This window comes from Dietzia aurantiaca, assembly GCF_021033825.1.
In the GTDB taxonomy this organism is placed as follows: domain Bacteria; phylum Actinomycetota; class Actinomycetes; order Mycobacteriales; family Mycobacteriaceae; genus Dietzia; species Dietzia aurantiaca.
On sequence record NZ_JAIFXZ010000001.1, the window covers coordinates 398,018 to 454,323 of the forward strand.

Annotated in this window: 52 protein-coding genes (2 of these 52 running past the window's edge); 20 read left to right on the top strand and 32 right to left on the bottom strand. The window is 69.8% G+C overall.

Annotated features, from left to right (window positions below):
- On the top strand, positions 1-64 hold the 3' end of the coding sequence (locus K3888_RS01970; protein ID WP_230928534.1) for a DUF1707 SHOCT-like domain-containing protein. Its footprint begins 617 nt before the window's first position; only the last 64 of its 681 coding nucleotides appear in the window; its start codon lies beyond the left edge, outside the window; its stop codon occupies positions 62-64.
- Positions 65-97: 33 nt separating this feature from the next.
- Here the strand turns inward: K3888_RS01970 and K3888_RS01975 are convergent, their stop codons facing one another.
- The 3 genes from K3888_RS01975 to thiO form a co-directional block, all read right to left on the bottom strand.
- A complete protein-coding gene (locus K3888_RS01975; protein WP_230928673.1) occupies positions 98-868 on the bottom strand; it encodes a thiazole synthase in 771 nt (256 codons plus the stop codon).
- Positions 869-977: 109 nt separating this feature from the next.
- Positions 978-1,178, bottom strand: a complete 201-nt coding sequence (gene thiS / locus K3888_RS01980) for a sulfur carrier protein ThiS (protein ID WP_230928535.1) — start codon at positions 1,176-1,178, stop codon at positions 978-980.
- 41 nt (positions 1,179-1,219) lie between these two features.
- Positions 1,220-2,461, bottom strand: coding sequence for a glycine oxidase ThiO (thiO, locus tag K3888_RS01985; RefSeq protein WP_230928536.1), 1,242 nt, complete (start codon positions 2,459-2,461; stop codon positions 1,220-1,222).
- Positions 2,462-2,500: 39 nt separating this feature from the next.
- On the opposite strand from thiO, the gene K3888_RS01990 reads away from it, so the two are divergent.
- Complete coding sequence (locus K3888_RS01990) at positions 2,501-3,310, top strand: thiamine phosphate synthase (protein ID WP_230928537.1); 810 nt, start codon at positions 2,501-2,503, stop codon at positions 3,308-3,310.
- 178 nt (positions 3,311-3,488) lie between these two features.
- Here the strand turns inward: K3888_RS01990 and K3888_RS01995 are convergent, their stop codons facing one another.
- Both K3888_RS01995 and K3888_RS02000 read right to left on the bottom strand, forming a co-directional pair.
- Complete coding sequence (locus tag K3888_RS01995; RefSeq protein ID WP_230928538.1) at positions 3,489-5,378, bottom strand: alkaline phosphatase D family protein; 1,890 nt, start codon at positions 5,376-5,378, stop codon at positions 3,489-3,491.
- A gap of 159 nt (positions 5,379-5,537) precedes the next feature.
- Complete coding sequence (locus K3888_RS02000; RefSeq protein WP_230928539.1) at positions 5,538-6,629, bottom strand: NUDIX domain-containing protein; 1,092 nt, start codon at positions 6,627-6,629, stop codon at positions 5,538-5,540.
- A gap of 164 nt (positions 6,630-6,793) precedes the next feature.
- Here K3888_RS02000 and K3888_RS02005 point away from each other — a divergent pair, with 164 nt between their 5' ends.
- From K3888_RS02005 to K3888_RS02015, 3 genes are read left to right on the top strand one after another with little or no spacing between them, the layout of a single operon-like run.
- The gene (locus K3888_RS02005) at positions 6,794-8,191 is read left to right on the top strand and encodes a GlnX family signal transduction membrane protein (protein WP_230928540.1); all 1,398 of its coding nucleotides are present in this window, start codon (positions 6,794-6,796) and stop codon (positions 8,189-8,191) included.
- The gene (locus K3888_RS02010) at positions 8,188-9,315 is read left to right on the top strand and encodes a glutamate ABC transporter substrate-binding protein (protein ID WP_230928541.1); all 1,128 of its coding nucleotides are present in this window, start codon (positions 8,188-8,190) and stop codon (positions 9,313-9,315) included. Before K3888_RS02005 ends, K3888_RS02010 begins: the two co-directional genes overlap by 4 nt.
- The gene (locus K3888_RS02015) at positions 9,312-11,801 is read left to right on the top strand and encodes a serine/threonine protein kinase (RefSeq protein ID WP_230928542.1); all 2,490 of its coding nucleotides are present in this window, start codon (positions 9,312-9,314) and stop codon (positions 11,799-11,801) included. Before K3888_RS02010 ends, K3888_RS02015 begins: the two co-directional genes overlap by 4 nt.
- A gap of 97 nt (positions 11,802-11,898) precedes the next feature.
- On the opposite strand, the gene K3888_RS02020 is transcribed toward K3888_RS02015, so the two are convergent.
- The 10 genes from K3888_RS02020 to fgd form a co-directional block, all read right to left on the bottom strand.
- Complete coding sequence (locus K3888_RS02020) at positions 11,899-13,122, bottom strand: acetate/propionate family kinase (protein ID WP_230928543.1); 1,224 nt, start codon at positions 13,120-13,122, stop codon at positions 11,899-11,901.
- The gene (gene pta / locus K3888_RS02025; protein WP_230928674.1) at positions 13,119-15,443 is read right to left on the bottom strand and encodes a phosphate acetyltransferase; all 2,325 of its coding nucleotides are present in this window, start codon (positions 15,441-15,443) and stop codon (positions 13,119-13,121) included. The genes K3888_RS02020 and pta overlap by 4 nt, the downstream gene beginning before the upstream one ends.
- Before the next feature lie 134 nt (positions 15,444-15,577).
- On the bottom strand, positions 15,578-16,972 hold the full coding sequence (locus K3888_RS02030) for a DUF222 domain-containing protein (RefSeq protein WP_230928544.1): 1,395 nt from the start codon (positions 16,970-16,972) through the stop codon (positions 15,578-15,580).
- A gap of 59 nt (positions 16,973-17,031) precedes the next feature.
- On the bottom strand, positions 17,032-17,658 hold the full coding sequence (locus K3888_RS02035; RefSeq protein WP_230928545.1) for a hypothetical protein: 627 nt from the start codon (positions 17,656-17,658) through the stop codon (positions 17,032-17,034).
- A 352-nt stretch (positions 17,659-18,010) separates the two neighbouring features.
- The gene (gene egtD / locus K3888_RS02040) at positions 18,011-18,973 is read right to left on the bottom strand and encodes an L-histidine N(alpha)-methyltransferase (protein ID WP_230928546.1); all 963 of its coding nucleotides are present in this window, start codon (positions 18,971-18,973) and stop codon (positions 18,011-18,013) included.
- 26 nt (positions 18,974-18,999) lie between these two features.
- Positions 19,000-20,355, bottom strand: coding sequence for an ergothioneine biosynthesis protein EgtB (gene egtB / locus K3888_RS02045; protein WP_230928547.1), 1,356 nt, complete (start codon positions 20,353-20,355; stop codon positions 19,000-19,002).
- A gap of 133 nt (positions 20,356-20,488) precedes the next feature.
- The gene (locus tag K3888_RS02050; RefSeq protein ID WP_230928548.1) at positions 20,489-21,550 is read right to left on the bottom strand and encodes a zinc-binding dehydrogenase; all 1,062 of its coding nucleotides are present in this window, start codon (positions 21,548-21,550) and stop codon (positions 20,489-20,491) included.
- Between the two features lie 76 nt (positions 21,551-21,626).
- Positions 21,627-22,178: a methylated-DNA--[protein]-cysteine S-methyltransferase gene (locus K3888_RS02055; RefSeq protein ID WP_230928549.1), complete on the bottom strand. Its 552-nt coding sequence runs from the start codon at positions 22,176-22,178 to the stop codon at positions 21,627-21,629.
- Positions 22,179-22,191: 13 nt separating this feature from the next.
- Positions 22,192-22,830 carry a suppressor of fused domain protein gene (locus K3888_RS02060; protein ID WP_230928550.1) on the bottom strand — a complete coding sequence of 213 codons (639 nt, stop codon included), beginning with the start codon at positions 22,828-22,830 and terminating at the stop codon, positions 22,192-22,194.
- Positions 22,827-23,846, bottom strand: a complete 1,020-nt coding sequence (fgd, locus tag K3888_RS02065) for a glucose-6-phosphate dehydrogenase (coenzyme-F420) (RefSeq protein ID WP_230928551.1) — start codon at positions 23,844-23,846, stop codon at positions 22,827-22,829. The genes K3888_RS02060 and fgd overlap by 4 nt, the downstream gene beginning before the upstream one ends.
- Before the next feature lie 398 nt (positions 23,847-24,244).
- On the opposite strand from fgd, the gene K3888_RS02070 reads away from it, so the two are divergent.
- The 5 genes from K3888_RS02070 (at position 24,245) to K3888_RS02090 (ending at position 28,247) form a co-directional block, all read left to right on the top strand.
- Positions 24,245-24,934, top strand: coding sequence for a SipW-dependent-type signal peptide-containing protein (locus K3888_RS02070; protein ID WP_230928552.1), 690 nt, complete (start codon positions 24,245-24,247; stop codon positions 24,932-24,934).
- Positions 24,935-25,077: 143 nt separating this feature from the next.
- Positions 25,078-25,617 carry a signal peptidase I gene (locus K3888_RS02075; protein ID WP_230928553.1) on the top strand — a complete coding sequence of 180 codons (540 nt, stop codon included), beginning with the start codon at positions 25,078-25,080 and terminating at the stop codon, positions 25,615-25,617.
- Between the two features lies 1 nt (position 25,618).
- Positions 25,619-26,287 carry a SipW-dependent-type signal peptide-containing protein gene (locus K3888_RS02080; protein ID WP_230928554.1) on the top strand — a complete coding sequence of 223 codons (669 nt, stop codon included), beginning with the start codon at positions 25,619-25,621 and terminating at the stop codon, positions 26,285-26,287.
- The gene (locus K3888_RS02085) at positions 26,284-27,411 is read left to right on the top strand and encodes a hypothetical protein (RefSeq protein WP_230928555.1); all 1,128 of its coding nucleotides are present in this window, start codon (positions 26,284-26,286) and stop codon (positions 27,409-27,411) included. The genes K3888_RS02080 and K3888_RS02085 overlap by 4 nt, the downstream gene beginning before the upstream one ends.
- Positions 27,412-27,605: 194 nt before the next feature.
- Positions 27,606-28,247: a hypothetical protein gene (locus tag K3888_RS02090; protein WP_230928556.1), complete on the top strand. Its 642-nt coding sequence runs from the start codon at positions 27,606-27,608 to the stop codon at positions 28,245-28,247.
- Between the two features lie 30 nt (positions 28,248-28,277).
- Here K3888_RS02090 and K3888_RS02095 read toward each other — a convergent pair whose 3' ends face one another.
- Positions 28,278-29,483, bottom strand: coding sequence for an O-succinylhomoserine sulfhydrylase (locus tag K3888_RS02095; protein ID WP_230928557.1), 1,206 nt, complete (start codon positions 29,481-29,483; stop codon positions 28,278-28,280).
- Positions 29,484-29,554: 71 nt separating this feature from the next.
- Positions 29,555-29,971, bottom strand: coding sequence for a rhodanese-like domain-containing protein (locus tag K3888_RS02100; RefSeq protein ID WP_230928558.1), 417 nt, complete (start codon positions 29,969-29,971; stop codon positions 29,555-29,557).
- Between the two features lie 170 nt (positions 29,972-30,141).
- On the opposite strand from K3888_RS02100, the gene K3888_RS02105 reads away from it, so the two are divergent.
- The gene (locus K3888_RS02105) at positions 30,142-31,581 is read left to right on the top strand and encodes a ferredoxin--NADP reductase domain-containing protein (protein WP_230928559.1); all 1,440 of its coding nucleotides are present in this window, start codon (positions 30,142-30,144) and stop codon (positions 31,579-31,581) included.
- Between the two features lie 58 nt (positions 31,582-31,639).
- On the opposite strand, the gene K3888_RS02110 is transcribed toward K3888_RS02105, so the two are convergent.
- Both K3888_RS02110 and K3888_RS02115 read right to left on the bottom strand, forming a co-directional pair.
- Positions 31,640-32,416, bottom strand: coding sequence for a crotonase/enoyl-CoA hydratase family protein (locus K3888_RS02110; protein WP_230928560.1), 777 nt, complete (start codon positions 32,414-32,416; stop codon positions 31,640-31,642).
- On the bottom strand, positions 32,413-33,948 hold the full coding sequence (locus K3888_RS02115) for a class I adenylate-forming enzyme family protein (RefSeq protein ID WP_230928561.1): 1,536 nt from the start codon (positions 33,946-33,948) through the stop codon (positions 32,413-32,415). The genes K3888_RS02110 and K3888_RS02115 overlap by 4 nt, the downstream gene beginning before the upstream one ends.
- Before the next feature lie 53 nt (positions 33,949-34,001).
- Here K3888_RS02115 and K3888_RS02120 point away from each other — a divergent pair, with 53 nt between their 5' ends.
- The gene (locus K3888_RS02120) at positions 34,002-34,595 is read left to right on the top strand and encodes a TetR/AcrR family transcriptional regulator (RefSeq protein ID WP_230928562.1); all 594 of its coding nucleotides are present in this window, start codon (positions 34,002-34,004) and stop codon (positions 34,593-34,595) included.
- A 39-nt stretch (positions 34,596-34,634) separates the two neighbouring features.
- Here the strand turns inward: K3888_RS02120 and K3888_RS02125 are convergent, their stop codons facing one another.
- Positions 34,635-36,116, bottom strand: coding sequence for an alpha/beta hydrolase (locus K3888_RS02125; RefSeq protein WP_230928563.1), 1,482 nt, complete (start codon positions 36,114-36,116; stop codon positions 34,635-34,637).
- Entirely contained in the window at positions 36,094-36,498 is a 405-nt protein-coding gene (locus K3888_RS02130) for a hypothetical protein (RefSeq protein ID WP_230928678.1), read from the bottom strand. Before K3888_RS02130 ends, K3888_RS02125 begins: the two co-directional genes overlap by 23 nt.
- 239 nt (positions 36,499-36,737) lie before the next feature.
- Between K3888_RS02130 and mdlC the strand changes: the two genes are divergently transcribed.
- The gene (gene mdlC, locus K3888_RS02135; protein ID WP_230928564.1) at positions 36,738-38,369 is read left to right on the top strand and encodes a benzoylformate decarboxylase; all 1,632 of its coding nucleotides are present in this window, start codon (positions 36,738-36,740) and stop codon (positions 38,367-38,369) included.
- Between the two features lie 9 nt (positions 38,370-38,378).
- On the opposite strand, the gene K3888_RS02140 is transcribed toward mdlC, so the two are convergent.
- From K3888_RS02140 to K3888_RS02155, 4 genes are all read right to left on the bottom strand, one after another.
- On the bottom strand, positions 38,379-38,945 hold the full coding sequence (locus tag K3888_RS02140; RefSeq protein ID WP_230928565.1) for a DUF1648 domain-containing protein: 567 nt from the start codon (positions 38,943-38,945) through the stop codon (positions 38,379-38,381).
- Between the two features lie 53 nt (positions 38,946-38,998).
- Positions 38,999-40,234 (bottom strand): formate-dependent phosphoribosylglycinamide formyltransferase, encoded by a 1,236-nt coding sequence (gene purT / locus K3888_RS02145; RefSeq protein WP_230928566.1) that lies wholly within the window; start codon positions 40,232-40,234, stop codon positions 38,999-39,001.
- Positions 40,235-40,357: 123 nt separating this feature from the next.
- Positions 40,358-41,185, bottom strand: coding sequence for a hypothetical protein (locus K3888_RS02150; protein WP_230928567.1), 828 nt, complete (start codon positions 41,183-41,185; stop codon positions 40,358-40,360).
- A 205-nt stretch (positions 41,186-41,390) separates the two neighbouring features.
- Positions 41,391-42,134, bottom strand: a complete 744-nt coding sequence (locus K3888_RS02155) for a hypothetical protein (protein ID WP_230928568.1) — start codon at positions 42,132-42,134, stop codon at positions 41,391-41,393.
- 242 nt (positions 42,135-42,376) lie between these two features.
- Between K3888_RS02155 and K3888_RS02160 the strand changes: the two genes are divergently transcribed.
- From K3888_RS02160 to K3888_RS02170, 3 genes are all read left to right on the top strand, one after another.
- A complete protein-coding gene (locus K3888_RS02160) occupies positions 42,377-43,474 on the top strand; it encodes a CaiB/BaiF CoA transferase family protein (RefSeq protein ID WP_230928569.1) in 1,098 nt (365 codons plus the stop codon).
- A gap of 2 nt (positions 43,475-43,476) precedes the next feature.
- Positions 43,477-43,872 carry a GntR family transcriptional regulator gene (locus K3888_RS02165; protein WP_230928570.1) on the top strand — a complete coding sequence of 132 codons (396 nt, stop codon included), beginning with the start codon at positions 43,477-43,479 and terminating at the stop codon, positions 43,870-43,872.
- 221 nt (positions 43,873-44,093) lie between these two features.
- Positions 44,094-44,381 carry a hypothetical protein gene (locus tag K3888_RS02170; RefSeq protein WP_230928571.1) on the top strand — a complete coding sequence of 96 codons (288 nt, stop codon included), beginning with the start codon at positions 44,094-44,096 and terminating at the stop codon, positions 44,379-44,381.
- Positions 44,382-44,462: 81 nt separating this feature from the next.
- On the opposite strand, the gene K3888_RS02175 is transcribed toward K3888_RS02170, so the two are convergent.
- From K3888_RS02175 to K3888_RS02190, 4 genes are all read right to left on the bottom strand, one after another.
- Positions 44,463-45,749 carry an adenylosuccinate synthase gene (locus tag K3888_RS02175; protein WP_230928572.1) on the bottom strand — a complete coding sequence of 429 codons (1,287 nt, stop codon included), beginning with the start codon at positions 45,747-45,749 and terminating at the stop codon, positions 44,463-44,465.
- A gap of 111 nt (positions 45,750-45,860) precedes the next feature.
- A complete protein-coding gene (locus K3888_RS02180) occupies positions 45,861-46,763 on the bottom strand; it encodes a 5-oxoprolinase subunit C family protein (RefSeq protein WP_230928573.1) in 903 nt (300 codons plus the stop codon).
- Positions 46,760-47,521 carry a 5-oxoprolinase subunit B family protein gene (locus K3888_RS02185; protein ID WP_230928574.1) on the bottom strand — a complete coding sequence of 254 codons (762 nt, stop codon included), beginning with the start codon at positions 47,519-47,521 and terminating at the stop codon, positions 46,760-46,762. The genes K3888_RS02180 and K3888_RS02185 overlap by 4 nt, the downstream gene beginning before the upstream one ends.
- Before the next feature lie 12 nt (positions 47,522-47,533).
- Entirely contained in the window at positions 47,534-48,361 is an 828-nt protein-coding gene (locus K3888_RS02190; protein ID WP_230928575.1) for a LamB/YcsF family protein, read from the bottom strand.
- A gap of 131 nt (positions 48,362-48,492) precedes the next feature.
- Between K3888_RS02190 and K3888_RS02195 the strand changes: the two genes are divergently transcribed.
- Positions 48,493-49,149 carry a hypothetical protein gene (locus tag K3888_RS02195; RefSeq protein ID WP_230928576.1) on the top strand — a complete coding sequence of 219 codons (657 nt, stop codon included), beginning with the start codon at positions 48,493-48,495 and terminating at the stop codon, positions 49,147-49,149.
- Here K3888_RS02195 and K3888_RS02200 read toward each other — a convergent pair.
- Entirely contained in the window at positions 49,094-50,383 is a 1,290-nt protein-coding gene (locus tag K3888_RS02200; RefSeq protein WP_230928577.1) for an FUSC family protein, read from the bottom strand. The genes K3888_RS02195 and K3888_RS02200 overlap by 56 nt on opposite strands.
- Complete coding sequence (locus K3888_RS02205) at positions 50,340-50,756, bottom strand: DUF3151 domain-containing protein (protein ID WP_230928578.1); 417 nt, start codon at positions 50,754-50,756, stop codon at positions 50,340-50,342. Before K3888_RS02205 ends, K3888_RS02200 begins: the two co-directional genes overlap by 44 nt.
- A 344-nt stretch (positions 50,757-51,100) precedes the next feature.
- Between K3888_RS02205 and K3888_RS02210 the strand changes: the two genes are divergently transcribed.
- The 3 genes from K3888_RS02210 to K3888_RS02220 all read left to right on the top strand — a co-directional run bounded on the left by K3888_RS02210 (position 51,101) and on the right by K3888_RS02220 (position 55,147).
- Positions 51,101-52,555, top strand: coding sequence for a trimethylamine monooxygenase (locus K3888_RS02210; protein ID WP_230928579.1), 1,455 nt, complete (start codon positions 51,101-51,103; stop codon positions 52,553-52,555).
- A 52-nt stretch (positions 52,556-52,607) separates the two neighbouring features.
- Positions 52,608-54,338, top strand: a complete 1,731-nt coding sequence (locus K3888_RS02215) for an alkaline phosphatase D family protein (protein WP_230928580.1) — start codon at positions 52,608-52,610, stop codon at positions 54,336-54,338.
- A 221-nt stretch (positions 54,339-54,559) separates the two neighbouring features.
- The gene (locus K3888_RS02220; RefSeq protein WP_230928581.1) at positions 54,560-55,147 is read left to right on the top strand and encodes an Rv0361 family membrane protein; all 588 of its coding nucleotides are present in this window, start codon (positions 54,560-54,562) and stop codon (positions 55,145-55,147) included.
- Between the two features lie 240 nt (positions 55,148-55,387).
- On the opposite strand, the gene fbaA is transcribed toward K3888_RS02220, so the two are convergent.
- Positions 55,388-56,306, bottom strand: partial view of a class II fructose-bisphosphate aldolase gene (gene fbaA, locus K3888_RS02225; protein WP_230928582.1) — the 3' portion only. 125 nt of this gene lie beyond the right edge of the window; the window shows 919 of its 1,044 coding nt (coding positions 126-1,044); its start codon lies off the right edge, out of view; it ends in the stop codon at positions 55,388-55,390.

Consider the following 56,306-nt stretch of genomic DNA (forward strand, 5'->3'; position numbering starts at 1 on the left):
GGTGACCGGGCTCGCGCTGATGGGCGGCGTAGGGGTGCGGCGCGTGCCGCGCCCGGAGCGCTGACCGGCGCCCCGCGGCGTCCACCCCGCCGGACCGTCAGTCGATCGGCGGGCTGGAGGCCTGCGCCCAGAACCGCTTGGGGATGCGGCCGGCCAGCCTGGCAGCGTGCCCGGCACGGACGGCCTCGCGCATCGCGGCGGCCATGAGCGGCGGGTTCTCTGCCCGGGTCACGGCGGTCGCCAGCAGGACGCCGTCGCAGCCGAGCTCCATCGCCAGGGCCGCATCGGAGGCGGTGCCGATCCCGGCGTCGCAGATCACCGGCACCCCGGCGCGCTCAACGATCATCTCCAGGTTGTGCGGGTTGGAGATGCCCAGCCCGGTGCCGATCGGCGCGCCCAGCGGCATGACCGCCGCGCAGCCCACATCCTCGAGACGGCGGGCGAGCACGGGGTCGTCGGTGGTGTAGGGCAGGACGACGAAACCGTCGTCGACCAGGTCTTCCGCCGCCTCGACGAGTTCGATCGCATCCGGCAGCAGGGTGCGCTCGTCGGCGATCACCTCGAGCTTGACCCAGTTGGTGCCCAGCGCCTCGCGGGCCAACCGGGCGGTCTTGACGGCCTCGGCCGCACCGCGGCAGCCGGCTGTGTTGGGCAGTGCGCGGATGCCGAGCTCGCGCAGCATCCCCAGCAGTCCCGGCCCCCCGGCGCCCAGCCGCATATCGACCTTGCGGATAGAGACGGTCGTCAGCGCGGTGCCGGAGGCGATGAGCGCCTCGCGCAGCATCTCCTGGTTGCCGGCCCCACCGGTGCCGGTGATGAGCCGCGAGCTGATCTCCTCGCCCGCGATCACCAGCGGCGAGTCCAGCACCGCGGCGACCTGCGAGGCGACGTTTGAGTCGAGGGACGCCCCGCTCGGCGCGGTGGCCACGGAACCCGCGACGGAAGTCGACCCGGAACCTGCGGCGGAGCCGGCCTGGTCAGCCACCCTGGACCGCCGTGAGGATGTCCACCTCCGCGCCGGCGCCCAGCGGGGTGTCGTCCCAGCTCGAGCCGGGCACAACCATGCCGTTCACAGCGATGGCCACGCCGTCGCCGGGCAGGTCCATCGCGGTGACCAGGGTGCGGACGGTGGCGCCGTCGGTGAGCGTGCGGTCCTCACCGTTGACGGTGACGATCATGGAGCCTCCTGGGTACGAAAAGTGCCTGTCCACCACGGTAGTCACCCGCGGCGGAACCTGTCGGCCCGGGCCGCCCGCGCCGCCTCCGGGACGGGCACCCCCTGCAGTTCTGCCGCCACGGTGGCCGCGGTGATCGGGGTAAGTGCGATCCCGTTGCGGCCGTGCCCGGTGGCGTGTATGAGCCGCGGGTCGTCGGGGTCGACGCCGAGGATCGGCAGGTTATCCGGCGTCATGGGTCGCAACCCGGCGATCATCTCGGCCAGTTCGTACTCGCCGATGCCGGGGAAGATCGTCTCCGCGTCGGCCAGCAGGTCGCGCACACCAGCCACGGTGACCTGCCGGTCGTCGCCGTGCTCATACTGGGTGGCGCCCACCACGAGGCCGCCGTCGCGCGGCACGATGTACAGCGGGCGCCCGCGCACGAACGCCCGGACAACTCCCTGCGGCGGGTCCTCGCAGCCGGGCCTGGCCCGCAGCCGCAGGACCTCCCCCTTGACGGGCCGGATCGGCAGCCCGGCGATGGCCGCGGACCCGGAGCCCGCGGCCAGGACGACGCGGTCCGCGTCGACGTCGTCGTCCAGCGAGGCCACCTCCTCGCGCACCCACGTCACCCCCTCTGCGCGGCAGGCCCGGGTCAGCGCGGCGAGCAGGATCCGGTTGTCGACGGCGCCCTCCGAGTCCATGCGGTAGGCGGCGCGCGCGACGCGCGCGAGGGAGGGCTCGGCCTCGCGCAGTTCGCGGCGGGTGACGCGTCGTAGGTCGGCGTCGTTGATTCCCCCGACGACGACGTCATTGCCCAACGCCCACGACATGGCCATGTCCAGGTCGCGCGCGTCCGCGTCGTCCACGGCGAGCATGTGCGTGTGGGTGGCGCTTCGGATCGGCGGGCCGGGCGGCGTGTGCGGGGCGAGGGCCTCGAGGAAGTCGGGCCACAGACGCAGCGAGGCCACGCCCAGCGCGAAGACGGACTCCTCGCCCGGCCAGGCCTCGCTGAACGGGGCGAGCATCCCGCCGGCCACCCAGCCCGCGCCCGAGGTGGGGACGCCGTCGGGGCCGGAGTCGTCGGGCTCGTGGACCACGACCTCTGAGGCGAGGCGCGAGCGGGCGATCGTCCATGCGCAGGCGAGACCGATCACCGAGCCGCCGATCACCGCGACCCGGCGGGCGCCGACTTGGGCGACGCCGGTGCCAGCGTCGACGGCGGCCACTCGGACGGCAGCGTCGGCAGCCGGGTCGGTAGCGGCCGCGGCCTCGGGGGCGACGGTGGGGTCGGGCGCGGTCATGACGGCCAGCCTAGTGGGGCGTGGCCTACGGTTGAGCCCATGACCTCCCGCGCCGCCAGCCTTCGCGCCCGCCTCGCCGATGCACGCCTCTATCTCTGTATTGACGCGCGACGGCATCTCGACGAGCAGGCCCGCGAGCAGGGCTGGACGGGCGCGTATCCGGCACTGCGGCGTGACGTCACCGCCGCGCTGGCCGGCGGGGTGGACCTGGTGCAGCTTCGGGACAAGAACTCGCCCGGTGAGCGAGAGCAGGGTCCGCTGGAGGCCGGGCACGAGCTCCAAGCCCTGGCCGTCATGCGCGAGGTGTGCGACGCCCACGGTGCGCTGCTGTCGGTCAACGATCGCGCCGACATCGCCGCGGCCGCCGGCGCAGACATCCTGCACATCGGCCAGGACGACCTCCCGGAAGAGTGGGCGCGCCGGATCATCGGCGACGACATGGTCCTCGGCATCTCCTGCCACGCGACCGACGAGGTCGACGCCGCCGCCGCGGACCCGCTGGTCGACTACTTCTGCACCGGGCCCGTCTGGCCCACGCCCACCAAGCCGGGGCGGCACGCTCCGGGGCTGGAGCTGGTGCGGCACGCCGCCGGGCTCGGCAGCCGTGCAGGTGCGGGCGCGGAGCCTGGAGCAGGTGCGGGCGCTGACGCGGGTGCTGGTGCGGAGGCGGGCATTGACGCGGGCGCGGCTGCGGCGGTGAAGCCGTGGTTCGCGATCGGCGGGATCGATTCCGACAACCTGTCCGAGGTGCTGGCCGCGGGCGCGAGCCGGGCCGTGGTGGTCCGCGCGATCACCGACGCCGCCGACCCCACGGCCGCCGCCCGCCAGCTGCGAGACGCGCTCGGCTGACCGCCCACGACCGCAGACCGCCGGACCGCCCGGCTGCCGGCCGCTGGCCGCTGGCCGCTGGCCGCTGGCGAAACCTTGTTGGCACCACTGCGAAGATTCGCCTCGATCCTCAACGTGGTGCCGACGCTTCTCGCAGCCATGCAGACAAAGTTCCCGGGCGGGGCGCGAAACGCTTCCGCTACCCGGTGAGGTCCTTGGTCACCGTGCGGCGAAGCACCTGACGTGGCTTGCGCTCGAGGGAATCGCCGCCTTGTCGTCGTTCCCTCGGGCTCGTCGCGCCCTGCCGCGGGGCGCCACCGCCGCGCTCGCCGCCCCGCTCGCCACCGTCGGCCCGGCCGCCACCGCGCCGGCCCCAGGAGTCCGGCGCCAGGTTCGGCACCAACGTCAGCAGCTTCCCGAGGCCGCGTGCGGGCCACTCCACGACGGCGTGGTCGACCTGCACGGAGGCGCGACGGCCGCGCAGGACGAGGGTCATGACGCCGTTGTCGAACCACACCCCGTCCGTCACCCGCCACCGCACGGCAGGCTCGCGCACCCCGACCGATCGGGCCAGGCGGCGCGTGATCGCGGGCACCGGCTCCCGCACCGACAGGCGGTTCACCACACGGATCGGCTGGTGCAGCGGGTTCCGGAACGGCGACATGACCAGCTGGTGGACGCGCGTCGGCGAGTCGGCCGCGGCCGGGGCGGTGAGGTCGATCTCCTCGAGGTAGGAGCAGTGGACGTCGCCGCCGAGCATGAGAATCGACGCCGGCGCCCGCGTGCCCTCGCGAGCCGCGACCTCGGTCAGCAGGCCGACCAGGTCGTCGAAGCTGCTGCGGAACGCGGCCCAGTGCTCGAGGTCCACCGTCAGTCGGATCCACTCCCCGACCCGCGCGCTGACCGGCTTGTTCGGCCGATCCCGCGCCGTCACCTCGTTCCAGCCCTCCACGTGGTGCAGCGCCGGCAGCATGAACGCCGGCAACGACGAGCCGATCACCAGATGGTCCACGTCGGCGTCCAGGCAGGCGCGGCGCGTCCACTCCCACTCGCCGTCGTCCATCACACGCCGATCCCCGGGCTCGAGGTGGCGGGAGGCGCGCACGTCGAGCATCACGACCCGCACCCGGCCGAAGTCACGCTTGAAACTCCACTGGGAGGCGCCCCGCTCGCAGTCGGCGGCCACGGCGAAGTCGGACAGGATCCGCTCGCGCTCGGCGTCCGAGTCGGCCGTCCTGATCGCCTGGTAGACGGAGTTCTCGTCGAGCTCGTCCGGCGCCAGGTTACCGAGGTGCTGGTAGACGAAGTAGCTGGCGAACGCCCCGATCACCCGGTCGCGCCACCACGGCTGCGCGGTCATCTCGCGGCGCCACGAGTGCGAGGAGTTCCAGTCGTCGCGCAGGTCGTGGTCGTCGAGGATCATGCAGCTGGGCACCGTCGACAGCAGCCAGCGCACATCCGGGTCACGCCACGACTCGTGGTACAGCCACGAGTACTCCTCGAAGTCGCAGATCTCGCCGGAGACGTCGCGGTCGCCGCCCGCCCCGGCCGAGTCGCGCACCGCCTGCGGGCCACCACCCGCGCGCCGACGCTCGGCCAGCCGTTCGGCGATGTCGCGGCTGGGGATGTCGGCGTACACCTGGTCGCCGAGCAGCAGCATCGCGTCGGGCCAGTTGTCGTGGTCGGTGTGGGCCATCTGATGCGACAGCGCCACCAGCGCGTCCGCCCCGATCTTGCGCAGCGCCCCCGGGGTCTGGCTCTCGCCGCGCCGGCACGAGCCGAACGCCAGCCGGACCGTGTCGTCGGCGCGCGGCGTGCGGATCACGCTTGGCCGGTCGGGGTCGAGCGGCCAGGCGGTCCGGCCGTCGAGCTCCAGCTCGTACGGCGTCTCGACGCCCGCGCGCAGCTGCCGCAGGTGCAGGACCGCGAAGTGATGCCCGAACACGCCCCAGCTCGCCTCGGTGACCTCCTCGCCGCCGGCACGGATCGTCACCCTGCACGGGGCGGACACCTCGACCCACACCGTGGCATCGGTGGCGTCGACGTACCGCAGCAGCGGGCCGACGAGGATCTCGGGACTCGGACTCATGCCGACCAGTGTGCACGCGCGCGGCGCAGACGGCCCTCGGATCGGGGTGGGAGGGGACGGCCCGGGCAGGTGAGCGGCGCGGATAGGCGGCGCGCGACGAGCGTGGACGGTCAGCGCGGAACGAGTGCGGGCGAGCGGGCGCGACTGAGCGGGCGCGGGTCAGCCGAGCAGGGCGCGGGGCCCGACGACGACAACGTCTTCCGGCAACCGGGCCCGCAGTCCCCGATCGGCCGTCACGACCACCACTCGTCGGGGCCCGCCATCCAGCTCGGTGGCCAGGTCGACGATCGAGTCGTCGCCCTCGCCGGCGGCGCGGTGCACGACGAACGGCCCGGAGTGCTCGGCCGCACGGGCGGCGCCCTCGATCACGGCGTGCGCGCGGGCCACCCAGCCGAAACGGACCGGATCGTCGGCGTCCGCCGGCAGTTCGAGGGTGCGGGGCATCCCGGCCCCCAGTTCGTCGAGGAGTGTGGCGGTGGCGCCGGCCCGGTCCTTCCACCAGCCGTTCGGCCGCGAGCCCAGCACGTTGGCCACGTCCACGACCAGTTCGACCGGCTCGGTGCGCAAACCGTCCGCCCACGCGGCTGCGAACGCGGGCATCAGCGGCATCTCCGAGACCAGCGTCTCGGGCACCCACCGCAACTCGAGGCTCTCGTTGTTCGGCACCGTCTCCAGCGCGCTGGGCGCATCCGCCACGACGGTCGTGTACGTCCACTCCACCCGGTCCTCGGAGATCTGCACGAGCGGTGGAATCCGTGGACCGCCCCGCGCGGGGGTATCGGGCTGCCCGGAGGGGGCCTGCGCCGCGGCCCCGGACGTGAGCGGGGTGCCGGTGGTGGCGTTGTCGTCGTCGGACTCGGGGTGGTTCTGATCCGGGCGCAGGCGGCTCAACATCCGCGCCACGTGCCGCATGTCCAGCCCCGGGCGGTGCCAGACCGTGCCCGGCATCCGGGAGGTCACCCGCTCTGCGCGGACCACCACGTCGGCGGGGCGGATCTCCGCCTCCTCCTCGGTCTCGCGCAGCGCGGCCACGGCCGCGTCCTCGTGCGAATCCCGCGCGCCGCCCGGCAGCGCCCACGTGTCGCCCGACGCCGTCCACACCGCGCGGTGCTGCAGCAACACCAACGGGATGTCGGGGTCGGTGGGGTCGGCGGCGCGCAGCAACAACCCGGCCGCGCCGAAGCGCCCCCACCGGCGGTCGCCCGCGTCGGACACCACCCAGCCGTTGCCGTCTCCCTCTTGCACGACCACCGGCCGACCACCTTCCTGCGCGCTGCCCGCCCCACGGTTCGGGCGCGACCTTGCCTACTCGCCGACCAGTCTGCCCGACGAGGCGCCGCCACTTCACTAACCTGGGACACACTCCCGTCGGATCCGCGTCCCGGCGGGCCGGGACCGGGGAGGTGAACCACGCGATGAGCGCCCCCACCCTGCCCCGAGCCAAGTACCCCGCCGGCACCGGTTCCGGCGCGGAAGCGGAGTCCTCCACGCTCGTCCAGCCCCGCCGCCACGTGCGCCGGCGCGCGGCCCGGATGTGGTCGGACGTGCTCACCACGCCGGGGCGGATGTCGGTGTTCGCGGTGCTGGCGATCATCGCGGTGCTGGCCGGCGGGATCGTCGCGTCCGGCACCATCACGCAGCGGCAGAGCCACCACGAGACGCTGCTCGCGGAGGTCGAGCCGGTCGCCAACGCCTCCCAGACCCTGTACAGCTCGCTGACGATCGCCGACTCCGCGGCCAACACGGCGTTCATCACCGGCGGGATCGAGCCGGCCGAACTGCGCGACCGCTACCTGCAGGCCATCGCCTCCTCGTCGGCCGCGATCATCGCCGCCTCCCAGGGCCTCGACCGCACCGACTCCGAATCCATCGACCAACTCGCCAACATCAACGCGCAGCTGGCCACCTACACCGGGCTCGTGGAGACCGCGCGCACCAACAACCGCGTCGCCAATCCGGTCGGCTCGGCGTACCTGGCGTCGGCTTCATCGCTGATGCAGGACACGATCCTGCCCGCCGCCGCCGACCTGTACGACCGGCAGTCCACGTCGGTGGGTGAGTCGGACCGGGAGTGGTCGTCGCCGCCGTGGGGGTCGTTCTTCCTGCTGGGGCTGGCGATCACCGTGCTGGTGGTGCTGCAGCAGTGGCTGTGGCGGCTCACCGGGCGGCGGATCAACCCGGCGCTGGCGCTCGCGTCGCTGCTCATGGTGGCGACGATGCTGCTGACGATGATCGCCGGGTTCCTCGCCGCGAACGACAACGCGCGCGGGCTGTCCGAGGGGGCGGCGCCGATGAACGAGCTGACCCGGCAGCGGATCAACGCGCAGAAGGTGCGCGCGCAGGAGACGCTCAACCTGGTGCGGCGCACCGATCCGGAGGGCTCGGCCGCCGAACGCGCCGCCACGCTGGGCGGGGTGCGGGACACGCTCACGGTCTACCTGGGCGACGACGAGCCCGGCGGCGGCGCCGACATCAGCCTCGACGAGAACGGGGCGGTCACCGCTGCGATCGAGTTCCTCGACCAGTGGATGGCCGCCCAGAACCGGGCCGACTCGCTGTACCAGCAGGGCGACTACCAGGGCGCGATCAGCATCTCGTCCGGTCAGGAGGCCGGCGACTCGGGTGCGGCGTTCGACGAGTTCGACCAGTCGATGCAAGAGGCCATCGAGGAGGCGCGGGAGACGCTGCGCACCCGGATCGACAAGGCCCGCCGCACGTCGTCGGCCGGGCCGGACCTCATCATGGCGCTGTCCACGCTCGCCGCGTTCGCGGTCGTGGTGGGGGTCGCGCCCCGGATCAGGGAGTACCTGTGAGTCGGCGGGGTGTGATGCGGGGCGGTACGGCGCGGATTGGCGCGGTGCGGGGTGGCGCCGTGGTGGGCGGCGCGACGCGGGGCCGCGCCCTCCGGAGGCTGGTCGGGGGCGCGCTGGTGGCGGCCCTGGCGGTGACGAGCGCCTGTGGTGTCGACGACGACGAGGGCGGCCTCCCCGACGCCCCCGCGGACTCGACGTCGGTCGACTCGGCCGACGCGGGGATCCCCGAGGTCGACGCGGTGATGCCGTTGCCCGCGGGGGCCGTGATCAGCACCGGCATCCCGGGTGAGCTGCCGGCGGAGGACGACTCCTGCAATCCCCTCGCCAGCCTGCGGCCCGACGACGCCGACCCGGAGGAACGCGTCCCCAAGATCGTCGAGCGCGGGCGGCTCATCGTGGGCCTGGACCAGGGATCCAACCTGTTCTCCTTCCGCGACCCCGCCACCGGCGAGCTGACCGGCTTCGACGTGGACCTGGCGCGCGAGATCGCCGACGACATCTTCGGCAATCCCGACCAGGTGGAGTTCCGGTCGCTGACGTCGGCGAACCGCATCGAGGCGCTCGAGGACAACCAGGTCGATCTGGTCATCCGGTCGATGTCCATCACGTGCGAGCGGCGAGAGCAGGTCACCTTCTCCGCCCCCTACTACCAGGCCTATCAGCGGGTGCTGGCGGTGCGCGGGTCCGGGATCGAAGACCTGGAGGACCTCGAGGGCAAGCGAGTCTGCGTGGCCTCCGGGACCACGTCCGCCGCGCGGCTGTGGGCGGAGCTGGACCGGATCACGGTGCTGTCGGTCAACACGTGGGCGGACTGCCTGGTGGCGATCCAACAGAACCAGGTCGACGCCATCACCACCGACGACGCGATCCTCGTGGGGATCACCGCCCAGGACCCGTACCTGGAGATCGTGGGCCCGCAGCTCGCGGCAGAACCGTACGGGGTGGGGATCGCCAAGTCGACGCCGAGCAACAACACCGACGGGCTGGTCCGGCAGGTCAATTCGACACTCGCACGGATCCGCGCCGACGGCACGTGGAACCGCATATACTCGACGTGGCTCTCCGGCCTGGGCTCGAGCCCCGGCATGCCGGCGCCGACATACCTCCCGGAGCCGCAGCAATGAGCTACCGCAAGTGGGATGAGGGGCCCGAGGGCGACGAGCCCACCGCCGGCACGCAGGCCACGATGCACACGGAGGCGGTCACCGTGACCGGCCCCGTCGAGGCCACCGGGGACACGGCGGCGACCGGGGGCGCCGGGGGCGCCGGGGCGTCGGGCGGGATGCCGTCCACCGGGGGGATGGAACACACCGGCGCGATGGAGGGGACCGGGTGGATGCCGTCCACCGGAGGGATGGAGCATACCGGCGCGATGCCCTCGACCGGCACCGTGGACGTCACGGGCGCGGTCTCCATGACCGGCTTCCTCGAGGACACCGACCCCGGCCGCGCGCACGAGGACGACGACCCCGAACCCCTCACCGAAGCCGTGCCCAACCCGGCGCCGTCGAACCGCACGACCGACACCAGCCCAGGCGAGCGGGCGAGCACCGGCCCCTTCCGACTGCGCCACCCCGACAAGCCCGAGGACAAGCCCAGTCTGGCCGCCGAGGGTCTGGTCGACCTGCCGTACATCATCCCGGTGGACCCCACCTCGGCCATGCTCACGCCCGACGAGATCGAAGCCGAATGCGCTGCCTCGAACGGTCGTCTCCCCCGCCCCGAGCTGCGCTACGGCGACCTGGTGGCCGACCAGTACGAAGTCCGCGGCGCGCTCGCACACGGCGGGATGGGCTGGATCTACCTCGCGGTCGACCACAACGTCTCCGACCGGTGGGTCGTCCTCAAGGGCCTGCTCCACGCCGACCAGGCCGAGGCGCAGGAGGTGGCCGTCGCGGAGCGGGAGATCCTCGCCGAGCTGTCCCACCCGTCGATCGTGCGAATCTACAACTTCATCCACGACGACTGGGCCACCTCGCCTTCCCACGGCGGCTACATCGTCATGGAGTACGTCGGCGGCCCCAGCCTGCGGGATGTCCGGCGGTCCGCGCCCGGGCGGGTGCTGCCGGTCGAGAAGGCCATCGCGTACGTGCTCGAGGTCCTCCAGGCCCTGTCGTACCTGCACTCGGTGGGGCTGGTCTACAACGACCTCAAGCCCGAGAACATCATGCTCACCGAGGATCACGTGAAGCTGATCGACATGGGCGCCGTCTCCGGCGTCGGCGACTACGGGCACATCTACGGCACCCCCGGCTTCCAGGCGCCCGAGATCCCCGAGACCGGGCCCACGATCGCCTCCGACCTCTACACCGTCGGCCGCACCCTGGCGTCGCTGATCGTGCGACTGCCCGTGGTGGACGGCCGGTACGCGCACGGCATCCCCTCCCCCGTGGAAGAGCCCGTCTTCAGCCGGTACGACTCCCTGTACCGGTTCCTGCTGCGCTCCACCAACGACGACCCCACCATGCGGTTCCGCAGTGCGACCGGCATGGCCGGGCAGCTCATGGGCGTGCTGCGCGAGGTGCTGGCGCTGCGTACCGGGATCCCGCACCCCGCGTTCTCGCAGGTGTTCTCGCCCCAGCGGTCGACGTTCGGCACTCTGTTCACCGTCGAGCCGACCGACTTCCTCGTCGACGGCCACGCCCGCGACACCACCCTCACCGGGGCCGAGCTCGTCGACGCGCTGCCCGTGCCGCTCATGGAATCCACCGACCCCGCGAGCCGGATCCTCGCCGCCACCTCGTACACCTCCGTCGAGCAGCGGATCGACACACTGCTCGAGCTGTACTCAGCCGAGGACTCGGAGGCGAGGGAGAGCGTCGGCGTCATCATGTCCCTCACCCGCGCCTACCTCGACAGCGGGGACTTCGCGGCCGCCGAGGCGTTGCTGGAATCGAACGCGGACCGCTTGGCGTCGGAATGGCGGCTGATCTGGTACGTCGGGGTGATCGACCTCCTCAAGGGCAACCCGGTGGGGGCCTACCCGAAGTTCCAACAGGTGCTGACCGCCATGCCGGGCGAGAACGGCCCCAAGCTCGCGCTGGCCGCGACCGCCGAGCTGATCCTCGACGTGTGCCCCGAGAGCGACCGCAACCGCTGGGCCCGCTCCAGCGAGCACTTCTACCGCACCGTGTGGTCGGTGGACCGCTCGGTGATCAGCTCCGCATTCGGTCTGGCCCGGCAGCTGCAGCGACGCGGAGAGGTCGCGGCCGCCATCGCCGAACTCGACCGGGTCTCGCCCAGCTCCCGCTATTCCTCACTGGCCAGCCTGACCTCGATCCTGTTGCTGTGCCAGGGACGGCCGCTCGAGGAGACCGAGGAATCGCACCTGCGTGAAGCCGCCCGGCGGGTCAACTCGCTGCCCGCAGGCGAGCACCGCGCCTTCCAGATCCGGCTCACCGTGCTCACCACAGCCCTGGACTGGACCAAACTGCCGGGTAACGAGCCCTCGCCCTCGCCGCTCATGCGGGGGGTGCCTTTCACCGACTTCGGGCTGCGCAGCGGCGCCGAGACCGTGCTGCGTACACTCGCCAGATCCACCGAGACCCGCCAGCAGCGGTTCCGGCTGGTGGATCAGGCCAACAGCATCCGGCCGCGGACCCTGTTCTAGTCGCTCGCGGACTGCCTAGGCGCGGCCGCCGTTTGCGAGCCTCGGTCGTCGGCGTGACAGGCCCAGCAGAGAGGCCGCAAGGGGTCAGGGCCGCGGGTCAGGCGTCGGGGCCGAGGCCGAGGCCGAGGACGTAGTCGCAGGCGCGGGCGATCGCGAGCTCCTCGTCAGTGGGAACGACGAGTACCTTCACGCGGCTGTCCCGAGCCGAGATGAGGCGTTCGCCAGAACCGTTCTCGTTGGCCTCCGCGTCGACCTGCACCCCCCAGTCCTTCATCGTGGACAGAGCATCCGCGCGAAGCCGGGCGACGTTCTCGCCGACGCCGGCCGTGAACGTGATCGCGTCGACGTGACCGAGCACCGCCCAGTAACCGCCGATATAGCGGCGCAGGCGATGGATCACCACGTCGTAGGCGAGGACGGCGTCGTCGTCGTTGTCGTCGACACGGGAGAGCAGCTCACGGAAATCACGCGCGCCCGACAGGCCCTCCAACCCGGACCGGCGGTTGAGCAGGGTCGAGACATCGCCCGGCGACATCCCGCGGTCCCGGATCAGATGGATGATCAGTCCCGGGTCCAGGTCGCCGGGACGGGTTCCCATGACCAGCCCCTCCAGCGGCGTCAGGCCCATGGAGGTGTCGACGGCGCGGCCGGCGGCGATCGCCGACGCCGAGGCGCCGTTACCGAGGTGGAGGACGATCTGGTTGAGCTCGTCGTAGGGACGGTCGAGGACGGCGGCCGTCCGACGGGAGACGAACTCGTGACTGGTGCCGTGGAAGCCGTATCGGCGCAGGTCCCAGCGGCGGGAGGTCTCGCGATCGATCGCGTACGTGTGGGCGGCGGCCGGCAGGGTGTGGAAGAAGCCGGTGTCGAACACCGCCACGTGCGGCAGGCCCGGGAGCAACTCGCGGGCGACGCGGATGCCTCGCAGGTTGGCCGGATTGTGGAGCGGGGCGAGGAGCTCGAGCTTCTCGATGTCCGCCTCGACCTCGGGCGTCACGAGGACCGGCTGGTGGAACTCCGGCCCACCGTGGACCACGCGATGGCCGATCGCCTCGACGCCCAGGTCCGTGGGGTGGACGTGCAACTCCCCGGCGAGCTCGAGGACGCGGCCGAGGGCGGCGGTGTGGTCCGCAAATGCCTCATCGGCGGTGCGCTCGTCGGCCAACTCCCCGGTCATGGCCGTGCGACGAACCGTGAGGGAGCCGGTCGGCTCACCGATCCGCTCGACCAGGGCCCACGCGAGCTCTTCTTCGCCGGCGGTGTCGAGGATCTGCAGCTTGAGCGAGGACGATCCGGAGTTGATGACGAGCACGCGGGTCATGAGCGGCTTCCGTTCTTGTCGGCGGGGCCGGAGGCGGTGTCACCGGAGGAGGCGGGGGCCTCGGCGACGCCCTGGGCCTGGACTGCCGTGATGGCGACCGTGTTGACGATGTCCTCGACCAGCGCGCCGCGGGACAGGTCGTTGATCGGCTTGCGCAGGCCCTGCAGGACCGGGCCGATCGCCACCGCGCCCGCCGTACGCTGTACGGCCTTGTACGTGTTGTTACCGGTGTTGAGGTCCGGGAAGACCAGAACCGTGGCGCGGCCCGCAACCGGGGAATCCGGCATCTTCTTCTTGGCGACTGTCGGGTCGATGGCCGCGTCGAACTGCAACGGACCGTCCACGAGGAGGTCAGCCGCCGAGGCGGACGAGTCTGCCGCCGCGGCGATCGCGGCAGCGGCGGGGTCGGAACTGGAGTCCGAGTCTGTGGCGGGCTCGGAGCCGGAGTTCGGGTCGGTGGCGGGCTCGGTGTCGGTCGCGGAGTCGCCGTCGGCCGCGGCCTCCGCGATACGCGAGCGCACGATGGCGGTGGCGTCACGGACCTTGTCCACGTCCGCACCACTGCCGGAATCACCGGTGGAGTACGAGAGCAGCGCGACCCGGGGATCGATGCCGAACCGGGAGGCCGTCTCCGCCGACGACAGCGCGATATCGGCGAGCTGCTCGGCCGTCGGATCGGGCACGACCGCGCAGTCGCCGAAGGCCAGCACGTGATCCGACAGGCACATCAGGAACACGCTCGACACGGTCTTGACGCCCGGGCGGGTGCGGATGATCTCCAGCGCCGGACGGATGGTGTGCGCGGTGGTGTGGGCGGCGCCCGAGACCATGCCGTCGGCGAGTCCGGTGTGGACCATCATCGTGGCGAAGTAGGAGATGTCGAGAATGCGGTCGCGGGCCACGTCCATCGTCATGCCCTTGTGCTTGCGCAGCTCCGCGTACTCGACCGCGAACTTCTCGGCGTGCTCGCTCGTGCGCGGGTCGAGGAGCTGCGCCCCCGAGAGGTTGATGCCCAACTCGTCGGCGCGGCGTCGGATGGCGTCGACATCTCCGAGGATCGTCAGATCGGCCACGTCACGACGGAGCAGGCGACCGGCCGCGTGGAGGATGCGGTCGTCGTCGCCCTCGGGAAGAACGATGTGACGACGATCGGCACGCGCACGCTCGAGGAGCTGGTGCTCGAACATCTGCGGCGTCATCACGTCGGGGGTGTCGACGCGCAGGCGGGCGAGCAACTCCTCGGTGTCGACGTGCTTCTCCATCAGACTCAGCGCCGTCTCGACCTTGCGGCCCGAGCCGGAGTAGACGCGGCCCTGGGTGTCCGCGGCGAGGCGCGCGGTGTCGTAGGTGCCGTGCTCCGTGCAGACGATGGGCAGCGTCGACCGCATGCCGTGGACCAGCCGATCCATGGCCTCGCTCGGCCGGAGCCCGCCGTTCCAGATCATCCCCGCCAGCGCGGGGAAACCCTCGGCCGCGTGCGCGCCCATGATCGCAAGCACCGCATCCGTGCGGTCGGCCGGGACGATCACCACCATGCCGTCGACGAGACGCTCGAGAATCCGGTCGCCGGTCATTCCTCCGACCATCACCGCCATGACCTCGCGGTCCAGCAGCGCGGGATCGCCCGAGTACAGCGAACCGCCCACCGCCTCCATGAGCTCACCCATCGTGGGCGCCGTGAGGAAGGGCAGGTTCGGAAGAGTCCAGGCGGGCACGTCGAGGGAATCGAGCTCGGATTGGATCGCCTCGAGGTCGTCCACATCGCAACGATTGGCGACCACACCGATCGGGTGGGCGTGGTCGACGCGGAGCTGATCGAGCGTGAGGCGGGCGTTGGTGGCGATCTCCTCCGGCTCGCGACCCGAAGCGCGGAGGACCAGCAGGACGGGGGCGCCGAGATTCACCGCGAGTGTCGCGTTGAAATCGAACTCGGCGGGACTGGGCACTCCCGTGTAGTCGGTTCCGAGGATCACCACGACGTCACATTCGCGGGCCACCACCTGATATCGGTCGACGATCTCGGTGAGCGCCGCGTCGCGGTCCTCGTGAACGCGGGCGTTGGTGACGCCGATGCAGTCCTCGTAGTCGAGATCAACGGTGGTGTGCTGGAGCAGCATCTCGAGAATCCTGTCCCGGGTCGGCTCCTCACCGTTGGCGCGGGGCGCGACGGTGACCGGGCGGAAGACGCCGACGCGCTGCACGGTGCCGGCGAGGATGCGCAGCAGCCCCAGCGCGACGGTGGACTTACCGGTGTCACCCTCGGGAGCGGCGACGAACACCGCCGACGACGAGAGCGGCGCCGCGCTCGACTGGGCGGGAATCGAGAGTGCCGCGGCGTCCTGGTCGGGCGCGTCGGCGTCGGTCGATGCGGTCGGGCGGGAATCGGACTTGCTGGATTCGGGCACGAGGGCATTGTGTCAGCGCTCGCGAACTCGCACACCTTGTACCGCTCGGACTACCACACAAGCACACCCGACGAACGGGGAATCGCCAGGTGTGAGGGTGCGGGAAATGTCCAGTCGCCAAGACACGGGCCAGCGCTCCGCAGGCGGCCGACGCGGAGACACGGATCAGGCGGCGGTGAGTCGATCGGTGCCGGGCGGCAGCCAGGTACAGCGGCCGGGACTGTCCGGGTTCGCGATGGTTTTCCAACTGGACGGACCGTCGCCGACGAACCCGTGGTGGACATGGCACCCGAGTGCGCCGTTGGCGACTGTGGTCGGCCCGCCTCTGGACCATTCGAGCACGTGGTGGAACTGACTTCGTCTCGCCGGGACCGTGCAACCCGGGAAGGTGCACCCTCCGTGTGCGGCGTAGAGGACCAGCCTCTGGATGGCCGAGGCCAGCCTGCGCCCGGGGTGGGCGTCCACGTCGATGCGGTGTAGCTCCTCGCGGCCGTCACGCAGCACGGAGACGAACCATGGCATGCCGCCGGCCATCGAGACGGCCTGACGCACGCTGAGCTGGGTGCCTGCGTCGGTGCGGACGAGCGCATGGGGTCCTCGAGCTGCTCTGGCGTCAGCCGGATCACGATGGTCGCGATGCCTTTGGGCCGGGCCGGGTCGACGGTCGAGCCCAGGGCCCACTGATGCACCAGCGCGTCGTGGGCACGCTGCTCGGGAGCCCGTTCGTCCGAGCCCGGCTCACAGCCCACCGCCCCGCCGGGCCCGCCGAAGTCGCACAGCGCCCGCTCCACCAGGGCCCGGCCCCGCGGTGTGAGGGTCATGGTCAGCATGCTGGTGCCGTCCGGCCGCACCGCACCGAGTCGCGCCGAGCGTTGACGCTCCTGGTGCTTCTCGCGGTCCTTCCCTCGGTCGGGGCACAGCTCCGCGAGCCGGCGGGCGACCTCGGCCCGTAGATCAGCGGGCGCAGCGGTGCGCGCGAACTGCGTGAGCTCCTCGGCGAGCCTGGTCTTGGCGGCGCCGCCCATTTTCCCGGGCAGCCCGGCGACCGCCTTGGCGATGATCCGCTCGTGCTCGCACGAGATCACTCCGCGTGCCGCAGCCCGCCCGGCCGGGGTGGCCTGCCGACCTCCGGCCTCGATCCGGCCGTGCACCGTCCCGCGGGCGAGCCCCAACTTCGCGGCGAGCAGCGCGGCCACTCCGCCCGGGCTGCGCCCCTTCTGCTGGTGCAACCCGGCCAGCTCGGCCGTGGCCCGCGACCCCGCCGACTCGAGCCGCCTGGCCACGATCTCGGTCCGCGTCACCGCATCCGCCAACTGGCCGGCGTCGTAGCCCGCCCAGTCCACGGCACACAGCGTCTCGATGGAGGCCTCCAGAAACGCGAGCACGTCATCCAGCGGGGCCATGACGGCGCCCCGCCCGTTGGTGTCCCGCACTCCCTGCGTCATGCCCCACAACCTAGAACACACGTACGACACGAACTCATCGCCAGTGCAATCAATGCAGGTCAGATGATGAAGTCGGTGTCGTCGTCGCCCTGGTCTTCACGTCCTCCCACGCCCAGCTCCTCCCGCCGACGCCGCACGTCCACGAGCATCGCCGAGGCCCGCTCCGTCGCCAGGTTCCGCTCCACCTCGGCGAACCGCGGCATCCGCGCGTCGACCGCCGCGCGGTCCCCCCGCCCCAGGTCCCGCGTGATCTGCTGATAGAGCATCTCAAACTCGGCGAAATCGCTGACCCGCTCGGTCGCGAGCCGGCCGATGTGCGCATGTTCGCGCCCCTGGTCGCCGGCCGTCTCCACGATGCGGCGGACGGCGCTCAGCGCGATGCGGGCGCGGGCGGCGTCCGGCTCATCGCGATCGGTCGACGGACCGAGCGCGGCGGATAGCGCCTCGACGCAGTCGGCGACGGCCGCCAGGTCCTCGAGGAACGAGTCCAGCACATCCCGCCCTGTCAGGAGCGCAGGGGCATACAGCGCCGCCTTGCGCCGGTCGGTGGCCCTGCTGATCCTCTGAGCGATGGCCAGGACGTCCTGCACGACGTCCTCGATCACCTCCTCGAGGTTCTGGGCCTCAGCGAGAAGCTCGCGCGCCAGCCCGGGCGCCTCGCCCGGACCGGGATGACCGTAGATCATGTGCAGGCTGTGCCCGGCGGGGGCACGGCCGCGGCCATCAGGCCGGCCGGAGCGCTCGGCACGATCAGAGCGATCTGGGCTACCGGGGCGATCCGGCTCGCCGGGATCAGGTTGGTCCGGTGACGTCATGGAGTACCCCCTTCGACGACCGTCGCGGCAGGTGGCACGACGGGGCCGGCGACACAGCGCCGACAGCGGTGCGGGCGCCGAGGTGTCGACGCCGAGCATGACATGCCGGAACCGCCTGAGGTCACAGCGATCCGAACGCCCACAACCTACGCCGCGGGTACGACACCACCCCGCCGACGCGAGACAGATCCCTGTTCAGGAGGGGTGTGCGCGAAGCCGGCCCCTAGTCGACGACGACCACGCCCACCCCGAAGTCGCCCGCAGGATCGGTCCAGACACCCGGGCGACCGAACCCGTGCCCGACGAGTTCCTCCACCAGACCGTTCGCCCCGAACTTACGCGCGATCTCGGTACGGATGCCCTCCCCGGCCGCCAGAGTCCGCGCGAGCCCGAGACCGGGGAACTCGACCCGCACGTCGCGGGCGGCCCGCAGCCACATCTCGATCCGGCTCTCGCGCTCGTTCCACACGGCCTCGTGGCGGAAGTCCCGGGGATCGAGCCCCTCGCAGGGCACGGTCGCGGCGATCACGTCGAGCATGTTGAGGTTGAACTCGGCGGTGAGGCCGTCGGCGTCGTCGTACGCGTCGACCAACCTCTCACGCTTCTTGACCAGGTCGAAGCCCACGGCGAACCGGTCGCCCGGATCCATGATGCCGCGCAGCATGGCGAAGAATGCGGCGCGCTGAGCCTCGGTGAAGTTGCCGACGGTCCCGCCGAGGAACAGCACCAGCCTTCCGCCCGGCTCCCCCGGCAACGGCCCGTCGAGCGCGAGGAAGTCCCCGGCCACCGGCTCGATCCGCAGACCCGGATAGTCGGCGGCGAGCGACCGCGCCGAGTCCTCGAGCATCTCCGTGCTGATGTCCACGGGGACGTATGTCGCCCCGCCCTCCCGGCCGGCCAGCACGTCCAGCAGCACGCGCGTCTTCTCGCACGTGCCGGCCCCCAGCTCGACGAGTGTGGTGGTGTCGTCGACGATCTCGGCTGCCCGCGCGCGCAGGATCTCCGCCTCCGCCCGCGTGGGGTAGTACTCGTCCAGCCGGGTGATCCGGTCGAAGAGCACGCTGCCCTTCTCGTCGTAGAACCAGCGCGGCGGCACGGTCGGCGGGTCGTCGAAGAACCCCGCGAGCAGGTCGGCCTCCAGGGCCGCGGTGTCCGCGGGGTCGGCGACGGGCTTCGTCGTCGTCATCCTCGTGGTCTCCTCCCGCGCCCGCGTCACCGCGCGAGCCTCAGGCCGGCCGCCGCCCAGCGTGATGCGGCCGGGAAGAAGTTGCGGTAGGTGTGACGCGTGTGACCGGCCGGGGTCAGTGCACTGCCGCCGCGTAGGACGTGCTGGTCGGACATGAACTTGCCGTTGTACTCGCCGGCCGCGCCTTCCTCGGTGACGAAACCGGGATACGGCAGGTAGGCGCTGGACGTCCACTCCCACACACCGCCGATCGTGCGCTCGGTCACGGGTCGCGGGTGGCAGCGCGCCGGGTCGAGCTCGTCGCGCACCTCCCAGCCGACGGTGGCGGTCTCCCATTCGAACTCGGTGGGCAGCCGCGCCCCGGCCCAGCGCGCGTAGGCGTCTGCCTCGTAGAAGGACACGTGGAGCACGGGCTCGGCGTCGACGACCGGCCGCCGCCCGTTGAGGGTGAAGGTGGTCCACTCGGCGTCGACCTGGCCGGCGGCTCCGGGTGGCCGGTCCGACCCGTCCTCGGCCTCGCGCCGCCAGTAGCCGGGCGCGTCCCAGTCCTCGGCCTGCACGGTGGCCCAGCCGTCGGAGAGCCACAGTTCGGGGCGGGAGTAGCCGCCGTCGGCCATGAACTGCTTCCACTCGCCGACGGTGACCTGTCTGGTGGCCACCTCGCCGCCGGGGATCCACACGCGATGGCGGGGCCGCTCGTTGTCGTAGGAGAAACTGCCGGGAGCGGCGCCGCTGGTGGGATGGGTGCCGCCGGTGGGATGGGTGTCGCCGTGGGTGGTGCCGGCGCCCTCGGCGCCGATCTGGGCGACGCCCTCGACGACGACGAGCCAGTCCGTCTCCCCCGGCGTCGCGGCCGCGGGGTCGACGTCCCGGGCCACGTACACGGGATCTGTCGGGTTGTGGGAGAACAGGTGCTTGATATCCATGAGCAGCAGCTCCTGGTGCTGCTGCTCGTGGTGGCACCCCAGTTCGAGCAGTTCGAGCCCGCGCTCGTCGATACGGCCGGCCTCGAGCGCGCTGACCACGGCTTCGTCGATGCGCGCCCGGAAGTCGCCGATCTCGGCCACCGACGGGCGGGTAATGAGTCCGCGCTCGGGCCGGGGCTGCCGAGGGCCGACGGCCTCGTAGTACGAGTTGAACAGGAACCGGAAGATCGGTTCGGGCGACTCGTAGCCGGGCACGCGGCCGAGCACGAACTCCTCGAAGAACCAGGTGGTGTGGGCGCGGTGCCAGGCGGCGGGGCTGGCCGCGGTCATGGATTGCGGGACCTGGTCTTCCGCGCTCAGCCGCGAGGCGAGCAGGTCGGTCAGGCCTCGGACCTGCAGGAATCTGTCGGCGGCGCTCTGGGTACGCGGCGCGGTGGTCACTGATCCGACGGTCATGTGCTCCCCTGTGCGTTGTGGACGGCGGGTGGGCTCGTGCGTTGGGGCCACCGTAACCACACGGCGGCGGGTGTCACACCGCTAACGGATCCAACCCGGCGCGAGCCCGCCACGCCTCACAGTGCGCCCGCCGCTAGGGAGACGCGGCCGCCTGCGGCTGCAGCACGAGCTTGCCGACGTGGTGGCGTCGGGCCAGCTCTTCCTGGGCCCGCGCCGCGTCCTCGAGTGCGTAGGTCTGAGCGATGACGGGCCGGACCTGCGCCTGCCGGGCGATGTCCATCAGAAGGTCGAAGTGCGCGGGTGTGTGCATGCTGGACCCGACGATCCGGGCATTGTGGAGATAGAGGCGACGCACATCGAACCGGACCTCGTGGCCGCCGATCGCACCCGCGACCACCCAGCTACCTCCCTCGCGCAGCAACGGAAGTCCTGCCCCCACATGATCCCCGGCCACCACGTCCAACACCACGTCGACGCCGCCGCCGGCAGCAGCACGGACCTGCTCGATGACGTCGTGCCCGCGGTCGATGACGTGGTCGGCGCCCGCTCGGCGTACGTCGTCGAGCTTGGATCCGCTGCTGACCGCGATCACCCGTGCGCCCCGGGCGGCTGCGAGTTGGACCAGTGCCAGTCCCACGCCCCCGGACGCTCCGGTCACCAGGACGGTGTCGCCGTCGCGGACTCCGCCGCGTTCGATCATTCCCAGCGCCGTGCCGTACGCCGTGGGCAACGCGGCGAGCTGGGCGTCGGAGAGCGGCGAGTCGGTGGCGTCGTGCACGCGATCGGCCGGCGCGGTGACGTACTCGGCGTACCCGCCGTCACGCTCGCTACCCATGAGTCCGATCGGGTTGGCGTCGGGCCCGTCGGCGTCGTAGATCGCCGGGTCGATCACCACCCTGCGGCCGACCAGGTCCGCATCGACTCCCGGGCCGACCGAGGCGACGACACCGGCCACGTCCGCTCCCTGGATGAGTGGGAACTCAATCGGACCGCGCCATCCCGACAGAGCATCAGGATCGCCGGGCGCCCCGTAGGCGCCCTCCCGGGTCCACAGGTCGGTGTTGTTGAGCGCCACCGCACGGACCTCGACCAGCACCTGCCCCGTTTCGGGCACCGGAACGGGCACCCGTGCCACCTCCAGCATTTCCGGGCCACCGTGCGCTGTCAGCCGGACGGCCGTCATCTGGTTCACCATCGCCGTTCTTCTCCTCCGTTGGTGCACTCAACTTCCGGTCTCTGCCTAGCCGATCCTCCGCCCACTGGCCACCCCGCTAGTCGCTATAGCCCCGCGGGAACACCACGGGCCGGTCCGCGTGGAGGTTGCGCCGCTCGTGTTCGAGGAGTTGCAGCCGGTGCTCGGGGCAGGCGCCGAGCCCGCCGTCGGCGCGGATGACGCGGTGCACCGGAATGAGGAACTGCGCGGGCACGAGGCTGCACAACCGCCCGACGCGACGCGCATTCCGCGGGCGCCCGGCGTCCACGCTGATCTGCCCGTACGTGCTGGTTTCGCCGTACGGGATGTGCTGGATCTCCCGGTACACCTCGCGGGAGAACTCGTCGTGGACGCCGGCGGCCTCGAGGTCCAGCGGCACGTCGATACTGCGCCGCGTCCCGGCGAGGTAGCCGTCGAGGTGCTCGGCCAAGCGGGCGAGATGGTCCGCCGCCGGGTCGATGGAGGTTGGATCGGCGTTGTCGTCGTCGTGGTCATCCCCCACCACCACGTCCGACCCGACGCGGTCGATCCGCACGATGCCCCGCGCGGTGGCCTCCACCACGAGTCGCCCGGCGAGGGTGTCGAGGACGCGCACCAGCACGGTGCTCATGCCCGTCGCCTCGTCAGACGACGCTGGGCCGGTCGGGGTTGGTGACGTCGGCGTCCGCGGTGTCGAGTTTCTCGAACAGCGCGTCGGCACCCTCCTTCACGATCGCGGACATCTCGGCGGTGGTGATGGGCACGGCCTGCAGCCGGGTGAGGAGCGGCCCGGTGCCGTCGGCGCCGCCGGACTCGTCCACCACCTCGAGGTCGGGCCACAGGAACGGCGGGGACAGGACGAGGTGCTCGCAGCGTCGCCCGGAGTCGACGAGCCCCACGGCGTTGGGGATCACCGCGCCGGGGGCGACGTGGATGGAGCCGGTCGCGACGGCGAGCGCACAGGCGTCGAGCACGTCGGCCATGGCGCGGTGCTCGGTGCGGCCGACGGTGACGAACTCACTGCGGATCTGTCGCCCCTCGGGCGTGGTGACGTTGGTGGGGAGCTCACGCGCGCCGATGGTGGCGTAGGTGGAGAAGCCGGGGGCGGGCATGTCGTCGACGACGACGATGTCGCAGTGCCACTCGGTGGTGTTCCCCTCCTCATCCGGCTCGGTCTCGTGCGGATAGCGCAGGACGCGGACGGAGGCCTTGCCGCCGAGGATGCCCTCGAGCCCGGCGAGGTCGGCCGAGACCGGGCCGGTAAGTTCGTTCTCTTCGCTCATGCCAGGTTCCTCAATCGCGGTTCGAGATCGGTCTTGAACAGATCCAGGAATCGTTTCTGGTCGTGGCCGGGGGCGTGGAAGACCAGGTGGTTCAGGCCGGCGTCGACGTACTGCTTGACCTGCTCGACGGCGTCGTCGGGGTCGGAGGCGACGATCCAGCGCTTGGCGACCTGCTCGATGGGCAGCTCGTCGGCCAGGCGCTCCATCTCACGCGGCGAGTCCACCGAGTGCTTCTGCTCCGGGGTCAGCGACAGCGGCGCCCAGAACCGGCAGTTCTCCAGCGCCGCGGCCGGGTCGGGGTCGTAGCTGATCTTGATCTCGATCATCCGATCGATCGCCGCCGAATCACGCTCGTTGATCGCGGCGCCCTCCTCCACGGCCGGCAGCAGCTTGTCGGTGTACAACTCCATCCCCTTGCCCGAGGTACAGATGAACCCGTCCCCCACGCGGCCGGCGTACTTGGCCACCACCGGACCACCGGCGGCGATGTACACCGGCACACCACCGGAGGGCACGTCGTAGAGGAACGCGTCGTTGGTCGAGTAGAAGTCACCCTCGAAACTGGTGGTCTCACCCGTCCACAACTCACGCATGAGCCGGACCGACTCACGCAACCGAGCGAAACGCTCCTTGAACGCCGGCCACTCACCCTGGTGACCGGTCGCGATCTCATTCAGGGCCTCACCGGTCCCCACACCGAGGAACACTCGGCCCGGGTACAGGCACGCCATGGTCGCGAACGCCTGCGCCAGCACCGCCGGGTTGTAACGGAACGTCGGCGTGAGCACCGACGTGCCCAACTGCAGCCGCTCGGTGCGCTCACCGACCGCGGTCAGCCACGACAGAGAGAACGGCGCGTGACCACCGTCGTGACGCCACGGCTGGAAATGATCCGACACCGTCGCCGAATCCATCCCCGCCTGCTCGGCCAGAACCGCGAACTCCACCAGATCACGCGGACCGAACTGCTCGGCCGAGGCCTTGTAACCGAGCTTCAGGGGCGGGGTGGTGGGCATAGATGGCTCCTTCGGGGGTATGCGTGAGCAGCGTTGCCGCCGGCTCGCGCGGGCACGGTGGCGAGTATGCCAGCGGCGTCCGACACCGCGGGAGATCTTGGAGTGGCCTCCCCTCACGTGCGGTGAGCATGGCCGACATGTGTCAAACCTGAGAACTGGACAGCGCGATACACACCCCGCGCCGACGGTGAGCGGCTCTCCGGCCCCGAGAAATACGGACAGGCAGCAAGTTCCAGTTGATGAACTATTTCCCATCATAGAAATTTTCTGTCATCATTCTGGTGGGTCACCCCCTCATGGCCCACTGTCGATCAGCTCGGCTACTCAGTGTTTGGCCAGCACGACTTCCCTCCCCCTCGGGATCGCCTCTGCGGTCCCCCTCGGAAAGGCAGCGCCCTATGGACGCCTCCACTCCCATGCCTGCGGACCTCCAGCGGCAGCAGGACCGTAAGCGCAAGCGCAAGGCCATCCTCGCTGGCGGTGTAGTCCTGGGCCTCGGCGCCGCAGTGACCTTGGCCGCCTGGTCGGATGATGTGTTCGCCGGTGGTCAGTTCACAACTGGTCAGTTCAACATCCAGGGAAATTCGAGCACCGAGAACGATTTCTCGGGCGGGACATGGAGTGACTACAACACCTCAGCCGGAGCAGCTCCCCTGTCCTTCTCGACCGGCTTCGACGCCATGGTCCCAGGGACCACCGTCTACTCCCCGATCTCGCTTCGAATCGACCCCGAGAAGGCGGCAAACTCCGCCAACGTGCGGATCGTCGACGCGTCAAGCACGGGCGACGCCAACCTGGCCGCCCTGCTCACGTATGGTGCGCGAACCGGCCTCACCCCCGCCGAGTGCGCGGCAGGCGCTGCCGGCGGAACCGTCATCGTCCCCGCTGAGACGTCAGTGAACGCCGATACCCCTGAGGCCACAACGTTCACGCTGAGCAACGCTGACGCGCCGGCTACCACCGCAGTCACTGTATGCATCGCAGTCACGCTCCCCGAGCAGGAGCCTGGCGCCCCCTCGAACGATCCGGCCTGGACGTTCGAGGCCCCCGTCACCACGACTTGGCAGTTTAACGGGGAGTCCCTCTAGTTCCGGACGACGCAACTGAAATTCCGGGCCGTCAGCTGGTGCGGGCGGCGTTGTTGAGACGACCCTCCCGCACCTTCTGACTTCGCGGCACAACGCAGAACGGACCGGCTGTGCGCCCCGGCATGCTGCACGGAGGAAGCTTTATGGTCACAGTTACTGAAATCGAGGCTCCGGCAACCTCCGGGCGTCGGCAGGTGCGCGTCTGGACACGGATCGAGGACCTGGCCCTCACAGCGCTCTCAATCCTCGGCGCAGTGTGCATCGCCGCGACGATCACGGCGTTCGCCTTGAACATCAGCCTGATCATGTTCAAGACGGGGTCGATGTCCCCCACAATCCCGGCTGGCTCTCTCGCCATCGTCCGTGAAATACCAGCATCGGACATCCGCGTCGGCGACGTGACGACAGTGTCCCGCGGAGATGACAACCTCCCGGTGACGCACCGAGTCATTTCGACCACACCGATCGGCAGCGGTGCCTACTCGATCGAGATGAAGGGGGACGCCAACGGTTCAGCCGACATGGAGCCGTACGAAGTAACGGAGGTCAAAAAGGTATTGTGGCATGCCCCCAGGCTCGCCCGCCTGGTGGCCACCGTGAGTCAGCCGATCTACATGGCTGGAATCACGGTTGCGGCTGCGCTCCTCGTCGTGTGGTCCTTCTGGCCTCGAAGGCAGCAGTGAGATGAGGCTCAACCGTCCAGGGCGCATTCATCGGGTCGCGGGGACGTCGCGCCAGCGCAAAGCCCTGCTATCCGGCGGCCTCGTGCTGGGACTAGGCGCCGCTGCCACTCTTGCCGCGTGGTCCGACAACGTATTAGTCACCGGAGCATTCAGTGCGGGGTCCTTCGGCATTGAGCTCAACGTCGGCAGTGGATGGACCACCGGCGACGGCGTCAATGAAATGACTTTCAATGCGACCGACATGTACCCGGGCGCAGTGGTGTACGCCCCGGTGCTCGTGCGCACCACCTCGCACTCCGACCTGGATGCTGAGCTGACTGTCAGCGGCGCAGGGTCGCAGGAGGCGATCGCGGACCACCTGCACTACCGGGTCGTAAGCAAAATCGTGCACGATACTTGGACTCCCGAAAGTCCGATACCCACCTGCGATGCGGACTCATTTATCGGCAATCCAACTTACGTTCTCGGCAATTCGGACAAATGGCTTATCTTGTCAGAGCAATCGGAATCCACCTCGACGCAGCGGATCTCCGCAACAGAAGCCGACTACGCTGCCTACTGCTTTGAGGTCGGGCTTTCCATCGACGCTCCGAGCAACATACAAGGGTACGAAGCCGACCACACTTGGGCGTGGGGCGCTGTATCGGTCTTCACCGAGGATGTGCCATGACCAGACGGGGCCCAAAACTCGGCGCGACTTTCCGGCCGCGCCGATATGCGAATGTAATCATTGCCCTATTCAGCATTCTTGCCCTCGCACTTTTCTTGTCCTGCTCGCTGAGAGCCTCGGAGTCCACGGCGGCCGCCTGGCAGGATTCCAACGACGCGAAGAGCACTTTTCAGGCTCTAACCTTGGGACCTATACAGGATCCGAAATGTCTAGATCATGGCACACTGTCCGGACTCCTCAATAACGAAATTCGGCTGACTTGGGACCGGCCCGCTGGACTGAATCCTGACGTCAACATCAAGTATCGAATTACCGTCACCCAAGGATTACTTGGCGGAAATTCTAAAACTTTCGATGTCGACGAACCGAGTTTCACTTATTTATGGAAACCTTCAGGCCTTATAAACCTGACAATCAATTTATCCGTCAGTCCATTTATCGAAGGTTGGGTGGGGCCCGCAATCGACGGGACCGCCCTCGGGGTCAGCGTCCTTATCCTTGGCGTAGAACTTACCTGCGGACTTTTCCCTCTACTCGGGTCGCCCGCAGTCGCCGAACGCGCCGACCGATTGCCGCCCTCCACAGTGACCTCATTGAGCGAGCACACCGCGGCATCGAAGAGCACCGCCTCCACCCCGCCGAATCCCGACGAGGCAACTAAACCGGCCACGACCAGCATCCGCGACGAACAGGCCAACCCCGCCTTGATGGCGAGTCTCACTACCAGGACCATCTCAAGCGCCAGCACCACTGAGCCGACGTCAACGCAGGCGCCACGCAACACCGCAGCCGCGCCCACTAGCGTGCCCACCCTGCCGACGACCATCTCGACGTCGCAGGCTCTCACGGCCGCCATCCCCCGCGACCCCGGAACACTGTCGCCCACTGCGCGACTCGAAGACGTCGAGGCGATCACTGCGCGAGAGGAAGACCTCGTCGTCGTCATCGACGGCGATACCGTCCCCACCGACGCGCGGCAGGGCGCCACGGCGCTCGAGATTTGGCTCAGCGGCGGCGACCCCGGCACCACCTGGTCGACCTTCGCATCCGAGGACCCGGACGAGGACGGCTGGCGTTGGGCCGCCATCAACCAGAAGACCGGAACCGTTGTCTATATCCGCTGACCCGGCCGAGCGATCCACACGACACGCCGCACCGGCCCGTGAGATGCCCCACTCGCCGGGCCGATATGTAACAAGACCGGCATGGGGCGCAATACTCTAAGTGAATCGGACGCCACCACGGCCAGGGATCCCCTCCCCTGACCGGCGCCCCGCAACACCAGCACAACAGCACCACTGCACGCTTCGGAGGCACCATGCGTATCCGACACGCGGCCAGCACCCTGGTCGCCCTCGGCGCTGCCTCCGCCTGTGCTCTCGGCGCCTCGATGATCGCCCAGGACCACGAGGCCGAGCTGCGGGACTCCGAACTCCGCGCCTCCGCCTGGTCCGTCCAGGCCTCCACCGACTTCGGCACCACCTGGACCGCGCCCATCTCCTCCGCCGGCGGTCACTTCCCGGTTCGCGTCGACACCGCGGCGCTGCGCAACCGCTCGGCCTACCAGCCGCTCACCCTGCGCACGAGCGTCGATTCCAAGTCCGACGCGCTCGTCGAGATCGGCTCCGGGGCTCTGGTCGACGGCAATCCGGACACCGCCGCCCACGTCCGCATCCGCGCGGTGTCGTCGACCAGCGGAGCCTGCGCCGAGCCCACCTTCACCCCCGGCCGACCCGGCGTGGTCTCCGGCCTCCTGGCCGGCGACCCGACCGAAGCCGTGCCCGTCGACGCCCCCACCGCGGACGCGCCGCTGGTGCTGCCGGCGGCCACTCGCACCACACCCGGCGCGCCGGTGACCGTGTGCCTCGAGCTGAGTCTGAACGCCGACGCGCCGGTGACCGACTCGTTGCTGACGCTGGCCTGGCCCATCGACATCACTCGCCGCGACGCCGACTCGTAGAACTCAGCGCAGGCCCGACGGGCCAGCAGCTCAGCCCAGCCCGCGCGCCAGGTCGTCGATCAGATCGCCCGCGTGCTCGAGGCCCACCGAGAGTCGGATCACGTTCTGGCCGATGCCCACCGCCGCACGAGCCTCGGGATCCATGGACGCGTGAGTGGTGGTGGCCGGGTGCGTGACCAGCGTCTTGGCATCGCCGAGGTTGTTGGAGATGTCGATGACGCGCAGGGCGTTGAGCAGATCGAAGCAGCGCTGCTTGCCGCCGTCGGCGTCGTCGTCGAACTTGAGCCCGAACGTCACCACCGACCCGCCGCCCGACATCTGCGCCGTGGCCAGCTCGTGCTGGGGGTGCGATTCGAGCATCGAGTACGTCACGAAGTCCACCGCGTCATGCGACTCGAGGAACCGCGCCACCTCCAGCGCGTTGGCCGACATCCGCTCCACGCGCAGCCCCATGGTCTCCAATCCCTTGACCAGCACCCAGGCGTTGAACGCGTTCATCCCGAACCCGGCATGGCGCATGAGGTGCTTGACCGGCCCGGACACGAACTCCTCCGTGCCCAACACGGCACCGCCGAGGACGCGGCCCTGGCCGTCGATGTGCTTGGTGGTGGAGTACACCACCACGTCGGCGCCCAGCTCGAGCGGCTTCTGGTGCAGGACGGTGGCAAAGACGTTGTCCACCACGACCTTCGCGCCGGCCGCATGCGCGAGCTCGCACACCGCGCGCACGTCCACCAGCTCCTGCATCGGATTGGAGGGGGTCTCGAAGAACACGGCGTCGGTCGGCTCGCTGAGCGCCTCGCGCCACTGGTCGAGGTCGGTGCCGTCCACGAACACGGTCTCCACGCCCCAGCGCGGAAGGATGTCGTCGCAGATCACGAAACACGAGCCGAACAGCGCCCGCGACGCCACCAGGCGCGAGCCCTCACCGCACAGCGCGGCCAGCGCCACGAACACCGCGGACATGCCCGAGGACGTCGCGAAGCAGTCCTCGGCGCCCTCGATCTGGCGCAGCCGCTCCTCGAACATGGCGACGGTCGGGTTGCCGTAGCGCGAATACACGAACCGCTCGGTCGTGCCGTCGAACGACGCCTCCGCGGCCTCGGCCGAGTCGTAGACGTAGCCCGAGTTGAGGAACATCGGCTCCGTGGTCTCCTCGAAGCCGGTGCGCATCTGCCCGGCCCGCACGCCCAGCGTGTCGGGGTGGAGTCCGTCGGGGAGCTCGTTGTTCTTCATTCGCTGCTATCTCTCGGTGTTGTCGTAGTGGGTGATGTCGTCGTCGTCAATCTTCGCCCCGCGACGGGCGGTCAGGACTGGCGCCAGGCCAGGCCCGCGACCTTCCATCCGTTCACGGTGCCGCGGTGGCCCTGCGCGTCCGGGCCGCCCTCGAAGCCCTCGGCCACGTTGTAGGCGGTGGTGTATCCGGCGGCGGTGGCCACGGCCGCGGCGGCGGCGGACCGGCCCCCGCTGCGGCACAGGAACAGCACCGGAGCCTCGGGCGACAGCCCGGCCTCGGCCAGTTGCTCGACGAACCGCACGTTGGGTTGCCCGGCGGAGGTCATCCACTCGATCCCCACCGCGCGCTTGCCCAGCTCGGACAGGTCGGCGGCGCCCACCCACTGCCATTCGGCGCTGGTGCGGACGTCGACGAGCGTGGCGTCCGGGTCCGAGGCGAGCAGCTCCCAGGCCTGGCTGGGGGCGAGATCTCCGGCATAGTCGCTCATAGGAGGCCATTATGCTCCTCCGACCATGGATCGTTCGGGTCGAGGTCTCCGTGGCCACCGCGCCGGGGCCGCTGCCTCCGCCAGCCCCCGATCCGACACCTGTCAGATCGCAGGATCCGCATCCAGCCGGACGCCCGACCTGACCGGCTGATGCGTGAGAGCATCGGACTATGACGTGGCCCTCATCTTCTCCTCTCCGTATCGCCGTGGTCGGTTCCGGACCGGCCGGGGTTTTCGCCTGCGATGCCCTGCTGACCTGGGCGGATAAGCACGATCGAGAGATCGTCGTAGACCTGTTCGACTCCCTGCCCGTGCCGTTCGGACTGCTGCGCCACGGGGTCGCCCCCGACCATCCGCGGATCAAGGGAATCGCCAACAACCTCTGGAAGATCGGGCAGGACCCGCGCATCCGCTTCCTCGGCAACGTGCACTTCGGCACCGACATCACCGTCGAGGACCTACGCCGCCACCACCACGCCGTGATCTTCGCGACCGGCGCGCTCGCGGACCGCGAGATGGGGATCCCCGGCGAGGACCTGGACGGCGCGTACGGGGCAGCCGAGTTCGTGACCTGGTACGACGGTCATCCCGATGCGCATCCGAAGTGGGATCTGGCCGCCGAGCGCGCCGCCGTCGTGGGTGTGGGCAACGTGGCGCTCGACATCGCGCGGATGCTGGTGCGCACGCCGGAACAGCTCGAGGCCACCGATATCCCCGAGCATGTCCGCACCGGCTTCGGCACCACCGCCGCGAGCACTGTGTCGGTGATCGGCCGACGCGGCCCCGCGTGGGCCAAGTTCACCACCCTCGAGCTGCGGGAGATGGAGAAGGTGGAGGGGGTCGCCGTGGTGGTGGAACCGTCCGACCTTGATGACGACGACGAGGCGGCCCGCGAATATCGGGAATCCGATCGCCGGGCGGGGCAGATCTATGCCGTTCTGGAGAAGTGGGCCACCGAGCAGACCGAGGCCGGCCACGCCGACGCCGACGAGGCCGAGGCCGCCGCGCTGGCCCGCGGGCAAAAGGTCGTGCGGTTTCGCTTCAACCGCTCCCCGGTGGAGATCCTCGGCACCGACGGCCGGGTGACCGGTCTACGCCTGGAACGCACCGAGGCGGACGGGGCCGGCCTTCGGATGACCGGCGAGACCGAGGAGCTGCTCGTCGACGCGGTCTACAGTGCCGTCGGCTACCGGTCCGCGGCGCTCGCGGGAATCCCGTTCGACGACGCCACCGCCACCATCCCCAACGCCGCGGGGCGGGTGCTCGACGGACCCGGCGGGAAGCCGATCCCCGGGTTGTTCACCGCCGGATGGATCAAGCGCGGCCCCTCCGGGGTTATCGGCACCAACCGTTCCTGCGCCTCGGAATCGGTGACCGAGCTCCTCAGCGACCTCGACGCCGGACTGTTGCCGGACCCCGAGTCGCCCGACCCGCAGGCCGTGCGCGATCTGCTGGACTCGCGGGGTGTGAAGGTGGTCGACGGTATCGCCTGGGCGGCTATCGATGCCGGCGAGCGGGACCTGGGCGAGGCCGCGGGCCGGGAACGCACGAAACTCTCCGGCCGGGACGAGATGCTCGAAGTGGGCTTCCGCTCGCAGACCGACCGCTGAAATCCGGATCTTGCGCACGATCCGCGCGCCAGATCCGGATTTCAGCGGGCCATTCTCGTCAGCTTTCGAAGTCCCCGTGGCGACCTGCCCCACCACTGAACCGTGCCGCTCCGGAGGCGCCGTCCGTGGAGAGGGACTCCAGGCCCACGCGGATCTCGAAATCCATCGCCCCGTGCTCGGACTGCCCGAACTGCGACTTTACGGATGCCCTGTCATTGCGCATACACGTCTGCGGGAACCCGGCTAGCTGCCGCGCGAGCTCTTCTGCCGACTGCCGGGCGCCGCCGGAATCGACCACCCGGTTCGCCAGCCCGAAGTCGAGTGCCTCCCGGGCATCCACCGGGCGCCCGGTGAGGATCATGTCCATCGCTCGGCTCTGCCCGATCAGCCTCGGCAGACGAACAGTTCCACCATCGATCAGTGGGACCCCCCATCGCCGACAGAAGACCCCGAAGGTCGCGTCCGACGCCGCAACTCTCAGATCGCACCAGATGGCGAGCTCGAGCCCGCCCGCGACGGCAAACCCCTCGACCGCTGCGATCACGGGCTTTCCGAGGTCCAACCTGGTCGGACCCATCGGGCCATCACCGTCCACCGCTACACGGTTGGAGGCGTCGGTCCCCACAGCTTTGAGGTCCGCCCCTGCACAGAAGTTGCCGCCATCCCCCCACAGGACCGCCACATCTGCCTCGGGGTCTGCATCGAACGCCCTGAAGGCATGGGCGAGCTCGGACGCCATCGCGCCGTCCACTGCGTTTCGTCGCTCCGGGCGACTCATGATCACGGTCGTCACGCGATCGCTGGTCTCTACCCGGATTGAGTTGTAGTCGGTCATGCGCCCGATCCTTCCCACAGTGGTTCACGAAGCGCCCGTCGCAGTATCTTCCCGACTGCTGACTTGGGGATAGCGTCCACGAAGTAGATGCGCTTGGGAACCTTGTAGCCCGCCAGCTGACCGCGGACTTCCTCCTTCAGCTGTTCCTCGCTTACTCCGGCACCGGGCCGCAAGGAGACGAAGGCCGTCACGGCCTCCACCCACACGGGGTCCGGAGCTCCGACTACTGCGCACTCGGCGACCGCCGGGGACTTCGCCAGAGCATCTTCGACCTCCCGCGGATAGACGTTGTATCCGCCGGTCACGATCATGTCGCTGCGACGATCCACCAGGAAGTAGTAGCCGGCGTTGTCGACATAGGCCATGTCGCGAGTACGAATCCACCCGTCTTCAGTGATCATCTCGGCATTGAGTTCGTCGGCGTTGTCGTAACCCACCATCTGCGACGGCATCCGAACCTGAATCTCCCCGATGTCGCCGGCGGCCACTTCCAGACCATCCTCGTCCATCAGTCGGATCTGCACCCCCACGGCTGCGCGTCCGCAGGAGCCCAGCAGCGCCGGGTTCTGATGATCCTCCTGGGTGAGGACCGTGATGACCAGCGGAGCTTCCGTCTGTCCGTAGTACTGCATGAAAATCGGTCCCCACTGCTTCAAGGCCCGGACGATCAACGGTCTGGGCATGGGGCTCGCCCCGTACAGGACCGCCCGTAGCGACGAGATGTCCGATGCTTCCAGGGCGTCACTCGCGAACAGCATTCCGAGCATGGTCGGGACCAGGTTGACTTCGGTCGCGCGGTATCGAGCGATCGCATCAAGGAAACCCTTCGGCTCGAATCCAGGAAGAATCGCCGATGCGCCACCGCGGAGCCAGTACGGCAGGACGAACGTTCCACTGGCATGGATCATCGAGGCCGCGTGCAGCATCACGGAGTCGGTGGTCGGCGAAAAGACGTTGTCCAGAATGTTCTTAGCTACCGCAGCGAATGACGCCTGCGAGTGGACCGCGGCTTTGAGGACGCCCGTCGTTCCCGAGGTGTGAAGGACAAGGACGGGGTCGTCGGCCTCCAGTTCGACCCGGGGATCCTCGGGTGAAACCTGCTCGGCAGCGACAAGAAGGTCGGGCCCGCCACCAGCCGCCGGCCCGCCCAGCCCGACGACGGTGAGCCCGGAGATCCGCTCTCGCAGCTCGGCTGCGGACTCCTCCAACCCCGGCTCGTGGACCAGAAAGGTTGCACCGGTCCCTGTGATCATTCGCTCGTGTTCGGCAACCGAGAGCCGCGCGTTCAGGGGTACGCGCGCGATCCCCGCCTTCATACAGGCGAAATCCAGCGACACCGTCCACAAGCCGTTCCCCACGAGGATGGCGAGCCGGTCCCCCCGACCGACACCGTGTTCCGCCAACACATTGGCGAACCGATTGGCCATCTCGTCGACCTCACGGAACGTCAGGCTGTCTTCTCCGAAATAGATCGCCACCTCGTCCGCATGTTGCCGTGCACCCTCCCTTATCAGGTCCGCCGCGAGCTTCATTGCTACCTCCCTAGAAAACCGACCAGTTGGTCTGTTTTAGTAGAGTGCATCGTGTGACTGAAAGCAATAGCCGGCGTCAGGTTCGTTGGCAGATGACCCGTGCAGCGCTACTCGACGCGACCGTGCAGTCACTCGTCCGTCACGGTTACGCGGGGACGACCATGGCGAAGATCCAGGAGTATGCGGGCGTCTCCCGCGGCTCTCTGACGCACCATTTCCCTTCAATGCAGGAACTTCTGGTGGTCGCGATCGGACACGTCGCCGACGGCCAACTACTCGAAATGTCCGCGATAGTCGGAAACCTGAACGAGAAGACAGACCCGCGACAACTGGTCCCCCTCGTGCACCGGTTCATGTCCGGACCACTCTTCGTCGCGGGACTCGAGCTTTGGCTGGCTGCTCGTACAGATGACGTGCTCCGTGACGCGCTGGTACCGGTTCAGCGGGAATTCGGCCGTCGCCTGCGTACCGCCCTCGAGGACACCGGACTCACCGGCGCTGGCGCCCAGATAACACGCGATGACCTCGACATGCTGTTTGTCCTCCTGCGAGGGCTCGCTGTTACCCAGATCCTTCGAGGTGACGACGCCCGAGAGCGTCGCCTACTAGACATCTGGGCAAGCCAGATCGGCAGCAACCGCTCGTAGCGGAGAGTGGCGAGCGGAGCCGTCGAGCCCCTGGACAGGTCATTCGGTCTCAGCCACCAGCTGTCCGATCTCCTCGAGCGAGATGGTGCCCGAGTCGAAGTAGCGCGAATGTGAGTTCCGCGCCGCCCCCGGGCCCGAGCCGGGTTCCGTCACGTCCACGGCGAATCCTCCGAAGTCCCCGCTTCCGGGCCGCTCGCCCAACACCCCCGTGATCGACCACCACGGCACCGCATCCCAGCGGCTCGCGACGCCCGCGACTTCCCGGTCGTGGGCCCGCCGTGATGCGCCGCCCTCGTCCACCCACTGCTGCTCGATCGAGTCGACCGCCGCGCCCGGGCTGCCGACGTGGATCATCAGGTCGGCCGCCAGTCCTTTCGCATCGGAGGCCGCCGCCCCGAGCGTCGCCGAGCCGTAGCTGTAGCCCACGGTCGTGTGCGGGGCGTCCTCGCCGTCCATCGCCTCGACCGCATCCAGGCCGGCGGCATACGTACGCAGGTCCTGGGCGTGCGCTCGTGCGGATGCCAGCGATCGACCCGCCTCGGCGATGGTGTCCGGCGCGTCATAACCCTGCCACGCCACCGACACGCACGCCTTGGTCTCTGCATCGACCGGCACCATATCGACGGGCTCTGCGTCGCGAGCTGCCGGCGAGCGGACCTCGTCCGCCGCCTCACACATCGCCTCCGCACGCTCGCCGGTTCGCCCGAGTGATTCGAGCGAGGATCCCGTGCCGGGCACCAGCGTCACGACCCGGTCCGCGGCATCCGGATTCTCGCTCGCCACCACCGCCCGACCATCGGCGTGCAGTGCGAGCAGATGCCGACGAGGGTCGGCGTCGAGGTACTCGGACAGCGTAGCGAGCCCCGGCCCCGCGGCCGCGAGCCCGGCGTCTGCCCCGCCACGGTCGAGGGCGTCGAGCAGCCGTCGCAATCGAGTCCGATTGAGGGCATCCCGCGCGGCCGATGACAACCCCGCTACCGACCCCAACTCCGGGTTGTCGCGGGCCAGCCGCTCGCGGTCGGCAGGCCCGAGCGAGTGCCACAGGGCGGCGATCGCACGCGGGTCGTCGCCGGTCGTCCCGGACAGGTCGAGGCACGGCCGGGTATCCGGGTCCGCGGCACCGGCCAGCGCGTCCGCCGCCTCGCGAAGCCGCTGCACGAGCGCACGATCGGCATCGACCACGGCCGTGTGATCGCCAGAGCCGGGACGGGCGAGTTCGTCGTCGTCCCAACTCATCACCGCCCGCGCCAACCTCGCGCCTTCCACGCGCAGTACATCCGACAGGAAGAGACAGGCGCCGGCGATCATCCGCGACTCGGCGGCGGCATCGGCCACACTCCCCCGCGCGCGGCGTCCCACCCGGCCGAACCACCCCCCGCCCTCGGGGTCCGCGCCCAACCGGCGGGCGACCGTGTCCAGGTCCTCGGCCGCGTCCGACACCGCGCGCCCCACGGCGGCGGAGCGCGCCTCGGCGTGGTCGATGGCTGTGACCAGCGCCTCAGCCTGCGGCGCGGGAGACACGGTTCGCAACCTCCTCGTCGGCCTCCGCCAACAGTCCGACCCCGCGGGTCATGGCCCGGGCGATTCGTTCGGACTCCTCCGCGCTGTCTCGCGCCCGCCGCGCAAGCAGTGCCGCGCACTCCGCCAGCGCGGTTCCGCATAGCACGCCGCCCGGCACCGCGGCAGCCATCCCGGACGCGGCCGCCGAGGCCTCCTCGAGTGCCCCGACCAGTTCCGCCGAGCGCGTCGCGCCGGCCTCCCCGGTCTCGCGGATCCGGACCGCCTGACCCAGGACCGCCGCCTGCTGGAACGCCAGCAACTCCGCCCCGCCCTGCTCCGGCGCCGAACCGTGGCCCGGCCCCGACCCGGGCCGTGGGTCCGACGCTGAATCCTGCTCCGCCATCTGCCCCGCTCCCCTCCGGCCCGCACGCCCGGGCCGCTCAGGGAATCACGCTAGGTGCGGGCAGCGGCCATACAGCGCTCCTGGCAGGGTGCTGTGGATGAGGTGGACGACCATCCACAGGGGCGCTCGCCCCGTCGAACGGTTCCGGCCGATCCTCCCTCCGGCGGCCGACAGCGGTTATAAGGTCTTTATGACGATCTCGTCACTCAGCTGGCGATTCGCCTGGAAGGCAAAATGACATGACCACAGTCCGCGCCGCCACGTTCCGGCTCCTTCGCGAACTGGGGTTGACGACGATCTTCGGCAACCCCGGATCGACCGAGGAGACCTTCCTCGAGAATTTTCCCGACGACTTTCGGTACATACTCGGCCTTCAAGAGGCGAGCGTTGTGGCCGCCGCCGACGGATACGCGCAGGTCACCCGTCGACCTGTGCTCGTCAACGTGCATACCGCGGCCGGGGTGAGCAATGCGCTCGGCACTCTGGACTCGACTTTCCAGAACAAGACGCCGCTCATCCTCACCGCCGGCCAGCAGACCCGCGAGATGCTGCTCCTGGAGCCGTGGCTGGTGAACCCCGATCCGCAGTCGATCGCCTCCCCGTGGGTGAAGTGGGCGCACCAGCCCGCCCGCCCTCAGGATGTGCCGGCAGCATTCATGCGGGCGTACGCGATAGCAATGCAGCCGCCGCAGGGCCCGGTGTTCCTGTCCCTCCCGCTCGACGACTGGGACGCCGAGTCCACCGTCCCCACCGCGGTGCGCAGCGTGACCAGCCGCGTGGCCGCCGACCCCGACCGGTTGGCCGAGTTCGCCGCCGCCTTGGCCAGCGCGGAGAACCCGGTCCTGGTCTTCGGTTCCGACATCGCCCGCGGTGACGGCTGGGCCGAGGCCGTGACGCTGGCCGAGAGGTTGAACGCGCCCGTGTGGGCAGCGCCGTCGAGCGAGCGTGTCCCGTTCCCCGAGGATCACCGTTTGTACGCCGGCGGCCTGCCCTTCGCACAGGGCCTGCTGTCGGAGCGGCTCGCCGGACACGACGTGATCCTGGTGGTGGGCGCCCCCGTGTTCCGCTACTACCCGTGGGTTCCCGGTGCGTACATCCCCGCCGGCTCGCAGCTGCTGCACATCACCGACGACCCGGCCGAGTCCGGTCGCGCCCCGGTGGGTGACAGCCTGGTCTCCGACTCCACGCTGGCGCTGCGCGGACTGGCCGAGATCCTCCCCGACCGCAGTGCCGACACGGTCGTCGACACCCAGGAGCACCGCCTGGCCCCGCACGCCTCCGCCGAGCCGCGCCCCGAGGACCCGGCCGACCACGACCCCCTCACCGCCCGGCAGCTGTTCCGGGTGCTTCGCTCGGCCACCCCCCACGACACCGTGATCGTCCAGGAGTCGCCCTCGAACATCGCCGACCTGCACTCCGAGTGGGAGTTCACCCAGCCGGACAGCTACTTCGCCATGGCCAGCGGCGCCCTCGGCTGGGACCTGCCAGCGGCCGTGGGTATCGCCCTGGCCCAGCGCGACCTCACGACCCACCGGCCGGTGTTGGCGCTCATCGGCGACGGCTCCATGCAGTTCTCCCCCCAGGCCCTCTACACGGCCGTCCGGGAGGAGGTGCCGCTGGTGGTGGTGGTACCCAACAACGGCGAGTACGGCATCCTCAAGGCCTTCGCCGAGTTCCAGAAGAACCCCGGCGTCCCGGGGCTGGACTTGCCCGGACTCAAGCCGCACCTCATCGCTCAGGGCTACGGCGCCACCGGCGTCGTGGCCAGAACTGCTGCCGAGGTTCGGGCCGCACTCGACGGGGCGTGGGAACGCAGCGGGCCGACCGTGATCGAGGTACCCATCGACCCCGCGATCCCGCCGCTGGTCTGACCGATAGCGTCAGACCAGGTCGGGCTGTTCGGCGTAGCGCCCACCGGCGTACATGCGGGCCAACACCGCGAACAGTCCTACGCCGAACACCGCCAGCGAGCCGAACAGCACCCCGTTCGCCATGGAATCCGCCTCCGCCCGCGCGGTCATCGTGATCCCCACCTGGATCGCCACCAGCAGAGCGAGCGTGAGAACCGTGATCAGCCACAGGTCCTCCCGCATCAGCCGCTCGAACCTGCGTAGTCGTGGGCCGGATGTAATCCACCAGTCCCGATTGGGCGCGTTGATGGCCTGCGGCCAACGCAGCACCAGTCGGGCCAGCGACGGCAGCGGAATCACGCACAGCAAGGGGATCAACACCGAGAACGCGAGCGCGCCGTTCTTGCTGGACCAGCCGTCCGCCCGGCCGGAGCCGTCGAAGTGGGTGGGGACCCGGTCGGGCAGGACCATGAACTGCCAGATCACCACCGCCAGCCAGACCGCCACCGCGATGATCGCCAGCACACGGATCCACGGTGCAGTGGGCTCACGCGGTAGGTCGCGGGCTTCATCGATCGGCGAACTCGTCGTCGTCATATGTCGGACCCCTCGGGCACACTCGTCGCCATGATCAGTACCGCGCGCGGCACCTACTTCACCACCCGCACGAGCGACGCGGCCTTGCGGGCGCGCTCGAGGGCGGTCTCGATGTTCTCGGCGGTGGCCACCGCCACGCCCATGCGGCGGAACTCGCTGGTCGAGGGCTTGCCGAACAGGCGGAGGTCGGCTTCCGGCACAGCCATCGCCGCGGCCACGCCAGTGAAACCCACCCCCTCTGCCTCCATCCCGCCGTAGACGACCGCGGACGCGCCCGGGCTGGACATGGTCGTGACGACCGGCAGGCCCAGTACGGCGCGGGCGTGCATCTCGAACTCGCTGAGCACCTGACTGCGTAGCGTGACCAGACCGGTGTCGTGAGGGCGGGGGCTGACCTCGGAGAAGTACACGTCGACGCCTTTGACGAAGAGCTCGACACCGAACACGCCGACCCCGCCGAGCGCGCCCGTGATCCGCGCCGCGACCGAGCGCGCCGAGTCGTAGGCGTCCTGGGTCATGGCCTGCGGCTGCCACGACTCCACGTAGTCCCCACGCTCCTGGGTGTGGCCGATCGGCTCGCAGAAATCGGTGCGGATCCGACCGGTCTCCGGGTCCACGCTGCGGACGGTGAGCAGGGTGATCTCGTACTCGAAGTCGACGAACGACTCCACGATCACGCGCGCCCCCGCGACGCGGGCGCCGGACTGCGCGTAGTTCCATGCCGCCTCGACGTCGTCGGGACCGTCGAGGGAGGACTGTCCCTTGCCCGACGACGACATCGTCGGCTTCACAAGGCACGGATACCCGGTCGTGTCGCAGGCCTCGCGTAGCTCCTCGAGCGACGAGGCGAAGGCGTACCGACTGGTGGGCAGGCCCAGCTCCTCGGCGGCGAGGCGGCGGATGCCTTCGCGATCCATGGTCAGCCTGACCGCCCGCGCGGTGGGCACGACTCGCGCCAGACCTTCGCGCTCGATCTCCTCGAGCGCAGTGGTGGCGATGGCCTCGATCTCGGGCAGGATCACCTGCGGCCGCTCCAGCTCCACGACCCGACGGACCTCGTCGGCATTCGTCATGTCGATCGTGTGGGAGCGGTGAGAGACCTGGTGGGCAGGGGCGCCGTCGTAGCGGTCGACGGCGATCACCTCCACGCCCAAGCGCTGGAGTGCGATCGCCACCTCCTTGCCCAACTCGCCGGAGCCGAGCAGCATCACGCGTGTGGCCTCCGGCGCACCGGGGGTGCCGAAGCGGTCCGTGACGGGCGGAGCCAGGGGATCATGCGCGCTGGTCATGGCACACAGGCTAGTAGATGACGGCAGACGACCCCGGACGGTCTACCCGCCGTGTGACGGGGCCCTCCCGGGGTCGCTGCCTTGTCTGGTCAGTGCACCACGGCGGCGCCCACCCGGAGACGGTCACTCGGCGGGTGTGATCGGTGACTCCTCGTCACTGGGGGCCAGCGAGCCGAGTGCGCCTGCACCGAAACCGACACTGCCACCCGAGATCGAGCCGGCCGAGACCACGTCGAGCGAGCCGCCGGGGATCTTGTCATTGATCTGGTCGGCGACGACCTGCTTGTCGATGCCGAAGTAGATGTTGGGACGTGTACTGAAATCCACAGCACCTCTCGTACAGACAATTCCTGCGGCAGCGGGGGTTTCCGGCACGGAGGTGCTCCACGACACCGACTTGCCCGGGGTCAGCGTGACGGCTTCTGCCGGGAATTCGGGGTTATTGAAGTCAAACAGGAGGTCGAGGACCTCTTCTTCGATATCGTTCGGAACGGCCGGGTCATCGGCCCGCACGATCGGGCTTCCGGCCTCGTCACCGAGCAGGATGGACACGTCAGGCCCGGCTTCGATCGCAGTGATGACCTTGATGCCCTCGGATAGCTGCGTCTTGTCGAAGTCAACGTCGATGTCTCCGTCGACGATCGTGGAGTACGGCGTCACGAAGCCCACGCACCGGTCATTTTCCGTTCCCTCGTTGGTATAGGTGACCGTGGCACCGCCGCCGCTGTTAGGCGTGACCGTGACGGGGCCATTGAGTGCCTCGGCAGCGATCGCCAGATCACCGATCGTGCCTCCGAGACCTAGACCGCTGCTGGACAGGGAACCTGATGAGCCGGATCCCGAACCCGAACCGGAATCGTCGGTGTCAGCGAGAGCGATCCCGCCTCCTGACGACGCGGCGAGAAGTGCTGCCGCGGCGACCGCGGTGAATGCACGTGCACGAAACTGCATAGGATTCCTAACAGGAAGGGCGCAGCGTCTCGCTCTCCGCGCCAAAAGGGTGTGGCGCCGAAGTGGCAACCGCCGAAAGTGTTACACATCACACCTTTTGGTTACACTCCCAAATTGAACATTCTTAGTTTTTTGTAATGTTCCTGGCGAATGCACGCGCCGATAGCTTAAGAACGTCCTTCGCAGTGAGAAGTCCCAGCGGGTGTCAACTCCCAAGCGAACCCAGCAGGTTCGTTCCCATTTCGAGACTGCCGTCCGACACCGACCCGGCTGTGACCGAGCCTCCCGGGAGGATCCCATTGACCTGGTCGACGACGCCCTGCGGATCGACCCCGATTCGCAGGACGATCGACGCGGAGCGCTCCTCAGGGTCCGTGACGGAATCGGGGATACAGAACACGGCGGCAATCGCGGGCGTCTCGGGAGAGGGCGCCGTCCACGTCGCGGTAGCTCCGCCATCCACGCCCAAGCCGCCCCTGCCTGAAACCAGCATCGAGATCGCTTCCGGAAGCCCGTCGTACTCATTGACCTCATAGGCGACCGGGCCGCCGCCGAGGCCGGCACTCAATCCCGAGACGCCACCCATCTCTTGGATCTCGCGAACCTTCGGGATCAGGTCTGCTGGCGGCTCATCCCCGGTGAGATCGAGGCCGACCTGGAGAACGGACCGGTACGGCATCGCGGCGCCCACGCACTTCTCGCCAGCTCCGGTGGCATTGGAATAGGCCACGGTCGGGCCACCATCAGAATTCTGAGTAACCTTCACGGGACCCTTGAGCGCCACTGCCGCGAGCTCGAGCCCCGCGGCAACCTCGGACGAGCCTTGGGCCGCGGAACTGCCGGCCCCCGCGAGGACCGCGCCTGATGCGAGTGCCAAGACCGATGTGCCGACGAGAATTCTCTTGAATGAGGACATGGAGGGGTTCCTAACAAAGAGGGCGAACCACACCGGTCGCGGAGCGGCCCTTCAGGCGATCGGACCGCCGCCTGTGCACAGTGTCACACGGATTAACTCACCGGACCCGAACAAGTCAGCATCGCTACCAATAACTTCGCGTGCCTTCCCCGGCGTTTATCGTCACCCGTCCCTGGGGCCCCATCAGCACCGCCGCGGCGCCGGGTGACCTACGCGAACCGCCCGCGCTTCGGAGGCGATAGCGTGTGGGGAAAGCCACACGAAAGGGCACACCTGTGACCACTGCATCTACCGGCCCACTCGCCGGCATCCGTGTCGTCGAACTCAACGGCATCGGCCCCGGCCCGCACGCCTGCATGATGATGGCCGACCTGGGCGCCGACGTAGTGACCGTCATGCGTCCGGGCGAACTGGCCACCCAGGTCGACGGCTGGGCGCACATCACCCGTCGCGGCCGGACTGTTGTGGAGGCGAACCTCAAGAGCGACGAGGGCCTGGCGCAGGTGCGCGGCCTGATCGCCAAGGCAGACGTGCTGGTCGAAGGCTTCCGCCCCGGGGTCACCGAGCGCATGGGCCTGGGCCCCGACGAGTGCCTCGAACTCAACCCGCGGCTGGTGTACGCGCGCATGACCGGCTGGGGACAGTTCGGGCCGCTCGCCCACACGGCTGGTCACGACCTCAACTACATCTCGCTCACCGGCCACCTCAACGCGACCGCCCGCAAGGGCGAGCGCCCCGTGCCCCCACTGAACCTCGTGGGCGATTTCGGTGGCGGGTCGATGTTCCTCATCCAGGGCATCCTCGCGGCGATCATCGAGCGCTCGACCTCCGGAATCGGCCAGGTCATCGACGCCGCTATGACCGACGGCGCTTCGGTGCTGGGCCAGTTCCAGTGGGCCATGCGCGGCCGCGATCAGTGGTCGGACGTCGCCGGAACGAACATGCTCGACACGGGATACCCGTTCTACGACGTCTACACCTGCTCGGACGGCAAGTTCATGGCCGTCGGCGCGCTTGAGCCCCAGTTCTACGCCGAGTTCACCCGCATTCTCGGCATCGACGGCGACGAGGTCCCCGGCCAGTTCGACGTGGACCGCTGGGACGAGTTGCGAGAGATCATCGCCGGCACGTTCGCGGAGAAGACTCGCGACGAGTGGGCCGAGCAGTTCTACGGCACCGACGCCTGCACCACTCCGGTTCTGACCTACACGGAATCGCTGGACCACCCCCACAACGTGGCGCGCGAGACCTTCGTCGACGTCAACGGCGACATGGGCCCGGCGCCCGCGCCGCGATTCTCGCGCACCCCTGCCGCCCCGGTCCCGGCCGCGCCGCCGCGCGAGGTGACCGACATCGACCAGGTCTGGGTCTGATCATGAGCGAAGCGGGGGTCGGCTCGCAGGTTGACGGGATCATTCTGGCACTGGACCCACACTCGACCGAGCCACCGTTTCGCCAGCTCAAGGGGCAGATCGTCGAGGCCATCCGCCGTGGAACGCTGACCCCCGGGACCCGCATGCCGGCGATCCGCACCATGGCGACTGAGGTCGGGATCGCGGCAAGGACGGCAGCCAAGGTCTACAGCGAACTCGAAGAGGCGGGAATGTTGGAGGGCCGCGGCCGCTCGGGAACCTTCGTCACGGCTCCCGATCTGACGAGCGCAGTTCTGACCCGTGCCGCCGAGGAGTTCGCCGAACGGGCCGTCGGCTCTGGTTTCACGTTGAACGAGGCGATCACGGCGGTTCGTGTCGCCTATAGCCACGTCGACTGATCAGTCTCGCCTCCTTCGATTGGTCGCGATCCTGCAGGCATCGACCGACCAGAGAGGGTGCGAATCCCTCGCGGCAACCGGGCCCGATCGACTCGGCCGACTCGATCAACCGGGCCCGACCGACTCGACTGGGCCGCCCTTCCTGTCCAGCAGTGAGCCGCGACGCCGTGAAATGCGGCACTCTCGGTAATGCCCCTGTCAACGCACCCGATAGGACGTACATGAACAAAACCCGCACCGGTTCCCTCGTTGCCGCCCTCGCACTGACCGCCGCCACCGTGGCCGCCGCCCCCGCCCATGCCGCCCCGGCTGCCACCGTGGATTCGGCAACAGTTCAGTACGACACGACCGGCGCCGAGTCCTCCGCCAGCGGGTCCTTGGAGAACGAGGCCGTACAGGTGGGGCTGGTCCTCATCGCCGGCATCGGCGTCTCGATCGCGTTGGCGGTCGGCGCGGGCATCGGTGGCGGCGCGATCGAACTCCCGCCGTTCCCCGGGCTCCCGGTCTAAGCGCCCACGCAACGAGAAAGGCGCCCCGCACCCTTCAGAAGAAGGGTGCGGGGCGCTCGTCAGCTCGCGCGGCGAACAGCCTCACGCCAGGATGTCGCGCCGCACCACGTTCTGGTCACGGCCGGGCCCCACGCCGATGTACGACATGTGGCAGCCGGCCAGCTCCTCGAGCCGCAGCACGTAATCACGAGCCTCGGGCGGCAGATCCTCGAAGACGCGGGCTCCGGTGATGTCCTCTTCCCAGCCCGGCATGGTCTCGTAGATCGGCTCGGCGTGGTGGAAGTCGGTCTGCGACATGGGCATCTCGTCGTGCCGCACGCCGTCCACGTCGTAGGCCACACAGATCGGGATCTCGCCGATGCCGGTGAGCACGTCCAGCTTCGTCAGGAAGTAGTCGGTGAAGCCGTTGACGCGCGCAGCGTACCGGGCGATCACGGCGTCGTACCAACCACAGCGGCGGGTGCGGCCAGTGTTGACGCCCACCTCACCGCCGGTGACCTGCAGGTACTCGCCCCACTTGTCGAACAGCTCGGTGGGGAACGGCCCGGCGCCCACACGGGTGGTGTACGCCTTGACGATGCCCAGCGAGTGGGTGATCTTGGTGGGCCCGATGCCCGAGCCCACGCAGGCGCCACCGGCGGTCGGGTTGGACGACGTCACGAACGGGTAGGTGCCGTGGTCCACGTCGAGCATGGTGGCCTGGCCGCCCTCCATGAGCACGGACTCGCCGCGCTCGAGCGCCTGGTTGAGCATGAGCGTGGTGTCGGCGACCATCGGCCGCAGACGGTCGGCATAGCCGCGGAAGTACTCGACCATCTCCTCGACCTCGACCGCGCGACGGTTGTAGATCTTGACCAGGATCTGGTTCTTGAGGTGCAGCGCGCCCTCGATCTTCTGCCGCAGGATCGACTCGTCGAACACGTCCTGGACGCGGATCCCCACGCGCGAGACCTTGTCGGCGTAGGTGGGGCCGATGCCGCGCCCGGTGGTGCCGATGGCCTTCTTGCCCAGGAACCGCTCGGTGACCTTGTCGAGCTGCTGGTGGTACGGCGCCACGAGGTGCGCGTCGGCGGAGATCCGCAGGCGGGAGGTGTCGGCGCCGCGCGCCTGCAGTCCCTCGATCTCCTCGAAGAGCGCCTCCAGGTTGACCACCACGCCGTTGCCGATCACCGGCACGGCGGTGGGCGAGAGGATGCCGGCGGGCAGGAGCTTGAGCTCGTACTTCTCACCGCCCACCACGACGGTGTGGCCGGCGTTGTTCCCGCCGTTGGGCTTGACCACGTAGTCCACGTGGCCGCCCAGGATGTCGGTGGCCTTACCCTTGCCCTCGTCGCCCCACTGGGCGCCGATCAGAACGATCGCTGGCATGGTTCGCATTCACCTCGAATGAGTCGTCGTCACGGTGCACCGGCGTCAGACACCTGACAGCGAATCCGCGCACACCAACGCCCCAGAATAGTCCGTACCGCCGTGAACACCCTAGTCGGCGACGCCTCGCAGCCTGCGGAATCGCACCGGCGTTCCCGGTAGAAGCTGCGAGATCGCGTCCGCGGACCGCGCGGTGAGCACACCGATGACGGGGTACCCGCCGGTCACCGGGTGGTCGGGGCCGAACACCACGGGCGCGCCGTCGGCCGGTATCTGTACCGCGCCGCGCACCATGCCCTCACTGGGGATCTCTGCGCGGGCCAGCCGCGGGACGGGCCGCGCGGGGTCGATGCGCACGCCCACCCGGTCGGCGTGCCCGCTGACGTGCCCGGTCAGGGCGAGCACGTCCCACGCCTCGGCGGGGAACAGGTCGTCGCGCGGCCCGGGGATCACGTCCAGCTCGACGCCCACGTCACCGCTGGTGGGCCCGATGCTGCCGCCCACCGCGGGGTGCCAGCCCTCGGCCCACGGCCCCGCCACGAGGTCGCCCACGCCGAGCCGGTTCCCCGCGACGACGGGTGGCGGCCCCAGCGCGGCGAGGGTGTCGCGCGACCGACTTCCCAGCACGGGGGCCACGTCGAAGCCTCCGCGCACGGCTAGGTAGGCCCGCAACCCGGCGTCGGGACGCCCGATCTCCAGCGTCGCCCCGGCCTCGAGCCGGAGAACTTCGCCCGTGGCGGCGGTGCGGCGAGAGCCGCCGGGGGAGACGACGACGACAACGCCCACCGCCCCCGTCACCGCCACCACCGCCGGGACATCGGTCTGCATGGTCAGCCCGCCGAGCAGCACCTCGAGCACGGCGGCCGCGGGGTCGGTGCCGACAGCCCGCAAGGCGGTGGCCGCGGCGGCGCGATCTGCGGCTCCCGAGGCGGTCACCCCGATGTCGGCGTGCCCGGGTCGGCCCAGGTCCTGCATGAGCACCGATGGCCCGGCCCGGAGCACCAGCAGGCTCATCTCGCCCCTCCGGCGCTGCCGGTGTCGGTGCTGCCGGTGCTCCCGGCGCCGTCCGCACTGATGTCACGGAATCGCACGTGCGTGCCGGGCGCGAGCAGGGCAGGCTGCGGACGATCGATGTCCCACAGTCGCGCGTCGGTGGTGCCGAGCAGTCGCCACCCGCCAGGTGAAGCGCCGGGGTAGACGGCGCAGAACCGGTCGGCCACGGCCACCGATCCCGCCGGCACCTTCGGCCGCGGCGAATCCAGCCGCGGGACCGTCGGCATCGGCCCGGGACCCGCATCAGCGCCGGCATCGAGTCCACCGGTATCGAGTTCGCGCGCGTCGACGAGGTAGAAGAAGCCCGGAGCGAACCCGCCGAACGCGGCCTTCCACGTGATCGAGGTGTGCATCCGGACGAACGCCTCAACGGAGACGCCGGCCAACTCGGCGACGTCAGCCAGATCGGGACCGACATAGCGGACACCCAGCGTCACCGCACCAGCTGCAGCCCCAGCGCCGGCTTCGACGCCTGCCCCCGCGGGTTCGGAGCGCGCCGTGGGGCCGGCGGCGAGCAGGGCCTCCAGCGCCCGCCGCAGCCGCGGCAGATCGGCGGCACCGCGGGCGGTCACCAGCACGGTGCGAGCGGCCGCCACCACGTCCACCGCCCCAAGACGCGCGGCCCCGATCTCCTCGGCCCACCCGACCGCCGCCGCGAGATCCGCGCACTCCAGCAACAGCGCGGCCTCTCCGCAGGGGCGGATCCTCGTCGTCGTCATGGCGGACCGGACCTACCCGGACCCGGCCGGCTCCACGAACGGCGCCACCTCCACGCCGGCGGCCTCCAGGTCGCCCCGCACCCGGCGGGCCAGGTCGAGCGCGCCGGGGGTGTCGCCGTGCACGCACACCGACGCCGCGTCGATCATCACGTGGGCCCCGCCCGCGGCGGTGATCTCCTGACCGGTCGCCATCGCCACCACGCGCGCGGCAACCTGGCCCGGGTCGGTCAGGACCGCGCCCGGCTCGCCGCGGGGCATCAGAGTGCCGTCGGGCCGATACCCGCGGTCGGCGAACGCCTCCGCCACCGCCCGCACCCCTGCGGCCGCCGCGTGGTCGAGCACGACCGACCCCGGCAGTCCGAGCACCGGCAGCGGCTCCTCGCGGGCCAACTCGGCGTAGCGCAATACGGCGTCCACCACGCCGGCCGCCTGCTCCGCGTCGTGGACAATACGGTTGTAGAGGGCGCCGTGGGGCTTGAGGTAGCGCACCCGCGTGCCGTGGCGGCGGGCGGCCATGTCGAGCTCCTCCAGCTGGAACTGCACCAGGCGGGCGACCTCCTCACGCGACAGGTCCTGCGCCACCCGCCCGAAGTTGGCCCCGTCCCGGTACGAGGGGTGCGCGCCCAGCGCCACGCCCCGCTGCGCGGCGGCCACGGCGGTGGCATTCATGGTGGGCCGGTTCCCGGCGTGGAACCCACAGGCGACGTTGGCCGAGGTCACCACGTCGAGCAGCGCGGCATCGTCCGGGTCGGGGCCGGCCCAGGGCGCGAGCGACGCGGCCCAGCGCGGCGTCCCCCGGCGGGCCTCGCCGAGGTCGCAGTTGAGGTCGATCCTGCGCATCCCTCCATCCTGCCCCACATGCCGAGTCCGGTCCGGCACTCCGGCCGTGGTTCGGCCCCGTCGCGGGCCCCGCCCCGCCGGCGACAACCCCTGGTTCGCCCCCGCGGCCCGGGACGGTCATGATGGAGGTCATGATCGTCATCCGCTGCGGCTCGACGCCGGTCCCGACGGTCCTGGGTGAGCACTCGCGCATCGAGGTGAGCGAGGTGCCCGACAAGGACGAGATCAACCGGGCGCTGGCAGAGGTCGGGACCCGGCGCCGCCTACTGGTGTGCGGCACCGACGCCGGCCTGTCCGCGCTGCTCACGCGCCTGATGCGCACGGAGAATCTCGATGTGGAGGTCGCCTACATCGCCGAGGACGCCACACCTGCCACGCGCGCCTACGGACTGCCGACGGGGTCGGCGGCAGCGAAGCTGGGCGTGCAGGGCCGGGCGCACGAGGTGCCGTTGGTGCGCGACGAGACCGGGGCGGTGCTGGTGGGCGAGGCCACCGTGACCGGTACCGGCGACGACGTGCTGGTGGGCGAGGCCTACGCCGACGACGACAGGGTCTTCACCGGCAAGGTCGACGCCCTCACGGTCCGCGTCTCCCGCGACATGCCGGGAGTTCGCGCCACCGCGGACCGGCCGCGCAGGTTCCGGCGTCGGCAGTGGTTCCAGGCGCGCGCCGTCCAGGTGGGTACGCCCGGCGCGCTGATCACCCGCGACGGCATCACCGCGCGGCGGCCGGTCAAGAGGACGACCTTTTACCGTCATATCGAGCCATTGAGGCTCGTGTTGCCTTGAACGGAGGCAGTACCGACGTCGGCCGGTCCGGCGAATCGGGCCACTCCTCGAGCAACTCCGGCTCCACCGACGGGGTCCGCACGGTCGGCGGCAGGGTGGCCACGGCCGAGATCTTGCTCAACCCCGCCACCTGCATCATGTCCACCAGGACCGAGCGGACCTGTGCCAGCATCACGGTCTCGGTCAGGCCCGGGTCGAACAGCAGCTCACGCTTGGCGCGCGAGGCCACGGCCCGCAGCTCGCGGTGGACCTGCGCGTCCTTGGGCGCTTCCGGATCGTTCGCCACCCGCCGCGCCAGCAGCTCCATCGCCTCCGAGAGCGACCTGAGCAGCGCGACCAGCGCGGGCGGCACGTCCACCTGGTCGTCCACGGCGACGATCGCCCGTCGCGCGAGCACGCGGATGTTACGGATGCCGTTGTCCAGCGGGTTGAGGACCGCCGCGAGCGTGACCTCCTCGGGTCTGCGCCGCCGGTAGAACGGCGAGATCTTCACGAGCTCGCGCGCCCCGGCGAGCTGCTCCTCGATCGCGTCGATCGCCGGCTGGGTGTCGCGGGCGTCCTGCAGCGCGTGGCGGATCCTGTCCGAATCGCGGGTTTCCAACCCGTCAGCGACCTCTGCGAGCACCGACGACGCCACGCCCAGCAGCGACGCGGCCTCGCGGCGGACCCGCTTGAGGGGGTGGACCGGCATCAGCGCCATGAGGAGCAGCGCCACGGCGCCGCCGACGGACGCGTCGACCATCCGCTCGTACCCGCCGGTACTGCCCGGCGGCAGGAGCGTGGCCACGAGGATCGCCGAGGACGCCGCCTGGGTCCCCACCAGGGCGCCCCGGTCGAGGAACACCGCCGCCGACATCGCCAGCACCACCACGGCCGTGATCTGCCACGGCCCCGAGCCGATATGCGCGATGAGCAGGTCGCCCAGGCCGACGCCCACCACGACGCCGATCACGAGTTCGATGCCGCGGCGCACCCGCCGGCCCATGCCGATACCCAGCGCGATGGCCGCGGAGATGGGCGCGAAGAACGGTCGCGGGTGGTGCAGGAGGTCGTTGGCGATGAACCAGGCCAGCCCCGCGGCGATACCGCACTGCAGGATCGGCAGGAATGCGTACGCCAGACGCCGGCTCCGCGTCCTCAGCGGAACCGGCAGCGCCGCGTAAACGCCTAGCGCGCGGGCGTCGAGTCGGTCACGCCAGGCCGAGAGGCGCGGCGGCGTGCGGGTCTGACTCATTGATCAGGTCCAGACAACGGATGTACTCGTCCTCCTCGCCGATGGTCTGCGCGGCACGGGCCAGTGCGGCGACGGCGCGCAGGAATCCCCGGTTGGGCTCATGGTCGTACGGCACCGGGCCGAAGCCCTTCCAGCCGTGGCGGCGCAGCTGGTCGAGGCCGCGATGGTAGCCGGTGCGGGCGAACGCGTACGCCGACACCGCGTCATCGGCGTCCAGCGCGCGCTCGGCCAGCTCCGCCCACGCGATCGATGCCGACGGGTGCGAGGCCGCCACCGTGCGGGGATCGGACCCCGCGGCTAGGGCGTCCTCCGCCTCCGGGTCGCCGGTCAGACGGGTGGGCGGGGGGCCGAGAAGGTCTCCGAACTGGGTCATGCGCTCCATTGTCCATGATTCCGCCGAGCGACTGTCCGCGCGCGTGCAGGGACCACCCGTTCCAGACCACATCACCGCTGGTTGAGACGTCACATACGCAGGAGATGGGGGAAGCGAACGTCTGTGAAGTGCAGTTTTGCTATGATGCAGGACATGCGGCGCTCCGAAAGGGCGCCGCGCGCTCGTTGCTGGCGCCCCTCTCGGGACGCCGCTCCTGAGCGGGATTGTGGTGCCGGTGTCGAGGCCTCGGAGCGCGGATCGTATGAGTCGATCGCGCCGGGTACTGCTTCCGCCGGGGCCAGTCGGAGAAACGGACAGGCCGCACGTGGGCCGGAAGGAAATCTGTGTCAAGACAGCGTATTGCGATTATCGGAGCCGGACCGAGCGGGATCGCCGCACTGCGAGCATTCGAGTCCGCCCAGCGTGCCGGGGCGAAGATCCCCGAGATCGTCACCTACGAGAAGCAGGATGACTGGGGCGGGCAGTGGAACTACGACTGGCGTTCCGGCACGGACCGCTACGGCGAGCCGGTGCACTCCTCGATGTACCGCAACCTGTGGTCCAACGGACCCAAGGAGGCCCTGGAGTTCGCCGAGTACACCTTCGACCAACACTTCGGCCGGCCCATCTCCTCATACCCGCCGCGCGAGGTGCTGTGGGACTACATCGACGGCCGCGTCCGCAGGTCCAAGGTCAAGAACAAGGTGCAGTTCTCGACCGCGGTCCGTTGGGTGGACTACGACCGCGATCAGGACACCTTCACCGTGACCGTGGAGAACCTTCGCTCGGGCAAGACCACCAGCTCCGAGTTCGACCGGGTGATCGTGGCCAGCGGCCACTTCAGCTTCCCGAACGTCCCCGACTTCGAGGGGATCGAGACCTTCCCCGGCTCGGTGCGGCACGCCCACGACTTCCGTGGCGCGGAGGCCCTCGACGGCAAGCGCGTCCTGCTGATCGGCGCCTCGTACTCGGCCGAGGACATCGGCGTGCAGGCACACAAGATGGGCGCCGCCTCGGTGACGATGTCCTACCGCACCAGCCCCATGGGCTACGACTGGCCGGACGGCATCGAGGAGCTCCCGCTCCTCGACCGGTTCGAGGGTCAGACCGTCCACTTCTCGAACGGCGAGACCCGCGAGTTCGACGCCGTGATCCTGTGCACCGGGTACCTACACAAGTACCCGTTCCTGCCGGCCGAGCTGGCGCTGCAGTCACCGAACAACATCTACCCCGCCGGCCTCTACCGCGGCGTGGTCTGGCAGAAGAACCCGAAGCTGTACTACCTGGGCGCCCAGGACCAGTGGTTCACGTTCAACATGTTCGACGCGCAGGCCTGGTACGTCCGTGACCTCATCCTCGGCCGGGCCGCACTGCCCGCCGCCGAGCAGCGTGCCGCCCACATGCGAACGTGGCGTAACCGCTTCCCGGAACTGGACGGCGATGCCGACGACGTGCGCTTCCAGGGCGATTACATCCGGGACCTCATCGAGGCCACGGACTATCCGATGTTCGACATCGACGAGGTCGTGCGGATCTTCCTCGACTGGAAGGAGGACAAGGTGAAGAACATCCTCACCTACCGTGACAAGAACCACCGCTCGGTCATGACCGGCACCATGGCCACCACGCACCACACCCCGTGGCTGGAGGAGCTCGACGACTCCCTCGAGCGCTACCTGTCCACGCCGACGGAATCGGCCGCGCCCACCGGCTCTGACCAGGCTCCCGAGACCGTGGTGATCAGCGAGGAGATCTCCGTCAACGGCGTCGACGGCCACGCCCGCGTGAACGTTCGGTGACGACTGGGCGGAGTTCGCCCCGGAATACCTGAGCGAGCGGCAAACTGGACGCATGACTGTGCCGTCCTCCCCCGCGTCGTCGTCCACCCCGTCCGGCCGGGCCGCCGCCGGGCTCAACCGGCGGAGCGTTCTCCGGGCCGGGGCGCTGGCCGGCGTCGCTGTCGGCACCGGGGCGTTCGCCGGTCAGGCCGCCACCGCCGGCGCGGCCGTTCCGGTCGGCGCCGGGGCCCCCGCGGGTGGCGCGGTGGCGGCCTTCCAGCACGGCGTCGCATCGGGCGACCCCATGGCGGACCGCGTCATCCTGTGGACGCGCGTGACGCCGTCCGCCGAGGCCGCCCCCGGGTCGGGGATGGGTGACGCCGTCGTCGTCGAATGGGAGGTCTCCCCCGACCCCTCCTTCGTCTCCATCACCGCCTCGGGCACCGTCACCACCGACGCCGGGCGCGACCACACGGTCAAGTTCGATGCCACCGGCCTGGCCCCCGACAGCTGGTACCACTACCGCTTCCGCGCCCTCGGCCAGACCTCGCCCGTCGGCCGCACCCGCACCGCCCCCGCCGACGGCGCCATGCCCGCCTCCGGCCGCTGGCGCACCGGAGTGGTCTCCTGCTCCAACTGGGAGGCCGGATACTTCGCCGGGTACCGCCACCTCGTGCAGCGTGGCGACCTCGACGTGGTGATCGAGCTCGGCGACTACATCTACGAGTACGAGCGCGGCGGATACACGGCCAAGTTCGGCGCCGTCCGCCCCCACGATCCGCCGCACGAGATCATCACCCTCGCCGACTACCGCATCCGCATGGCGCAGTACCACACCGACCCGGACCTGCAGTCTCTGCACGCGCACGTGCCGTGGATCTGTACCTGGGACGACCACGAGCTCGCCAACGACGCCTGGGAGCACGGCGCCGAGAACCACCAGCCGCACGAGGGCTCGTGGGCCGACCGCAAGGCCGCCGGCTCGCAGGCCTACTTCGAGTGGATGCCGATCCGGCCCGACTCACTGCGCGACGGCGGCTTCCTCTACCGCCGCCTGCGCTGGGGCGCGCTCGCCGAGCTGAACATGCTCGACCTGCGCTCGTACCGCACCGAGTCGCCCGGCCGGTTCGACGGCCGCGCGGTCGACCAGACCGGCACCATGACAGGCGCCGAGCAGTTCGACTGGCTGGCCCGCGGCCTGGGCTCGTCGACCGCCCGCTGGAACGTGATCGGCAACTCGGTGATGGTCGCGCCCGTGCTCATCCCGCCGCTCGACAACCGCACCATGGGCGCCATGACCGAGCTACTGAGCATGCCGCGCGAGGGCATCACCTACAACTCCGACCAGTGGGACGGGTACGCCGGTGAGCGCCGCCGCCTTTTCGAGGTGATCCGCGCGACCGGTAACCGCAACTTCGTGTTCCTCACCGGCGACATCCACAGCTCGTGGGTCAACGAGGTGCCCACCGACGCCGCGGACTATCCGGGCGCCGGCACCGACGCGGTGGAATTCGTGACCCCGTCGATTACCAGCAACAACGTCGACGACATCCTGGGGCTGCCCGAGGGCAACGGCCTGTCCGCGGCCGCGCAGGGTGCGCTGATGGGCGCGAACCACCACATCCGCTGGGTGGACCTGGACCGACACGGCTACACGGTGGTCGAGTTCACGCAGGACTACGCGCACGCCGACTACTGGGCGCTGCACGATCACACGCGCGCCGACAGCGGGGCCTACCCCATGCACAGCTGGCGGACCGCGCACGGCACCAACCAGGTGGCGCCCGCTGGCCCGCTGCCCTGAGGTCAGGCGGATCCGTGGCCGGCTTCATCGCCGGCCACGATCCGCCCCTGGTATTCACGGATCCTGCCCGATCTGCGTCAGTACGCCGGATCGAGCGACCCCGCATCGGTCGCTCGTCCGCATCGGAGACGGACGCTGCCGCCGGACTCACAGGTGGTTCCGCTACCGTGGCGGGTCGATGCGTTCCGGCCGGGGCGCGCGAGCCGTACCGGGAGTAGTGGATGACGACGACGAGCCAGCAACCACCCGCCGGGGACCCGTCCCGAGGTCCCGGTGCAGGCGGCCCCGGAGCGGACGATCGCGGAGAAGCGGCGCGGCCCACCCGTCGGGGCTCGCTGGTCTGGGCAGGCGTGCTCCTCGCGGTGGTCGTCCTGGTCGCCGTTCTGGGCTGGCTGTTCACGATGGGCCCCCTGTCCTCAGCAGGCAGGGTCGAGCGCGAGGTCGCGCAGACGCTCGACGACATGAGCGCGGCCGAGTCGTTCGCCGAGTTCAACAGCCACATGTGTGCGGAGAACCGCGTCCCGCAGGAACTGGTGGATCAGATCACCGCCTCGGGCGAACAGACCGGCACGGACCTGGACTCGATGCTGCGGGAGTCCATCGCGGGATCGTTCCCGGCCGACCTGAAGGTCACCGGCGTCGAGGTCGACGGCAACGGGACCGAGGCCAGCGCGACTGTGGAGTCCGGCGGCGAGGACGGCGAGACGACGAACGAGCAGATCCAGATGCGTAACGAGGACGGGGCGTGGAAGCTCTGCGAGCCCGGCGTCGGCATGGGCGCCGTCCCGCAGGAGGGCCAGCCCGGCTGATCGCTCCCTGACTCACCCGTGCGACCGCTCGCCGCCCATGAGATCTCGCGTAGACGCCGCGCCGCCTATCCGATGTCGCGCCACCTGCCAGATCTGACAGGCAGCGCGACATCAGATAGGCGGCGTGCGACCACATGGCCGATATTGCGGCCACCCGGCCCCGGCGCACGGCCAGCCGGCAAGCGAAGAGCCCCGAAACCTCGATGAGGTCGCGGGGCTCCCGCCGTCAGGGAGGTCAGGTCAGGCCTTGGCGCCCTTGGACTTGCCGGCCGACTTGAGGTCGTTGCACGCCTCGACGACGCGCTCGGACATGGCCTGCTCAGCCTTCTTGAGGTACGAGCGGGGGTCGTAGACCTTCTTGTTGCCCACCTCGCCGTCGACCTTCAGCACGCCGTCGTAGTTGCCGAACATGTGCGCGGCGATGGGCCGGGTGAACGCGTACTGGGTGTCGGTGTCCACGTTCATCTTGATGACGCCGTAGCTCAGCGCCTCCTCGATCTCGCTCTTGGCCGAGCCCGAGCCGCCGTGGAAGACGAAGTCGAACGGCAGGTCGCCGGCGTTGAGGCCGAGCTTCTCGACGGCCACGTCCTGGCCCATCTTGAGGACCTCGGGCTTGAGCTTGACGTTGCCCGGCTTGTACACGCCGTGGACGTTGCCGAACGTCGCGGCCAGCAGGTAGCGCTGACCGGTGTTGCCGGCGCCGAGCGCGTCGAGGGTCGCCTGGAAGTCCTCGCGCGTGGTGTAGAGCTTCTCGTTGATCTCGTTCTCGACACCGTCCTCCTCGCCGCCGACGACGCCGATCTCGATCTCGAGGATCTGCTTGGCGTTGGCCGTCTTCTCGAGGAGCTCCTTGGCGATCTCGAGGTTCCGGTCGAGCGGGGTGGCCGAGCCGTCCCACATGTGCGACTGGAACAGCGGGTTCTCGCCGCGGTCGACACGCTCCTGGGAGATCTCGATGAGGGGGCGGACGAAGGTGTCCAGCTTGTCCTCGGGGCAGTGGTCCGTGTGCAGCGCGACCAGGATGTCGTACTTCTCCGCGATGACGTGCGCGAACTCAGCGAGCGCGACAGCACCGGTCACCATGTCCTTGACGTTCAGGCCGGAGCCGAACTCGGAACCACCGGTGGAGAACTGGATGATGCCATCCGAGCCGGCATCG

Coding starts and splice junctions, on each gene's coding strand:
- K3888_RS02110 (WP_230928560.1), bottom strand. CDS start 32,416: ATGACCGACTACAACTCAATCCGGGTAGAGACCAGCGATCGCGTGACG.
- K3888_RS02090 (WP_230928556.1), top strand. CDS start 27,606: ATGCGTATCCGACACGCGGCCAGCACCCTGGTCGCCCTCGGCGCTGCC.
- K3888_RS02095 (WP_230928557.1), bottom strand. CDS start 29,483: ATGAAGAACAACGAGCTCCCCGACGGACTCCACCCCGACACGCTGGGC.
- egtD (WP_230928546.1), bottom strand. CDS start 18,973: ATGACGACGACGAAGCCCGTCGCCGACCCCGCGGACACCGCGGCCCTG.
- K3888_RS02070 (WP_230928552.1), top strand. CDS start 24,245: ATGGACGCCTCCACTCCCATGCCTGCGGACCTCCAGCGGCAGCAGGAC.
- thiO (WP_230928536.1), bottom strand. CDS start 2,461: ATGACCGCGCCCGACCCCACCGTCGCCCCCGAGGCCGCGGCCGCTACC.
- purT (WP_230928566.1), bottom strand. CDS start 40,234: ATGACCAGCGCGCATGATCCCCTGGCTCCGCCCGTCACGGACCGCTTC.
- K3888_RS02170 (WP_230928571.1), top strand. CDS start 44,094: ATGAACAAAACCCGCACCGGTTCCCTCGTTGCCGCCCTCGCACTGACC.
- K3888_RS02190 (WP_230928575.1), bottom strand. CDS start 48,361: ATGCGCAGGATCGACCTCAACTGCGACCTCGGCGAGGCCCGCCGGGGG.
- K3888_RS02215 (WP_230928580.1), top strand. CDS start 52,608: ATGACTGTGCCGTCCTCCCCCGCGTCGTCGTCCACCCCGTCCGGCCGG.
- K3888_RS02130 (WP_230928678.1), bottom strand. CDS start 36,498: ATGGCGGAGCAGGATTCAGCGTCGGACCCACGGCCCGGGTCGGGGCCG.
- K3888_RS02205 (WP_230928578.1), bottom strand. CDS start 50,756: ATGACCCAGTTCGGAGACCTTCTCGGCCCCCCGCCCACCCGTCTGACC.
- K3888_RS01990 (WP_230928537.1), top strand. CDS start 2,501: ATGACCTCCCGCGCCGCCAGCCTTCGCGCCCGCCTCGCCGATGCACGC.
- K3888_RS01995 (WP_230928538.1), bottom strand. CDS start 5,378: ATGAGTCCGAGTCCCGAGATCCTCGTCGGCCCGCTGCTGCGGTACGTC.
- K3888_RS02035 (WP_230928545.1), bottom strand. CDS start 17,658: ATGATCTACGGTCATCCCGGTCCGGGCGAGGCGCCCGGGCTGGCGCGC.
- K3888_RS02200 (WP_230928577.1), bottom strand. CDS start 50,383: ATGAGTCAGACCCGCACGCCGCCGCGCCTCTCGGCCTGGCGTGACCGA.
- K3888_RS02085 (WP_230928555.1), top strand. CDS start 26,284: ATGACCAGACGGGGCCCAAAACTCGGCGCGACTTTCCGGCCGCGCCGA.
- K3888_RS02100 (WP_230928558.1), bottom strand. CDS start 29,971: ATGAGCGACTATGCCGGAGATCTCGCCCCCAGCCAGGCCTGGGAGCTG.
- thiS (WP_230928535.1), bottom strand. CDS start 1,178: ATGATCGTCACCGTCAACGGTGAGGACCGCACGCTCACCGACGGCGCC.
- K3888_RS02105 (WP_230928559.1), top strand. CDS start 30,142: ATGACGTGGCCCTCATCTTCTCCTCTCCGTATCGCCGTGGTCGGTTCC.
- K3888_RS02220 (WP_230928581.1), top strand. CDS start 54,560: ATGACGACGACGAGCCAGCAACCACCCGCCGGGGACCCGTCCCGAGGT.
- K3888_RS02165 (WP_230928570.1), top strand. CDS start 43,477: ATGAGCGAAGCGGGGGTCGGCTCGCAGGTTGACGGGATCATTCTGGCA.
- K3888_RS02150 (WP_230928567.1), bottom strand. CDS start 41,185: ATGCAGTTTCGTGCACGTGCATTCACCGCGGTCGCCGCGGCAGCACTT.
- K3888_RS02115 (WP_230928561.1), bottom strand. CDS start 33,948: ATGAAGCTCGCGGCGGACCTGATAAGGGAGGGTGCACGGCAACATGCG.
- K3888_RS02015 (WP_230928542.1), top strand. CDS start 9,312: ATGAGCTACCGCAAGTGGGATGAGGGGCCCGAGGGCGACGAGCCCACC.
- K3888_RS02175 (WP_230928572.1), bottom strand. CDS start 45,749: ATGCCAGCGATCGTTCTGATCGGCGCCCAGTGGGGCGACGAGGGCAAG.
- K3888_RS02030 (WP_230928544.1), bottom strand. CDS start 16,972: ATGACGCAGGGAGTGCGGGACACCAACGGGCGGGGCGCCGTCATGGCC.
- K3888_RS02055 (WP_230928549.1), bottom strand. CDS start 22,178: ATGAGCACCGTGCTGGTGCGCGTCCTCGACACCCTCGCCGGGCGACTC.
- K3888_RS02080 (WP_230928554.1), top strand. CDS start 25,619: ATGAGGCTCAACCGTCCAGGGCGCATTCATCGGGTCGCGGGGACGTCG.
- K3888_RS02060 (WP_230928550.1), bottom strand. CDS start 22,830: ATGAGCGAAGAGAACGAACTTACCGGCCCGGTCTCGGCCGACCTCGCC.
- K3888_RS02180 (WP_230928573.1), bottom strand. CDS start 46,763: ATGAGCCTGCTGGTGCTCCGGGCCGGGCCATCGGTGCTCATGCAGGAC.
- K3888_RS02185 (WP_230928574.1), bottom strand. CDS start 47,521: ATGACGACGACGAGGATCCGCCCCTGCGGAGAGGCCGCGCTGTTGCTG.
- K3888_RS02050 (WP_230928548.1), bottom strand. CDS start 21,550: ATGGTGAACCAGATGACGGCCGTCCGGCTGACAGCGCACGGTGGCCCG.
- K3888_RS02020 (WP_230928543.1), bottom strand. CDS start 13,122: ATGACCCGCGTGCTCGTCATCAACTCCGGATCGTCCTCGCTCAAGCTG.
- K3888_RS02140 (WP_230928565.1), bottom strand. CDS start 38,945: ATGACGACGACGAGTTCGCCGATCGATGAAGCCCGCGACCTACCGCGT.
- K3888_RS02005 (WP_230928540.1), top strand. CDS start 6,794: ATGAGCGCCCCCACCCTGCCCCGAGCCAAGTACCCCGCCGGCACCGGT.
- fgd (WP_230928551.1), bottom strand. CDS start 23,846: ATGCCCACCACCCCGCCCCTGAAGCTCGGTTACAAGGCCTCGGCCGAG.
- mdlC (WP_230928564.1), top strand. CDS start 36,738: ATGACCACAGTCCGCGCCGCCACGTTCCGGCTCCTTCGCGAACTGGGG.
- egtB (WP_230928547.1), bottom strand. CDS start 20,355: ATGACCGTCGGATCAGTGACCACCGCGCCGCGTACCCAGAGCGCCGCC.
- K3888_RS02195 (WP_230928576.1), top strand. CDS start 48,493: ATGATCGTCATCCGCTGCGGCTCGACGCCGGTCCCGACGGTCCTGGGT.
- K3888_RS02075 (WP_230928553.1), top strand. CDS start 25,078: ATGGTCACAGTTACTGAAATCGAGGCTCCGGCAACCTCCGGGCGTCGG.